Source organism: Peribacillus alkalitolerans (genome assembly GCF_010882125.1).
In the GTDB taxonomy this organism is placed as follows: domain Bacteria; phylum Bacillota; class Bacilli; order Bacillales; family DSM-1321; genus Bacillus_BN; species Bacillus_BN alkalitolerans.
The window spans coordinates 57530-115200 of sequence record NZ_JAAGVZ010000006.1 but is presented as its reverse complement, the minus strand read 5'-3'; the positions used below and the strand labels follow the sequence as shown (position 1 = coordinate 115200).

At 37.8% G+C, this 57671-nt stretch carries 50 protein-coding genes, 1 pseudogene and 1 other annotated feature (2 of these 52 running past the window's edge); of the genes and pseudogenes, 19 read left to right on the top strand and 32 right to left on the bottom strand.

The features are described from left to right. Positions 1 to 696, bottom strand: partial view of a cysteine desulfurase family protein gene (locus tag G3O09_RS09360; protein WP_163101214.1) — the 5' portion only. Its footprint begins 450 nt before the window's first position; the window shows 696 of its 1146 coding nt (coding positions 1-696); the start codon lies at positions 694 to 696; its stop codon lies beyond the left edge, outside the window. Between the two features lie 296 nt (positions 697 to 992). On the opposite strand from G3O09_RS09360, the gene brnQ reads away from it, so the two are divergent. Next, complete coding sequence (brnQ, locus tag G3O09_RS09355; RefSeq protein ID WP_163101213.1) at positions 993 to 2315, top strand: branched-chain amino acid transport system II carrier protein; 1323 nt, start codon at positions 993 to 995, stop codon at positions 2313 to 2315. A 45-nt stretch (positions 2316 to 2360) separates the two neighbouring features. Here the strand turns inward: brnQ and ezrA are convergent, their stop codons facing one another. Beyond that, entirely contained in the window at positions 2361 to 4058 is a 1698-nt protein-coding gene (gene ezrA / locus G3O09_RS09350; RefSeq protein ID WP_163101212.1) for a septation ring formation regulator EzrA, read from the bottom strand. A 437-nt stretch (positions 4059 to 4495) separates the two neighbouring features. Between ezrA and hisJ the strand changes: the two genes are divergently transcribed. Next, entirely contained in the window at positions 4496 to 5317 is an 822-nt protein-coding gene (hisJ, locus tag G3O09_RS09345) for a histidinol-phosphatase HisJ (RefSeq protein ID WP_163101211.1), read from the top strand. 25 nt (positions 5318 to 5342) lie between these two features. On the opposite strand, the gene refZ is transcribed toward hisJ, so the two are convergent. After that, entirely contained in the window at positions 5343 to 5996 is a 654-nt protein-coding gene (gene refZ / locus G3O09_RS09340) for a forespore capture DNA-binding protein RefZ (protein WP_163101210.1), read from the bottom strand. A 151-nt stretch (positions 5997 to 6147) separates the two neighbouring features. On the opposite strand from refZ, the gene G3O09_RS09335 reads away from it, so the two are divergent. After that, on the top strand, positions 6148 to 6627 hold the full coding sequence (locus G3O09_RS09335; protein WP_163101345.1) for a GAF domain-containing protein: 480 nt from the start codon (positions 6148 to 6150) through the stop codon (positions 6625 to 6627). A 54-nt stretch (positions 6628 to 6681) separates the two neighbouring features. Here G3O09_RS09335 and G3O09_RS09330 read toward each other — a convergent pair whose 3' ends face one another. Further along, positions 6682 to 8550, bottom strand: coding sequence for a sensor domain-containing diguanylate cyclase (locus tag G3O09_RS09330; protein ID WP_163101344.1), 1869 nt, complete (start codon positions 8548 to 8550; stop codon positions 6682 to 6684). A gap of 534 nt (positions 8551 to 9084) precedes the next feature. On the opposite strand from G3O09_RS09330, the gene rpsD reads away from it, so the two are divergent. Beyond that, positions 9085 to 9687 (top strand): 30S ribosomal protein S4, encoded by a 603-nt coding sequence (gene rpsD, locus G3O09_RS09325; protein ID WP_163101209.1) that lies wholly within the window; start codon positions 9085 to 9087, stop codon positions 9685 to 9687. A gap of 315 nt (positions 9688 to 10002) precedes the next feature. Then, positions 10003 to 10386, top strand: coding sequence for an HIT family protein (locus G3O09_RS09320; RefSeq protein WP_163101208.1), 384 nt, complete (start codon positions 10003 to 10005; stop codon positions 10384 to 10386). 51 nt (positions 10387 to 10437) lie between these two features. Here the strand turns inward: G3O09_RS09320 and tyrS are convergent, their stop codons facing one another. Continuing rightward, positions 10438 to 11694, bottom strand: coding sequence for a tyrosine--tRNA ligase (gene tyrS, locus G3O09_RS09315; RefSeq protein WP_163101207.1), 1257 nt, complete (start codon positions 11692 to 11694; stop codon positions 10438 to 10440). 53 nt (positions 11695 to 11747) lie between these two features. Next, positions 11748 to 11978: a binding site (T-box leader), on the bottom strand. Between the two features lie 163 nt (positions 11979 to 12141). Between tyrS and G3O09_RS09310 the strand changes: the two genes are divergently transcribed. Then, a complete protein-coding gene (locus G3O09_RS09310) occupies positions 12142 to 15048 on the top strand; it encodes a transglycosylase domain-containing protein (RefSeq protein ID WP_163101206.1) in 2907 nt (968 codons plus the stop codon). Positions 15049 to 15165: 117 nt separating this feature from the next. Here the strand turns inward: G3O09_RS09310 and acsA are convergent, their stop codons facing one another. Beyond that, the gene (gene acsA, locus G3O09_RS09305) at positions 15166 to 16884 is read right to left on the bottom strand and encodes an acetate--CoA ligase (protein WP_163101205.1); all 1719 of its coding nucleotides are present in this window, start codon (positions 16882 to 16884) and stop codon (positions 15166 to 15168) included. 277 nt (positions 16885 to 17161) lie between these two features. Here acsA and G3O09_RS09300 point away from each other — a divergent pair, with 277 nt between their 5' ends. Genes G3O09_RS09300 through G3O09_RS09290 form a run of 3 tightly spaced genes read left to right on the top strand, consistent with a single transcriptional unit; the run spans position 17162 to position 19663 of the window. Next, entirely contained in the window at positions 17162 to 17794 is a 633-nt protein-coding gene (locus G3O09_RS09300) for a GNAT family N-acetyltransferase (protein ID WP_163101204.1), read from the top strand. Positions 17795 to 17852: 58 nt separating this feature from the next. After that, positions 17853 to 18500 (top strand): acetoin utilization AcuB family protein, encoded by a 648-nt coding sequence (locus tag G3O09_RS09295; RefSeq protein ID WP_163101203.1) that lies wholly within the window; start codon positions 17853 to 17855, stop codon positions 18498 to 18500. Continuing rightward, the gene (locus G3O09_RS09290; protein ID WP_163101343.1) at positions 18494 to 19663 is read left to right on the top strand and encodes an acetoin utilization protein AcuC; all 1170 of its coding nucleotides are present in this window, start codon (positions 18494 to 18496) and stop codon (positions 19661 to 19663) included. The genes G3O09_RS09295 and G3O09_RS09290 overlap by 7 nt, the downstream gene beginning before the upstream one ends. Before the next feature lie 95 nt (positions 19664 to 19758). Here G3O09_RS09290 and ccpA read toward each other — a convergent pair whose 3' ends face one another. Beyond that, positions 19759 to 20763 (bottom strand): catabolite control protein A, encoded by a 1005-nt coding sequence (gene ccpA, locus G3O09_RS09285; protein ID WP_163101202.1) that lies wholly within the window; start codon positions 20761 to 20763, stop codon positions 19759 to 19761. Between the two features lie 266 nt (positions 20764 to 21029). Continuing rightward, positions 21030 to 22106 carry a bifunctional 3-deoxy-7-phosphoheptulonate synthase/chorismate mutase gene (locus G3O09_RS09280; RefSeq protein ID WP_163101201.1) on the bottom strand — a complete coding sequence of 359 codons (1077 nt, stop codon included), beginning with the start codon at positions 22104 to 22106 and terminating at the stop codon, positions 21030 to 21032. 319 nt (positions 22107 to 22425) lie between these two features. On the opposite strand from G3O09_RS09280, the gene G3O09_RS09275 reads away from it, so the two are divergent. Then, positions 22426 to 24588 (top strand): cell division protein FtsA, encoded by a 2163-nt coding sequence (locus G3O09_RS09275; RefSeq protein WP_240338393.1) that lies wholly within the window; start codon positions 22426 to 22428, stop codon positions 24586 to 24588. A 63-nt stretch (positions 24589 to 24651) separates the two neighbouring features. On the opposite strand, the gene ytxJ is transcribed toward G3O09_RS09275, so the two are convergent. The 3 genes from ytxJ to G3O09_RS09260 form a co-directional block, all read right to left on the bottom strand. Further along, entirely contained in the window at positions 24652 to 24981 is a 330-nt protein-coding gene (gene ytxJ, locus G3O09_RS09270) for a bacillithiol system redox-active protein YtxJ (protein WP_163101200.1), read from the bottom strand. Between the two features lie 92 nt (positions 24982 to 25073). Further along, positions 25074 to 25649: a YtxH domain-containing protein gene (locus G3O09_RS09265; RefSeq protein WP_163101199.1), complete on the bottom strand. Its 576-nt coding sequence runs from the start codon at positions 25647 to 25649 to the stop codon at positions 25074 to 25076. A 37-nt stretch (positions 25650 to 25686) separates the two neighbouring features. Continuing rightward, positions 25687 to 26199, bottom strand: coding sequence for a DUF948 domain-containing protein (locus G3O09_RS09260; RefSeq protein ID WP_163101198.1), 513 nt, complete (start codon positions 26197 to 26199; stop codon positions 25687 to 25689). 218 nt (positions 26200 to 26417) lie between these two features. On the opposite strand from G3O09_RS09260, the gene G3O09_RS09255 reads away from it, so the two are divergent. Beyond that, positions 26418 to 27533, top strand: coding sequence for an aminopeptidase (locus tag G3O09_RS09255; protein ID WP_163101197.1), 1116 nt, complete (start codon positions 26418 to 26420; stop codon positions 27531 to 27533). A 417-nt stretch (positions 27534 to 27950) separates the two neighbouring features. On the opposite strand, the gene murC is transcribed toward G3O09_RS09255, so the two are convergent. The 3 genes from murC to G3O09_RS22755 form a co-directional block, all read right to left on the bottom strand. Further along, complete coding sequence (murC, locus tag G3O09_RS09250) at positions 27951 to 29252, bottom strand: UDP-N-acetylmuramate--L-alanine ligase (protein WP_163101196.1); 1302 nt, start codon at positions 29250 to 29252, stop codon at positions 27951 to 27953. A 170-nt stretch (positions 29253 to 29422) separates the two neighbouring features. Next, entirely contained in the window at positions 29423 to 30532 is a 1110-nt protein-coding gene (locus G3O09_RS09245; RefSeq protein ID WP_163101195.1) for a nicotinate phosphoribosyltransferase, read from the bottom strand. 125 nt (positions 30533 to 30657) lie between these two features. Next, positions 30658 to 33393: a DNA translocase FtsK gene (locus G3O09_RS22755; protein ID WP_275898307.1), complete on the bottom strand. Its 2736-nt coding sequence runs from the start codon at positions 33391 to 33393 to the stop codon at positions 30658 to 30660. A gap of 544 nt (positions 33394 to 33937) precedes the next feature. Between G3O09_RS22755 and G3O09_RS09235 the strand changes: the two are divergent. Beyond that, a pseudogene (locus G3O09_RS09235) lies at positions 33938 to 34147 on the top strand (transposase); the annotation flags it as partial. 252 nt (positions 34148 to 34399) lie between these two features. On the opposite strand, the gene G3O09_RS09230 reads toward G3O09_RS09235, so the two are convergent. Further along, complete coding sequence (locus G3O09_RS09230) at positions 34400 to 35206, bottom strand: DUF1444 domain-containing protein (RefSeq protein ID WP_163101340.1); 807 nt, start codon at positions 35204 to 35206, stop codon at positions 34400 to 34402. Between the two features lie 56 nt (positions 35207 to 35262). Then, entirely contained in the window at positions 35263 to 35574 is a 312-nt protein-coding gene (locus G3O09_RS09225) for a thioredoxin family protein (RefSeq protein WP_163101194.1), read from the bottom strand. A gap of 360 nt (positions 35575 to 35934) precedes the next feature. Here G3O09_RS09225 and G3O09_RS09220 point away from each other — a divergent pair, with 360 nt between their 5' ends. After that, positions 35935 to 38055, top strand: coding sequence for a methyl-accepting chemotaxis protein (locus tag G3O09_RS09220; RefSeq protein ID WP_163101193.1), 2121 nt, complete (start codon positions 35935 to 35937; stop codon positions 38053 to 38055). Positions 38056 to 38088: 33 nt separating this feature from the next. On the opposite strand, the gene G3O09_RS09215 is transcribed toward G3O09_RS09220, so the two are convergent. After that, complete coding sequence (locus G3O09_RS09215) at positions 38089 to 38601, bottom strand: hypothetical protein (protein WP_163101192.1); 513 nt, start codon at positions 38599 to 38601, stop codon at positions 38089 to 38091. A 194-nt stretch (positions 38602 to 38795) separates the two neighbouring features. On the opposite strand from G3O09_RS09215, the gene G3O09_RS09210 reads away from it, so the two are divergent. Next, positions 38796 to 38933: a hypothetical protein gene (locus G3O09_RS09210; RefSeq protein ID WP_163101191.1), complete on the top strand. Its 138-nt coding sequence runs from the start codon at positions 38796 to 38798 to the stop codon at positions 38931 to 38933. Between the two features lie 56 nt (positions 38934 to 38989). Here the strand turns inward: G3O09_RS09210 and G3O09_RS09205 are convergent, their stop codons facing one another. Together G3O09_RS09205 and G3O09_RS09200 are read right to left on the bottom strand one after the other, a co-directional pair. Beyond that, positions 38990 to 39505, bottom strand: a complete 516-nt coding sequence (locus G3O09_RS09205; RefSeq protein ID WP_163101190.1) for a DUF84 family protein — start codon at positions 39503 to 39505, stop codon at positions 38990 to 38992. Between the two features lie 20 nt (positions 39506 to 39525). After that, on the bottom strand, positions 39526 to 40599 hold the full coding sequence (locus G3O09_RS09200) for a M42 family metallopeptidase (protein WP_163101189.1): 1074 nt from the start codon (positions 40597 to 40599) through the stop codon (positions 39526 to 39528). Between the two features lie 175 nt (positions 40600 to 40774). On the opposite strand from G3O09_RS09200, the gene G3O09_RS09195 reads away from it, so the two are divergent. After that, entirely contained in the window at positions 40775 to 41086 is a 312-nt protein-coding gene (locus G3O09_RS09195) for a hypothetical protein (RefSeq protein ID WP_163101188.1), read from the top strand. Positions 41087 to 41138: 52 nt separating this feature from the next. On the opposite strand, the gene G3O09_RS09190 is transcribed toward G3O09_RS09195, so the two are convergent. Both G3O09_RS09190 and trmB read right to left on the bottom strand, forming a co-directional pair. Continuing rightward, complete coding sequence (locus G3O09_RS09190) at positions 41139 to 41981, bottom strand: YtnP family quorum-quenching lactonase (RefSeq protein ID WP_163101187.1); 843 nt, start codon at positions 41979 to 41981, stop codon at positions 41139 to 41141. A 139-nt stretch (positions 41982 to 42120) separates the two neighbouring features. Then, the gene (trmB, locus tag G3O09_RS09185; RefSeq protein WP_163101186.1) at positions 42121 to 42771 is read right to left on the bottom strand and encodes a tRNA (guanosine(46)-N7)-methyltransferase TrmB; all 651 of its coding nucleotides are present in this window, start codon (positions 42769 to 42771) and stop codon (positions 42121 to 42123) included. A gap of 531 nt (positions 42772 to 43302) precedes the next feature. Between trmB and G3O09_RS09180 the strand changes: the two genes are divergently transcribed. Then, entirely contained in the window at positions 43303 to 43581 is a 279-nt protein-coding gene (locus G3O09_RS09180) for a YtzH-like family protein (RefSeq protein ID WP_163101185.1), read from the top strand. Here the strand turns inward: G3O09_RS09180 and G3O09_RS09175 are convergent. From G3O09_RS09175 to G3O09_RS09135, 9 genes are all read right to left on the bottom strand, one after another. After that, positions 43576 to 44355 (bottom strand): phosphotransferase family protein, encoded by a 780-nt coding sequence (locus G3O09_RS09175; protein WP_163101184.1) that lies wholly within the window; start codon positions 44353 to 44355, stop codon positions 43576 to 43578. The genes G3O09_RS09180 and G3O09_RS09175 overlap by 6 nt on opposite strands. Before the next feature lie 352 nt (positions 44356 to 44707). After that, positions 44708 to 46861, bottom strand: a complete 2154-nt coding sequence (gene pulA / locus G3O09_RS09170) for a type I pullulanase (protein ID WP_163101183.1) — start codon at positions 46859 to 46861, stop codon at positions 44708 to 44710. Between the two features lie 3 nt (positions 46862 to 46864). Beyond that, the gene (locus tag G3O09_RS09165) at positions 46865 to 47428 is read right to left on the bottom strand and encodes a diacylglycerol/lipid kinase family protein (RefSeq protein WP_163101182.1); all 564 of its coding nucleotides are present in this window, start codon (positions 47426 to 47428) and stop codon (positions 46865 to 46867) included. Continuing rightward, positions 47421 to 47831: a diacylglycerol/lipid kinase family protein gene (locus G3O09_RS09160; RefSeq protein ID WP_163101181.1), complete on the bottom strand. Its 411-nt coding sequence runs from the start codon at positions 47829 to 47831 to the stop codon at positions 47421 to 47423. The genes G3O09_RS09165 and G3O09_RS09160 overlap by 8 nt, the downstream gene beginning before the upstream one ends. Beyond that, positions 47809 to 48813 carry an NERD domain-containing protein gene (locus G3O09_RS09155; RefSeq protein WP_163101180.1) on the bottom strand — a complete coding sequence of 335 codons (1005 nt, stop codon included), beginning with the start codon at positions 48811 to 48813 and terminating at the stop codon, positions 47809 to 47811. Before G3O09_RS09155 ends, G3O09_RS09160 begins: the two co-directional genes overlap by 23 nt. 17 nt (positions 48814 to 48830) lie before the next feature. Beyond that, positions 48831 to 49397, bottom strand: a complete 567-nt coding sequence (gene thpR / locus G3O09_RS09150; RefSeq protein ID WP_163101179.1) for an RNA 2',3'-cyclic phosphodiesterase — start codon at positions 49395 to 49397, stop codon at positions 48831 to 48833. Positions 49398 to 49981: 584 nt separating this feature from the next. Further along, positions 49982 to 50833: a D-amino-acid transaminase gene (gene dat, locus G3O09_RS09145; RefSeq protein WP_240338396.1), complete on the bottom strand. Its 852-nt coding sequence runs from the start codon at positions 50831 to 50833 to the stop codon at positions 49982 to 49984. 23 nt (positions 50834 to 50856) lie between these two features. Then, entirely contained in the window at positions 50857 to 52263 is a 1407-nt protein-coding gene (pepV, locus tag G3O09_RS09140) for a dipeptidase PepV (RefSeq protein ID WP_163101177.1), read from the bottom strand. A 127-nt stretch (positions 52264 to 52390) separates the two neighbouring features. Continuing rightward, positions 52391 to 53668, bottom strand: coding sequence for a M48 family metallopeptidase (locus G3O09_RS09135; RefSeq protein ID WP_163101176.1), 1278 nt, complete (start codon positions 53666 to 53668; stop codon positions 52391 to 52393). Positions 53669 to 54085: 417 nt separating this feature from the next. Here G3O09_RS09135 and G3O09_RS09130 point away from each other — a divergent pair, with 417 nt between their 5' ends. Continuing rightward, positions 54086 to 54307, top strand: coding sequence for a DeoR family transcriptional regulator (locus tag G3O09_RS09130; protein ID WP_108671342.1), 222 nt, complete (start codon positions 54086 to 54088; stop codon positions 54305 to 54307). Between the two features lie 94 nt (positions 54308 to 54401). Here the strand turns inward: G3O09_RS09130 and G3O09_RS09125 are convergent, their stop codons facing one another. After that, a complete protein-coding gene (locus G3O09_RS09125) occupies positions 54402 to 55115 on the bottom strand; it encodes a pseudouridine synthase (protein WP_163101175.1) in 714 nt (237 codons plus the stop codon). 106 nt (positions 55116 to 55221) lie between these two features. On the opposite strand from G3O09_RS09125, the gene G3O09_RS09120 reads away from it, so the two are divergent. Then, positions 55222 to 55428, top strand: a complete 207-nt coding sequence (locus tag G3O09_RS09120; protein WP_163101174.1) for a hypothetical protein — start codon at positions 55222 to 55224, stop codon at positions 55426 to 55428. A gap of 30 nt (positions 55429 to 55458) precedes the next feature. Here the strand turns inward: G3O09_RS09120 and G3O09_RS09115 are convergent, their stop codons facing one another. Next, positions 55459 to 57072 carry a putative polysaccharide biosynthesis protein gene (locus G3O09_RS09115; protein ID WP_163101173.1) on the bottom strand — a complete coding sequence of 538 codons (1614 nt, stop codon included), beginning with the start codon at positions 57070 to 57072 and terminating at the stop codon, positions 55459 to 55461. 396 nt (positions 57073 to 57468) lie between these two features. Here G3O09_RS09115 and G3O09_RS09110 point away from each other — a divergent pair, with 396 nt between their 5' ends. Next, positions 57469 to 57671 carry the beginning of a BaiN/RdsA family NAD(P)/FAD-dependent oxidoreductase gene (locus G3O09_RS09110; RefSeq protein WP_163101172.1) on the top strand. Its footprint extends 1072 nt past the window's final position, so only the first 203 of its 1275 coding nucleotides appear in the window; the start codon lies at positions 57469 to 57471; its stop codon lies off the right edge, out of view.

Sequence of the window (57671 nt, the reverse complement as noted above, 5' to 3'; positions counted from 1 at the left end):
GAGTTTCATTTCTTGATTACCACCAGATAGCAAAGGAGAAATTGGTACTCCTTCTCTTACATACAAGAAACCATTCCCCTTCAGTCCATGAAATTTATGGGCTGAAAATGTACACAAATCAATATGACTGCCCTTTATATTTAAATCGACCTTGCCAACTCCTTGTACATTGTCGACATGAAATAATACTTTAGGATAATTTTTTAATCGATTTCCGATTTCAACAATGGGCTGAATGGTTCCTGTTTCATTATTAACATGCATCACAGATACAAGTATCGTATCTTGTCTTAAACTCTTTTCTAATTCATCAACAGAGACCCTGCCAAACTTGTCCACATTAAGATAAGTTACTTCAAACCCCATCGTTTGGAGCTGCTCACATGCAAGTTTCACTGATGGATGTTCAATGCTACTAATTATGATATGCTTCCCTCTATTTTGATGAGCGAGAGCAACACCCTTTATCGCAAGGTTATTTCCTTCAGTACCTCCTGAGGTAAAGAAAATCTCCCTTTCCTTTACTTCCAATAACTCTGCAATTTGATTTCTTGCTTGACTAAGGAGTCTTTCCGCCATTGCTCCAATTCCATGCAGAGAGGAAGGATTGCCAAAATACTCAGTTGATACCTTTACGAATGAGTTGACTACTTCCGGAAAAGGTAGAGTTGTTGCGCTATTGTCAAAGTAAATCATTATTGATACACCACCATTAATATGCCTATTCGCAATTTACTATATTATCATATGAGAGACATGAAGAAAACCAATATAGATAGGGAGAAATTACCTCTCCTTATGTTGTACCTTACATCCTAAATAAACTCATACTAGTAAGTACATATTCAATATTTTAGTCTTATTACAAATATAATTTTTTTAATATATTTAAAATTAATACTTTTTTAAAACATGACTATTTTTCAAAAAGATATGATAGGATTTAAACTGTTCAAAATTTCTGGCAAATAATCAGGAGGTTCCATCATCTCATGAATCAACATATTTCTGGCAAACAAACCATAGCTATCGGACTAATGCTTTTCGCATTATTTCTTGGAGCTGGTAATATAATATTCCCCCCATTTTTAGGCCAACAGGCTGGGACGAATCTCTGGATTGCAGTATTTGGATTTTTAGTTACCGGTGTCGGTCTCCCTTTACTAGGTGTTATAGCTATTGCAAAATCGGGTGATTTGGAAACGCTTGCTAATCGAGTAAGCCCAGTTTTTGGATTGATTTTCTCAATCGTTCTTTACTTAGCAATCGGTCCATTGTTCGGTATACCACGAACGGGTATTGTAGCTTATGAGATTGGTGTTACTCCTTTCTTAGCACCTGAGACCGTCAAAAGTGCATTACCGCTTTTCATATATACAGTAATTTTCTTTTTAATTACCGCTTGGCTTTCATTGAATCCAGCTAAACTAGTTGACCGTATTGGAAAAATCATAACTCCCTTGATGATTGCTGTTCTAATCATCTTAGTAGCAAAGAGTTTCATTTCTCCTATGGGGGAACCTAGTCAACCTTCTGGAGAATACGTTACACATCCATTTTTCAAAGGATTTATTGAAGGATATTTAACAATGGATGCGATTGCGTCTCTAGTGTTTGGGATTGTAGTTATTTCCTCAATTAAAGGCATGGGAATTACAAATCCTAAATCTATTACTAAAGCGTGTGTTACAGCCGGACTCATCGCTGCTCTTGGACTTGCCTTCGTATATATATCTTTAACGTATATTGGTGCGACAAGTATAGATGTAATTGGGAGAATGGATAACGGTGGATCAATTATTTCTGCTTCAGCTAAATACTTTTATGGGCCGTTTGGAACAATCATTCTTGGTTTAACCATTACTTTTGCATGCTTAACAACAAGTATCGGATTAGTTTCATCATGTGCAAAATATTTTTCAGAAGTTTTCACATCTGTCTCATATAAAACACTAGTCATTATAATATCTGTTTTTAGTACAATCGTAGCTAATATCGGACTGACTCAGCTTTTATCGATTTCATTACCTGTTCTTGTATTCGTATATCCATTAGCAATTGTATTAATAATTTTATCCTTCCTCCATAATGGGTTTGGAGGATCACCTATCGTTTATAAAATATCTTTGATTTTTACGGGTATCGTGAGCTTAGTAGATGGATTAGCAGCAGCAAACATTCATATTCCTTTCTTAGACTCTCTATATAATTCCCTACCATTATCCTCTCAAGGCATTGGCTGGGTAGTACCTGCAATTGTAGGAGCCTTAATCGGCATAGCAATTTCGAGTTTTAATCGCAAAAATAGCAATTAATAGACGACAAAGAAAAACTCCGTTCATTGACGGAGTTTTTCTTTGTTATTTTACTTCTTCAAGATCCAACTCAAACTCGAGCTTTTGAAGACAGCCAGGTTCAACTTTTTCAAGAGCTGAAGCCGCTTCTTCCACAGCTTGTTCATATTCGAAACTCATAAATTTATCTTCTGCATTTTTCAAGGCAACTGCTACGGTTTGGTATTTACTGCGGTATCGATTGCCATATTGAATGACTCGCTCCGCCATATACATTTGTTCAATCAATTGGCTTGTTAAATCATAAAACTCGTTAACCGAATCGACTGCTTTTTCCAGGAAAATATGAACAGCAGCCATATCAAGAGGTTTTTCTTCTAATTTCTGATGTACATCCTCTAGACTTACAACAACATCCTGTAAATATTCTTTATAGCTAATAGGTAATCCTGGTACATTGCTTTTTACAATCATCTTATTAGCAGAGGCTAGTTTTTTCTTCAGTTCTTGAACCGTGTTACGTGCCTCAATTTCATCTTTCCTCAAAGTTTGAAGCTTAACAGTAAAGGCTTCTAACTCTTTCTTTATTGACGTGACACCCTCTTCTATTTCGTTCATATCATCTGCCAATAGAGAAAAAGCAGTCTGGTTCTGTTCAACTTTGACCCTGAATACATCAAAGCGCTTTACTAGCTGACTCAATTGCTTTTCATTTTGTCTGTGTGATTCTAGTTCCGATTCTGTAATGTGATAGGTTTGTTGAACAAAAATGATTTCCGTTTTCAATTTGTCGTTCTCAAACTGAATGAAGGAAATTCCCTCTTCAAGCTGGGCGTTGTTTTTATGTACGAACTGTTTTGAGACAGCCTCTTTTTCTAATAAATCATACAATACATTCATACTATCCCTTAGCTCTTGCATTCCAGCCAAAATCTCAGACGTTTCTGCTATTGAAATATGCTCCGCATAGATGTCCAAGGCCTGCTCCATACTGGAGATTTCTTTTTCGAACTCAATGTGATTAAGTATATATCCTTGATTAACCATATCAGCATGGCCATCTTTTAATTCTTCTATTTGCGACGGTAGCGAAGATTGAATCTCTACTAATAAATCAGGAATGACTTCCATCTTTCCTGATAATTCTTTTAGCATGGATTTAATTTTCAATACATGCTCACGAGCCTTTAAGTAGTTTCCATTCACAGTTGCTTCTTCGAACTCAGAGAATACTTCAACAACCTGCTCCAATAAAACTTCCAATCTCCCTGCTGCAGCTCCGAAGGTATGTCTATGTGCAAGCAAAGCCTTCTTGGATGTCCTATAAGCTTCTTTCAATTCATCAATTTCAGTCCGGTTTTTTTCTTCACTACCTACAAGTTCATGCAATTCGGACAAAATCGTTTGTATGCTCGATTCGATTTCTTTTAGCTTTTCTTCAATGCTTTGTTGAACTTCTTTCGATTTGGAAAATCTATATTTATCTACATACTCTTCTGCATCAAACAGTAGCTCTTCTACATCTGGAAGATAAACTGTTATAATCGAATCCCACTCTTTTCTCCATCGCTCAAACAATTCTTCTGTTTCCCCAGTCATATTCAACTGCTTAATCTTAGCCAATTCGTCTAAGACTGGCCTGTTCATAATATCCATCTTCCAAGCTTCCAGTTTGTCAATCTCTCTATAATGCTTTTTTCTAAAAAAGAATCCCAATGTGATCAGTCCTATAACTATTAGTATTAACACTAATATGTACTCCATAGTAAGCCCCCGTTCGCCAAAACTACGCTATATTACGAAAAAAATATATTTAATCAAAGGGATAATCTTATTTCGCACAGTACCCCTAATAAATAAAACCCTATGTATATATGTAAAAACTAGTAAATGTTCATTACAATGCTTTTATGATACCATGTTAACAACCATTTTTAACTATAAAAATGAATTTTTCGAATAAATTATTCTTCCATAAAGAAAAGCGGAAGCGCCACGTTTAACAAAGCATGAGCTGGAGGAGGACTCCGCATGAGATAAAGGAAACTTGAAACTCGTAGAGCGCCTGATGGAACCGAACGTCAGCTAAAAAACGCCACGTCTTGTGGTGATGTTGGCACTAGCACTTCCACATGTCAGTAAAACTAAACATTACACTGTCAACAAAACACCATAATTTTTTTAGGAAGGGGTGGACTTCTATGAAATCCGATGGACATATTCATTCACCATATTGCCCACATGGGTCGACTGATTCGTTTAAAAAATATATTGAAAAAGCTCTAGAACTAGGAATGGAGGAAGTATCCTTTACTGAACACGCTCCTCTACCAGAAGGGTTCATAGATACTACGCCTACTCGTGATAGTAGTATGGAAATGCGTGATTTAGAGGGTTACCTTTCTAATGTGCAGGCTTTGAAAGAAGAATATCAAAATGATCTAACTATCAATGTTGGATTAGAAGTTGATTTTATAGAGGGCTATGAGAAGCAGATTAAGCAATTTCTTAATTCATATGGACCTACCCTTGACGACAGCATTCTTTCAGTCCATTTTTTAAATCTTCAAGGCGACTATTATTGCCTGGATTATAGTGTGGATCTGTTCGGGGATCTCATTAAGCTAGAAGGCTCAGTGGACAAGATCTATAAAAAGTATTATGAAACAGTTGTATTAGGAATACAAAGCGATTTAGGTCCTTATAAACCTAATCGGATTGGCCACCTATCACTCGTTCACAAATTCCAAAAAAAATACCCAGTTTCTAAAACCTTTGATGATTACGTGGTGAAAATCCTTCATCAAATAAAAACAAATGGGATGGCACTTGATTACAATGGAGCAGGTTCCCAAAAAGAATGGTGTGGTGAGCCTTATCCGTCTAACCATTATGTAAAAATGGCTTTAGAAATGCACATCCCGCTAGTCTTCGGTTCTGATGCCCACCAAGCAAAAGATTTAGGGCAAGGGTTTTCATCATTAATGACACATAGATTAAATAAGCCTTCAGAAACCAGATAAAAAATGAACATTTTTCCGACAAGGCTTATGCTGTGAATAAAACTTCATTCGTCTTTTTTTCTACCTTGGATTGCATCCAAAGATAATCTGCAATGAAATCTTGGACTTGCTTCAAATACTTTTCCATAAAGTATTTTTCTTGTGGGAACATGTGAAGTACTTCCATTGCATAATGGGCATGGATGACTGGGGCTAAAACCAAACCTTTCAATTGGAGGATAAAGGCTTGAATAGATACTTTCTTGAACGATTTTTGCTCAAAGCCTTGTTCCAACACCATAGTGAATAAATACTTTTCTTTCATTAAATAGGTAGAGAGTATTTCTCGATTTAAATTCGTATCCAAAGACATTTCTCTATGAATGAAACGGGCAGCAATAAAATTTTTGCTGTGAAAAGCGAATATGTTTGTCAAAATATCGTTCAAGCAATCTTTAGCGTCCATTTCATCTAAATATTGAATCGATTTTTCGAGGATTTCTGTATATTCTTCTAAGTAAGAAATAAAACAATGCTCCAATAGACCATTTTTATTCTTAAAATAGTAAGAAATGGTTGCTGAATTTACATTTGCTTTTTTTGCGATATCTCTGATGGAAGTCCCGTGAAAACCGTTTAAGTGAAAAAGGTATAAAGCAGCTTCTAAAATCGCTAGCTTTGATCCATTAGTCTTTTTCAAAATGATCACCTTCCATTCGCATTTTTATGGTTATTCGGTATTATTCTGTCAAAAATACTAATTCCCTTTATTAAAAACTCGACAAATTACTCAGTTATCGTTTTTAATATATCAAAATGGCATTATTTTTGTAGGAGAAAGGGGTAATATGATGTTTCATGTCGAAATGTATAGTGGTACGAAGGAAGAAAATTACCAATTAGTTATCAAGCAACTTAAAGCCCTATTAGAAGGGGAGACAAATCAGATTGCTAATTTAAGTAATGCCTCCGCTTTGTTGAACCAGTTTTTAACTGAGGTCAATTGGGTTGGTTTTTATCTAATGGAAGAAGGAAATCTTGTACTAGGGCCATTCCAAGGTTTGCCTGCCTGTGTAAGGATTCCACTTGGCAAAGGTGTATGTGGTACATCTGCCGAGCAACAAAAAACCATCCGCGTAGAGGATGTTCATGCATTTCCAGGTCATATCGCCTGTGACGCAGCTTCTCAATCTGAGATCGTCGTTCCATTAATGAAAAATGGAGAATTTCTAGGAGTGTTAGATATCGATAGCCCAATCAAAAACAGATTTGATGAAACAGATGAAAAGATGCTCAATCTTTTCGTAGAAGCTCTGGTTTCATATCTCTAAAAAGAAAGGCCTGACCAAGTGGATTTCTCCTTTTGGTCAGGCCTTTCTTTTTAGTTATTGTCTTTTTTCAACTATAACTTTGTTTTTTCCGCTATTTTTTGCTATATATAAAGCATCATCCGCACGCTTGAACAGAGAGAAAGTGGAATCCGGCACTGCATGATTCCAGTAAGAAACACCACAAGAAACGGTTACACCAGGATTTGAATATTCGCTTACCTTATTTGAGATTCTTTCAGCAATAGATTGACCAATTTCAATAGGAACCCTTGGTAAATAAACTGCAAGTTCCTCTCCACCCCAGCGGGCACCGATATCACCATTCCGAATACTACCCTTGATTAAATCGGCCACTTGAACTAAAACTCGATCACCTACTTGATGTCCAAAACTATCATTTATTCTTTTAAAATTATCGATATCAAATAATATGAATGTCCCTTGAGTATCGTTTTCCATCGACTCTTGTAATTTTTCATCCAAGTAATTTCGTGAATAAAGCTTAGTTAAATGATCTGTAACCACCATTTTTTCCAACTCTTCACGTAATAACGAATTAGTAAATGCCAGAGTTGAGTGGTGAATAAGCGATTGCAACAGCTTAAATACTTCAAATGAAAAGTAATAAGGATCAGAATGCATGACTACGGCAAACCCTTTAAGCGATCCACTTTGCACCATAGGAACAGCCATAACGGATTTATATTCTGAATCAGCCACTTCCCCCGGTAATGACAGGTCACCAATGAATAAGGATTCTTTATTTTGATTGATTCGTTCTTTAATAAAAGATACATACCGACAAGCTGCCGGACTTTCAAAAAAGGAAGTCGTACCAGGCAATATATTGATTTCGTTTTCAGCAGAAATCATGATAAAACCTATTTCTTCAGCATGGAATGAACTAGTAATTTGTTCTTTCATATAGTTCATTGTATCGCTGAGTCTTAGATTAGAATTTAATCGGTGTGAAGTCTCGTTGATCAGCTGCAAGTCAGAAATTAACCTCTTTGACTGGTGATAAAGTTGGGCATTTTCCAATGCACTGCCTGCCGTATTTGCAAGCAGAGAGATAAATTCTATTTCATTTTTCGGAAAAAGCACAGTATCAGGTGCAATTACTTGGAGAACACCGTACACTCCTTGCTTCCCTTTTAATGGAGCGTACAAAATGGATTTTCTGGCAATCACATCGTCTTCGAACTGGGTTTGGCCCGTCACATAAGACTGCATGGCTGCAATATTTTCACTATCATATTCCAAATCCTTGATAGGAAGGTTTCCTCGGCTATGGTTATCGTGTGATAACAATAAGTAATATGTGAAGGTTGGATAGACTTCTTTTAAAGTTTCTATTATTTCTTCAAGCACAGAATCCATATCCATCGATGAATGGAATTTTTCTGTCACTCTATAGAGCTGACGATAACGTTTTTCTTCACTTATAATACCTGTAATGCTATGAACCTTTTCTAGCACCTTTCCACAAACACGTGTCAATTCAACATACGATTCCTCATCCCGTAATAATGAACTGTTACCTTCTTTAAAAGCTAGGAATGAGAGAGGTAAACTATTTAGATTCAATGGGACGATTAATTGATATTCAGTGAATCCAGCAAAAGGGAAATTATTGTAATAATATGTTTTGTCTCTTAATGTTCCTTCGAGTACTTCACACATCAGAATCTGGTCTTGATAAATGTTCTTTTTAAACGAATCTGTAGATGCTTCTAGGTAGAGCTTCCTTTTCCATTCATTTAGTTTGTAAAAAGAAACTTCGGTAGCTTCAAAAAATCGCTTCAAGTTTTCTAAAATATTCACCAGCAACGTTTCGTAATCTACCTTTGCATCCTCAAAATCTAACAAGTCGAATAATGCACTTTTCAATTCGATGTTTAGTTCTGATAATTTAGCTCCCATTTCCATCATCCCTACTAATAATTGCAATGCGGTGATTTCCACAACATATAAAAAACCCGGTTTCATCCGAGTCAATAAAAATCAAAATCCGATAGCAATGCATATGTACTAATCTAGTTGATAAATATCTTCATTCAAAGATTTATTACTCCAATACATATAATAACAGAAATTCATTGATATTACATTGTATTATAAAGTTATTTTTTTGAAATTTCTTACAAGTAATTGTCAATTTTCTTACTTTTAGAAAGTCAGTTTTTCCTAACCAAATATGATATAGTTTTTAAAGGTGAAATGAAAATACTAGCTTGACATTGTCGTTCCTGCATTATATACTATCATTTGTGTAAAATATCGCAGCCTATGTGTATCTAATCTCTCTTGAATTCATTTTGTTCCTCTCCATTTATAGAGGTGTATCTCGTAACCCTTTGCTGCTAGGGCGAAGTTACATGAAAACAAAATGGTCTAGAAGATCAATCACAACGGTTTTTATTTTACCCAAATAAAAACATAGAGGAGGAGTCATTCATGGCTCGTTATACTGGTCCAAGCTGGAAATTATCCCGTCGTCTTGGTATCTCATTATCTGGAACTGGTAAGGAATTAGAAAAGCGTCCTTACGCTCCTGGACAACATGGTCCGAACCAACGTAAAAAGCTTTCTGAGTACGGTTTACAATTACAAGAGAAGCAAAAGCTTCGTCACACTTACGGTGTAAACGAGCGTCAATTCCGTACTACTTTTGATAAAGCTGGCAAAATGCAAGGTAAACACGGTGAGAACTTCATGATGCTTTTAGAATCTCGCCTTGATAACGTTGTTTACCGTTTAGGTCTTGCTCGTACTCGTCGTGCAGCTCGCCAATTAGTAAACCACGGCCACATTACTGTTAATGGAAGCCGCGTAGATATCCCATCTTACAAAGTAACACCTGGTCAAACTATCTCTGTTCGTGAAAAATCACGTAACCTTGATACAATCAAAGAAGCTATCGAAGTAAACAACTTCGTTCCTGACTTCTTAACTTTCGATGCTGACAAATTAGAAGGTACTTTCACTCGCTTACCAGAGCGTTCTGAAATGCCAGCTGAAATTAACGAAGCTCTTATCGTTGAGTTCTACTCTCGTTAATCTTTGGGCATTGCCTCGGAAATCCTCCATTTACATGGAGGATTTTTTTGTTTTTGTCTCTGATAAACTAGCCTGTTGATTGCAACTACAGGCACTCCCTTTCCGCAGGTAGGTCGGGAGTCTCCCTTGACCCACTTTTCCCGCAGGGCATTGAAAAAGCATCCTCGAATAAACAAGCACGAAGAAAATACGAATGCATTTTCGATAAGTCTCACGCTTACGCTTCAATCAACATAGTACCAAATAACAATGTCCTTTAACATAGCCTTGTATTAAGATAAGATAAAGGTATTATATTACCAGGAGAGATTTTCTATGAACTCATGTCCCTTTTGTAATCCTCTATCATTTGAAGGGCAAGAAATAATTTTAAAAAATGAGCATTGCCTTTTTTTACAAATCCCACAAGATATCCTGATCGGTTCAGGAGTGATTATTCCTAAATTGCATAAGGAAACTGTTTTCGATTTAAGCATTGAAGAATGGGAAGCGACCCAAAACCTTTTAAATGAGGCAAAAAATTTATTGGACTCAAAACATGGCCCAGAAGGATATTCAGTAGGCTGGAATTGCTATGAAGTAGGTGGGCAAACTATACCTCACGCCCATTTACATATCATTCCACGATATAAAGATGAACCATACGCTGGGCGAGGGATCAGATATTGGTTTAAGAGTAAAGAAAATAAAAGAACATAAAAAGGGGTGCACAAAAGGCAATGTTGACCTAAATGTGCACCCTTAAATTATTTAATATTGAATCAATGTGTATTTCTTCTTCCCTCTGCGAATGATTGTGAATTGACCTTCAATTTTATCTTTTTCATCAAGAACATATTGGACATCTGTCACTTTATCACCATTGATGCTTACCGCACCATTTTGAATATCTTCACGTGCTTGACGCTTTGAAGGTGAAATTTTCGAATTTACCAACACGTCTACAAGGACTGTTTCCGCTTCTTCTACCTTAAATGAAGGAACATCCTTGAAGCCTTGCATGATTTCAGATGCTGTCAGAGCCTTTACATCTCCACTGAATAGCGCAGCAGATATTTTAATCGCTTGCTGCAACGCCTCCTCGCCATGAATCATACGAGTAATTTCTTCTGCTAATGCTTTCTGTGCTTTTCTTAAGTGTGGCTCTGTCTCAACCGCTTGTTCCAAGCCTTCAATCTCTTCTTTTGATAAGAAAGTAAAGAATTTCAAGTATTTTATAACATCAGCATCAGCCGTATTGATCCAGAACTGGTAGAACTCGTATGGTGAAGTCTTTTCAGGGTCAAGCCAGATTGATCCGCTTTCAGATTTACCAAATTTAGTCCCATCAGCCTTTGTAACCAAAGGAATGGTCAAGCCAAATGCTTTGGCCCCTTCTGGTTGCATTTTACGGATTAGTTCCAATCCAGTCGTAATATTCCCCCATTGGTCACTTCCACCAATTTGAAGTTTACAATTTTGATGTTCATATAAGTGATTAAAGTCCATTGCCTGTAAAATGGTGTAAGTGAACTCCGTAAATGAAATCCCTGTCTCCAATCTAGAAGCAATTGTATCCTTAGCTAGCATGTAATTGATCCCGATGTGTTTACCAAAATCCCTTAAGAAAGTGACGATGTCGATTTTACTCGTCCAATCATAGTTGTTTACCATGATTGCTCCATTTGCACCTTCAACATTGAAGATTTTAATTAATTGATTCTTAAGTCCAGATACATTATGCTGAACCATTTCAATCGTCTGTAACTGACGCTCTTCTTTCTTTCCACTTGGATCTCCAATTAAGCCAGTTGCTCCGCCAACAAGAACAATCGGGCGATGACCATGATTTTGGAACCTTCGTAATGTTAAAAATGGAAGCAAATGTCCAATGTGCATACTATCTGCAGTTGGATCGACTCCACAATAGATGGAAATGCTCTCTTTATCTAAAAGCTCATTTAAGCCTTCTTCATCCGTTTGTTGGTAAATAATTCCACGCCATTGTAAATCTTTGAGTAATTCCATGGATAATCCTCCTCAGTTTTTTTAAAAATAAAAAAACGCCCCTTCATTATAAATGAAGGGACGATTGATATCGCGGTACCACCCAACTTGAGAACAACAAACAATGTTCTCCGCTTGATAAGAGATAACGGTCTCTTTCCGTTTGATGCTACTAACCCAATTTCGGGGTTTCCCATCAAATGCTCAAGGAAGTAATTCACTAAACGATTTGTACCGGTTTGCAGCAACCACCGGCTCTCTAAAACAGGGATCGTTCACCTACTGGCTCCTGTCATTGCAGAAGATATATGAAATAGTAATTGGATTTTATTATAGATCCAATGAAAAGTCAAACAGATTTCTTAACTAAACACCCTTGCATTTTACATAATATGTAAAATGCAGAAAGTTGTCATTTCCTGTTTCTTATGTATGGTATAATGTAAGTGATTTCAGGGGGTTGAGAATATGGAAAAAAACACTTTTTTGGATAGGTTGAGGAACTTTTTCTCTTCCATATCTACTTCAAAATCGAAACGCTATTTCAATATTACCTATCAAGTGATTTGGAACTTATTTTTAATATTTATCATTCTGGCAGTGTTAGGAACTGCTTTTGCTGGAGGCGTAGGGGCTGGTTACTTTGCATCTCTTGTAAAAGATGAGCCTGTACGACCAAAAAGTGCTCTTGAAAAGGATATATACAATTATGAAGAGACCTCAGAAGTCTACTTTGCCAACAATGTATATTTTGGTACGCTCAGCTCTGATCTTGAGCGTGTTGAAGTGTCGTTAGACGAAGTTTCTGACGATTTAAAGAATGCTGTGGTAGCAACCGAAGACGAATACTTTTATGAACATGATGGTGTAGTACCAAAAGCGATTTTGCGTGCTTTATTCCAAGAAGTATCCAATTCTTCAGTACAATCAGGCGGAAGTACGTTGACACAACAGTTATTAAAACAGCAAGTACTGACTAATGAGGTTTCATTCTCACGAAAGGCAAAAGAAATCCTTTTAGCCTTACGAATTGAGAAATTTTTTGATAAAGACGAGATATTGGAAGCTTACCTAAATGTCTCTCCTTTTGGAAGAAACTCTTCTGGAAGTAACATTGCAGGAGTCCAGTCTGCTGCTCAAGGGATTTTTGGGGTCAACGCAAAAGATTTATCACTTCCGCAAGCAGCCTTTATAGCAGGATTGCCTCAGAGTCCCTTTGGATATACGCCTTTTACCCGTAAAGGAGAAATAAAAGAATCAAAAATCTTACAGCCCGGGCTAGAACGTATGAAAACAGTATTAACGAGAATGCACGATGGCGGCTATATTAACGATCAGCAATTCAAGGAAGCCCTAAATTATGACATTAAAAAGGATTTCATTCCTTCCAAGCCCAAAATTATGGATAAACATCCATGGCTAACTGTGGAAGTAGAAAAACGAGCAGTTGATATTCTTGCAAAAATCCTTGCGAAAAAAGATGGTTATGAGGAAGAAGACCTAAAGAAAGACGATGATCTTCACAATCAATATATGAGCTTGGCTACACTTAATTTAAAACAAAATGGATATAAAATCCATACGACAATTGATAAAAAAATATTTGAGCAAATGGAAAAGGTCAAGGCTAGTTACCCATACTATGGACCAGATAAAAATGCTAAAGTCATTGATTCAGACTCAAAAGAAGAAATTGTAAAAAAACTTCCTGTTGAACTTGGAGCCATTTTAATAGAGAACAAAACTGGTAGAATCATAAGTTTTGTAGGTGGACGAGATTTTAATCAAGAAGAAACCAACCATGCAACTTCCTCTTTACGTCCAAACGGCTCTACAATGAAGCCTTTGTTAGTATATGCACCTGCTATTGAGCTAGGTAAAATCGCTCCTGGCTCTATCGTGGCCGATGCTCCCATGCAGCTTTCTGGCTGGGGTGCCAAGGGCTATCCAAATAACTATTCAAAGAGTTTTTCTGGATTGACTACGGCAAGGGAAGCACTAACTAAATCTATCAACGTCCCTGCTGCAAAATTCTATAGTGATATTGTGGGTCAGCGTCCAACACAATACTTAGAAAAAATGGGCTTTACAAGCTTAACGAAAGATGACCACTCTAATGCATCCATGTCTATTGGAGCCATGCAAAAAGGGGTAACTGTTGAAGAAAACACAAATGCCTTCGCAACATTTGCAAACGGCGGACAATTTGTCGATGCCTATATGATTGAGAAAATCGAAACTAGAGATGGTGAAGTGATTTTCCAGCACGAGAGCAAGCCTGTTGATGTATTTACCCCTCAAACCTCATATTTAACTTTAGATATGATGCGTGATGTAATTAATCAGGGAACAGCTACATCACTAAAAGGGCGCTTAAAATTCAACTCAGACTTTGCTGGTAAAACCGGTACAGGAAACAACTTCCAAGACGCTTGGTTCGTAGCTTCTAATCCTAATGTAACATTTGGTGTCTGGACTGGATATGATAAGCCTATGCCATTAGCCAAGGATTACAAAGGACTTTCCTATAGTAAGCGGAACATCTATTTGTGGGCGGACCTTTTAAATTCGGCATATGATATCAATCCTAAAATGGTGGATCCAGATCAAAGATTCGAAATGCCAGGTGGAATCGTACGTCGATCATTCTGTGCGATTACAGGTGGCGCTGCGACAGAAGCATGTGCAAGAGCTGGACTTGTTGTATCAGATCTTTTCCCGTCGAACTTTGTCCAAGATAAAATCGATGGAAGCTTTGTGTCCGGAAGGTATGTTGAGGTCCATAATAAAAAGTTTTCAGCCTTACCTTCTACACCATCTGAATTCACGGAGGAAGGTTTAATGTTAAGTCCGGATTTCATGAAAAGCATTGGACTTGACCGTTTAACAGATCCCGGAGTAGTTTTCTCAAAAAATAAGTACCTATCCAAGGTCATGATTGGTGGAGATTCCTTACAGGATAACGGCAAGGCACCTGATGGGCCTGTTATCAGTTTGAATGGCAATACCATTTCATGGGGGAGGCATCATGAAGGAGACGTTATCGGCTACCGTGTTTATAATGGAACGAAACTTGTCGCTAGTATAAAGGCTAGTAATTCACTTTCTTACACAGGTGGTCCTGGAGCTTATACTGTGAAGGCAATTGACATCATCGGGCAAGAATCTAGTAGTTCTAATAGTGTTGAAATTGGTGGAAAACCCGCAGAGGAAAAAGAGGACCCAAGTAAGCCGACAGATACTAAACCAGTTGATCCGAAGCCGACAGATCCTAAACCGACTGATCCAAAGCCAACACCACCTGACCCTAAACCGAACGATCCAAAACCTAAAAATCCTAAACCGATTGCACCAACTTCACCTTCTCTAAACTAAATAAAAAAGCTGCGAAATATTTCGCAGCTTTCTTTTTTTGGAATAAAAGTTTAAATCCTTTTACATAAAAAGCTGTTCAATCACCAATAGGTCCATTGAACAGCTTTTTTAAAACTATTAATCTTCCATTGTAGACAAATCACCAGTTGGAAGGTCCAATTCCCATGCTTTTAATACACGACGCATGATTTTCCCACTTCTTGTTTTAGGCAATTTATCTCTAAACTCGATCTCACGTGGAGCTGCATGTGCAGCTAAACCTCGTTTTACAAACTGGCGAATTTCCTCAATTAACTCATCTGATGCCTCGTACCCATCTCTTAATGCGATGAATGCTTTAATGACTTCTCCTCTAACAGGGTCTGGTTTACCAATGACACCTGCTTCAGCAACAGCAGGATGTTCAACCAGTTTACTTTCCACTTCAAATGGACCCACTCGTTCTCCAGCCGTCATAATTACATCATCGACTCTACCTTGGAACCAGAAATATCCATCCTCATCCATATAAGCAGAATCACCTGACACATACCAATCACCTGTCATGAAATACGAATCATACTTTTGAGGGTTGTTCCAGATTGCTTGCATCATGGATGGCCAACCTTTTTTAATGGCTAAGTTCCCCATACGATACGGAGGTAATACATTTCCTTGATCATCTACAATTGCAGCTTCTACACCAGGGATTGGTTTACCCATTGATCCAGGCTTTATTTCCATACAAGGATAGTTACAAATTAACTGTGCTCCAGTTTCCGTCATCCACCAAGTATCATGGATTCGTTTTTGGAATACTTTCATTCCCCATCTCACCACTTCTGGATTCAATGGCTCTCCTACACTTAGGACATGTCGAAGTGTGCTTAAATCGAATTTCTTTACGATTTCATCCCCTGCACCCATCAACATTCTGAAAGCTGTAGGCGCACTATACCAGATGGTAACGCCAAAATCTTCAATCGTCTTGTACCATGTTTCAGGTTTGAAACGACCTCCAACCACCACGTTGGAAACCCCATTTAACCACGGGCCAAAAATACCATAAGAAGTACCTGTTACCCAACCTGGATCAGCAGTACACCAATAAACATCAGATTCCTTAATATCAAGTACCCATTGTGCGGTTTGATAATGCTGAATCATCGCATTATGTACATGCAATACTCCCTTTGGCTTCCCAGTAGAACCTGATGTATAATGCAAGATTAATCCATCAGTTAGCTCGACCCATTCAACATTTAACTTTCGGTCTGCTTCGTTAAAGTATTTCAAGAAATCTAATTGTTTGCCTTCTTCTTTTACATTTTCACCAACAAGGAAAATGTGTTTCAAAGCTGGAAGCTCCGAAACTGGTACGCGAGATAATAATTCAGGTGTAGTGACTAAAACCTTTGCTTCACTGTCTTGTAAACGGTCACGCACCGCACCTTCCATAAATGCTTCAAACAGAGGTCCAACAATAGCTCCCAATTTGATAGCACCTAGTACAGCAAAATAAAGCTCTGGAGACCTGGGCATAAAGATAAATACTCTATCACCCTTCTCGACGTCTCCCATATTCTTCAAGACATTTCCGGCCTTATTGGATAACTCCTTCATTTCTTTGAATGTATATTTTTCATCACGGGAACCGTCACGATAGTAGAGAGCAACCTTATTCTTTCTAGCTCCTTCAGCATGACGATCAATCGCTTCATATGCAATGTTCACTTTACCAGTGTTAGACCAGGAAAAATTTTTCTCAGTTTCTTTCCAATCGAACTGTTTGTACACTTCTTCATAGTTCGGTAGATTGTAATCCCCTTTAATAACTGATAGCGCTTCCACTTTCATCCGCCCAATTCCCCCTTTGTTTAAATATTCACTAAATATTATATAATAATAAAAATATATTCTCAATTTTTAAAATTTATTTCGTTCCTACTTTTTTCTACAAAAACCTTACAAACTATTGATAACGCTTTCATTTTAATAGTTTTATTGATAGAATATTTAACATATTGAAATAATATTTTAACTAGCTAAAAATCCGAAAGTTTTAAGAACATCATAATTTATTGCTTTTTTTCATGTATAATATTTGATAAAAGTCCGATTCGGTGGTGAAAAGATGGAGCATATCAAAACCTATAATGCAAAAGAAATAAAGACACCTCACGGGACACTGATTATTGAAGGTCCTGTACCCGCAGAGAAAATAAAAAACTATGAATTCCATAAAGATTTGGTAGCTTTTCGTCCACCTGCACAACAACACAAGGCATTGATTGATATCGCGGCTTTGCCAGAGGGACGAATTCTTATCGCTAGGCATCTTGATATGATAATAGGATACGTGACATTTCTTTATCCAGATCCATTGGAACGTTGGTCTGAAGGAAAAATGGAAGACTTAATCGAACTTGGGGCAATTGAAGTGATCCCGCAATTTCGTGGATGCGCTGTAGGAAAAAATCTGCTCACTGTTTCCATGATGGATGATGCCATGGAAGATTTCATCGTTATTACTACAGAGTATTACTGGCATTGGGATCTCAAAGGTACCGGGTTGAATGTATGGGATTACCGTAAGATTATGGAGAAGATGATGAATGCAGGTGGACTGGAATATTACGCGACAGACGATCCGGAAATTTCTTCTCATCCAGCTAACTGTCTAATGGCTAGAATAGGAAAGAGAATTCCGCAAGAATCTGTCCAGAAATTTGACCGCCTTAGGTTTATGAATCGATTTATGTATTAATGAATCCATACATTATTTATTTCAAGCTCACATTCATACATACGGAGGGGGATATTCTATGATTCTCGAAGATATTATGAATAAAGATGTCGTCACGTTGAAAGAGACAGATTCAATCCAAACTGCAATTGAAATCATACGAGATAAAAAAATTAGGCACATACCTATTGTTAATAATGAGAAACAGCTAGTTGGACTAGTATCGAACCAAGATATTCGTGATGCTACTCCTTCTATTTTCCGTGCGAATTTTCACTTAGAGGATTTGCAAAAACCAATAAGTACTATTATGAAAAAGGATATCATAACAGGTCATCCTCTGGATTTTGTGGAAGAGGTAGCTGCTGTTTTTTATGAGAATCATATTGGTTGCATGCCGATCCTTTCTGAAAATAAACTTGTCGGAATCATTACGGAAACTGACTTGTTACACACTTTTGTAAAATTGACTGGAGCTCATCAACCTGGTTCACAATTGGAAATTAAAGTACCAAACCGATCAGGTGTACTTAGTGAAGTTACTTCAATTATTAAAACCAAAAAAGCGAATATCCATAGTGTTCTTGTATATCCGGATAAGCAAGATGAATCATATAAGATTTTGGTCGTAAGAGTCCAAATAATGAATCCCCAAGCGGTTGTCCAAGCTCTTAAGGAGAATGGATTTGATGTATTGTGGCCTAAAATACCGGAGATGTTATCATGAAGCCAGCAGTTTTTGTCTATTCTAATGATCTTTTAAAATACCGTTTTAACGAAAATCATCCCTTCAATCAATTACGTCTGAAACTGACTCTTGAATTACTGAAAAAAACTGGTGCAATAGATGATGGTGATATCGTCCCCCCCCGTATAGCTACTGATGAAGAACTGCACCTAATCCATGACCCTGCATACGTTGAAGCCGTTAAAATGGCCGGTCAAGGTACATTGTCTGAAGAACGGGCTTCTAGCTATGGATTAGGGACAGAGGATACTCCAATCTTTCCTGGAATGCATGAAGCAAGTGCATTATTAGTTGGTGGTACATTAACTGCGGTTGATTATGTTATGTCAGGACATTCCCAACATGCTCTTAGTTTAGGTGGGGGGCTCCATCACGGATTCAGAGGTAAAGCATCTGGTTTTTGTATCTATAATGATAGCTCTGTCGCCATTAAATACTTGCAAAATAAGTATAATGCTAGAGTCCTTTATGTGGATACCGATGCTCACCATGGTGATGGCGTTCAATGGTCTTTTTATGATGACCCAAATGTATGTACATTCTCCATCCACGAAACGGGGCGTTATTTGTTCCCAGGAACCGGAAATGTCAATGAACGAGGTCAAGGAAAGGGATACGGCTATTCCTTCAATATTCCTTTGGACGCTTTTACTGAAGATGATTCATGGCTTCACGCATATTCGACAGCCCTAAAAGAAATCGTTGAATTTTTCAAGCCAGATGTCATCCTGACACAAAATGGGGCGGATTCACATTTTCTTGATCCACTTACCCACCTTTCTGCAACGATGAAAATCTATAAAGAAATCCCTCGCTTAGCACATGAGTTGGCCCATCAATACTGTGATGGAAAATGGATTGCTGTTGGCGGCGGCGGATATGATATATGGAGAGTGGTTCCAAGAGCTTGGGCACAAATTTGGCTAGAAATGACTGAATTCTCAAACTTGTCAGCGGAATTACCTAAAGATTGGATAGAGGAATGGCAATCTTCAGCTCCTGTTACCCTCCCTAAAACATGGGATGATCCAGATGGCATGTACAAGCCAATCCCAAGAAAACCAGAAATTACAGAGAAGAATTTTCAAACGGTCGAAAAAGCCCTGTATCCAATACGTTCGAATTCTTCATCTAATACATAACAATAGTAAAGACCAAATCAATAAGCTGATTTGGTCTTTATAGTGAGAGCAGTGTCTAGCTCCGACGCACAGGACGTGCTAGTGCTTTTCAAATATCATTTACATTTAGTGGATTGACGGTGTTCAATCCGGTGAGGTAATACTACTGTAGTGTCTTGAACTTCTTCCTTGTCCATAAGCTTTGTTAAAAGCCTCATGGCAACCGCTCCGATATCGTACAGTGGTTGGACGAGTGTTGAGATTTGAGGACGTACCATCAAAGTAAGCCTTGTATTATCAAAACTCACTACCTCAAACTCATCTGGAACCGAATATCCTTTATCTTGTGCAGCATGTACAATTCCAAGGGCCATTTCATCTGCACCCACCATAATCGCTGTTGGCTTTTCAGAAAGTTCGACCAATCGGTCAAAGGCTTCAATTCCGGAGTCATAAGAATAATCACCTTCTACAAGATAACCTTCTTCAAACTCTATATTATTCTCCTGTAAAGCCCTTTTATAACCATTTATCTTTTTCAGGTTAATTGGCTCTAGGTCAGGACCAACAACGAAAGCGATATGCTTATGTCCATTTTCAATAAAACTCAATGTTGCATCGTAAGCAGCTGCTTCATAATCGATATTGACCGAAGGGGTTTGATTGGTTTCCTCAATCGACCCTGCCAAAACGATGGGAACAGGTGATTTCTTGAATTCGGAAACATGGTCTTCGGTAATATTGGCCCCCATGAATACAATTCCGTCTACTTGCTTTCCGAGCATTGTATTCAACAAATGCAGCTCTTTATCTAAATTTTGATCAGAATTACTTAATATGATGTTGTACTTATACATCGTCGCGATGTCTTCGATTCCCCGTGCAAGCTCTGCAAAGAATATACTTGATATATCTGGAATGATTACTCCGACTGTTGTCGTTTTCTTGCTTGCTAAACCTCTAGCAACTGCATTTGGACGATATCCAAGTCTTTCAATGACTTCTAATACTTTTTTTCGAGTTGTGGGTTTTACATTTGGATTACCGTTTACTACTCTGGAAACCGTAGCCATGGAAACGTTCGCTTCCCTAGCAACATCATAAATGGTGATGGTATTCATGGTTTCACTCCTTCTATATTTAGTTTGTTTGTCTTATCACATATGATTACCGTAAGAATTATCTGAATACCAAATTGGTAAGATTGTACAAGCAAAATTATGTATTAATAAATAATATTACGATACTAATGTAAGAACTGCAATCAATGAGGACGCTTTTTTCGTTATTTGTCATTAAAAATTCAGAAGTTTTTTCAAAACCTTTATGTTAAGGATCGAAAATAGTATAAAAAAAGCCTTTTGCACGAATGCAAAAGGCTTTTCCATTAAACAGTCGTCTTACTTAATTCTTTCAAACCCTGTAAAAATACATCAAATTCTGCGAAGTCCATCTGTTGGGCAGAATCAGATAGTGCAACACTTGGATCAGGGTGAACTTCCGCCATGATTCCGTCTGCTCCAATCGCCAAAGCTGCTTTAGCAGCAGGAAGAAGCAAATCCTTACGGCCAGTCGAGTGTGTTACATCTACAAATACTGGTAGATGAGTCTCCTGTTTCAAGATAGGCACTGCCGTTATATCCAGGGTATTGCGGGTCGCTCTCTCATACGTCCTAATTCCGCGTTCACATAAAATGATGTTTCCGTTACCTTGTGACATGATGTATTCGGCTGCATTGATAAATTCATCAATGGTAGCAGCCAATCCACGTTTTAACAGGACCGGTTTGTCAACAGCACCTGCTGCTTTTAACAACTCAAAATTCTGCATGTTTCTTGCACCGATTTGAATCACATCAATATAATCGATTGCCGTTTCAATATCAGCAGGGTTCACAATTTCACTAATGACAGCCAAACCATATTCATCGGCAATTTTTTTAAGAATTTTCATTCCTTCTAAACCTAGGCCTTGGAAGTCATATGGTGAAGTACGTGGCTTAAATGCCCCACCTCTTAATAACTTTAAGCCTTTACTTTTCACTACCTCAGCAACTGCGGCCACTTGATCATAAGATTCAACTGCACATGGACCAAAGACAAAGCTAGGTGCACCCGTACCAATTTTTTCACCTTTAATCGTAATGATCGTATCTTCAGGCTTTTTCTTTCTTGAAACTAATAATGCTTTTTTATGGTCGTCCTTTTGAAGGTTCAGTCCAACCTTGAATATTTCTTTAAATATATGTTTAACCGCTGAATTTTCAAGCGGTCCTTCATTATTGGATTCAATAAGGTCTAACATTTTTCTTTCACGGACTGGATCGTACTTATTTACACCCTGCTTTTCTTTCACTCGACCAATTTCCTGTACAAGTTTCGCTCTTTCATTAATAAGATGTAATATAGATAAATTGATTTCATCTAAATTTTCACGTAGTGCATCCAATTCCTTATTGCTCATTCCCAACCACCCTTTTCATTTATTTTCTCATTTGCCGACATGAAATAATCGCATTACCTTTAATGCAGCCATTATTTATGGTACATTTTTTATAATTAGGAATTATTAGTAGTAAAATTGGCTAGCGCCTCTAGCGATTGTCCAGTTGTACTTATACTAACTTCCTACTTGCGACTACTACATCGGCATACTTCATAGCTGTTGCGAGATATTCTTTCAGATAGTATAACGAAATACATCTGAGATGTCACGAAATATTTCTTTAATAAACAAACGCTTTTAAGCGCTAAAGTAATTTTAATAAAAGAAGGTGTCTTCCTTGCATGAAAACTTATTTGCCTTAGATATAGGCACACGGTCCGTTGTAGGCATTATTTTAGAAAAAATGAATGAGTCATACCATGTAAAAGATATCTTATCTAAAGAGCATACTGAACGAGCCATGCTAGATGGTCAAATTCATGACGTATTAGCCGTTTCGAAAGTTATTCAAGATATAAAGAATGAACTAGAATCCAAACATGGTCCTCTCAATAAAGTTTGTGTCGCTGCCGCAGGGAGAGCGCTGAAGACAGAAAGGGCAAAAATTTCAGTGGATATTGCAGGCAAACCGATGATCAGTAAAGACGATATTCTTCACCTTGAATTAACGGCTGTACAAGCCGCGCAATCCGAGGTAGCTGAAAAAGGGTTGGGAGAACTAAGCTTCCATTATTATTGCGTTGGTTATTCTGTACTCTATTACCATTTAGATGGTCAAGAGATTGGTAGTTTAATAGATCAAAAAGGAGAAAAGGCTTCTGTAGAGATTATTGCTACTTTCTTGCCAAAAGTCGTCGTAGAATCGTTAATTGCCGCATTGAAACGAGCGGATTTGGAGATGCAGGCATTGACGCTCGAACCGATTGCTGCCATTAATGTACTGATACCTCCTTCAATGAGAAGGTTAAATGTTGCATTAGTTGACATTGGTGCAGGTACATCGGATATAGCCTTGACAGATATGGGTACGGTCATTGCGTATGGAATGGTCCCTGTTGCTGGTGACGAGATAACAGAGGCAATCAGTGACCAATTATTGCTTGATTTCCCATTAGCGGAGGAAGCAAAACGACAGCTTCTTTCACAAGATCATATCAAAGTCACAGATATTTTAGGATTTGAAACCGAGATTTCAAGAACAGAAGTTGTGGATCAAATTTCCCCTGCATTGCATAAACTTGCTGAGTCAATTAGCCAAGAGGTATTGTCCCTTAATAATCATAAGTCACCTAAAGCCATTATGCTTGTTGGCGGTGGAAGCTTAACACCGGAGCTACCTAGGTTATTAGCAGAAAAATTACAGCTTCCAGCAAACCGTGTTGCAATAAGGGGAATAGAAGCGATTCAAAATCTTACATTTGAAGAATTTTTGACAAAAGGACCTGAATTAGTAACCCCAATAGGGATAGCGATTGCGGCAAACAAAAACCCTGTGCAATATGTAAGTATTACAGTCAATGATCAAAATGTACGGTTATTTGATATGAAGACATTAACTGTAGGTGATTGCCTTCTTGCCGCAGGGATAAAAATGAACAAATTGTATGGAAAGCCAGGAATGGCCATCATGGTATCTGTGAATGGTCAAACCATTACAATTCCTGGCATTCATGGAACTCCACCAACCCTATTAAAAAATGGTGAAGTTACATCTCTCGATGATGAAGTGAGAAGCGGTGACGTTATAATTGCGGAAAAAGGGGAAGACGGTTATCCTGCAACCGTACAAATCCAAGATTTACTTGATCATATTCCAAGGAAAATAGTGACTATCAATGGTACCAAATATGAATTGGAAGCTGTAATTAAAAAGAATGGTCAGTATGCATCTGGAGAAGACGAAATCCAAGATCGAGATACAATCCTATGTAAGTTACCTGATACCATTGAAGCGTTACTTGATGCTTTAGGCCAAAAAAGCTTGCTTGGCAATATTTCAACATATTCCGTCTATATCAATGATAAGCCAGTTACGATAGATAAATACAGCGGCACATTGGTCCGTAATGGAATTGAATGCAAAGGTTCATCGGGTTTCGAGGATGGAGATGAGCTAATTTTCAACAACCCATACACTCCCACCCTGCTTGAGCTATCAGAGTCACTTAATATCAAGCTTCATTACTCCATACCGATCAGTTATAATGGTAAAAAAATCGTATTAACAAAATCTGCCGCATCAGTTGAAAAATCCGGAAAGAAAGTGGAAGAAAAGCAAACAATACATTCCGGAGATCGATTGACAGTGAAGCAAAAAAAGATAGAACCATTTATTTTCCAAGATCTATTTAGACATATCGACATAGAAATGCCTCAAACTGCAAATGCTAGATTTCTTCTTTTGAAAAATAATAAAGAAACTAGTTTTTATGAACAAATCGAACCAGGGGATGATTTAAGGATTCTTTGGCCTACAACCATTCCGGGTTCTTATAACTGACCACCCCAAACATAAAGCCATCTTCATTATCCACTAATATGGAATATGAAGATGGCTTTTCTTTTAAATCTCTTGCTTTGCTGCTATAAGGGATTTTTTTGTAATTTTCCAGTGAGATGCGTTCCATACTGGTTCTCCGTTGTTAAATAAAAACGCTTGCGGAGATTCATGCTTGATACTAAATGTATCTGCAATATGATTGGATAACAGTCTAGCCTCTTGAACAGCTAAATAAGCCATTTTGATGTCCTTTTCATCATTAGCCACCTTCACATATTCCTCATATGCTGCATGACTGACAGGGCAAGTTAAACTATGTTTAAGCAAGAAGAATGAATCCCCCGCTAATAAATCTTCAAGTTGTTGTTCTGTATCGATTTTAATCAATGTCATTTTCAACTTTCCTTCCTATTTAACTACTTTATATTTTTACAAGAAAAGGGGCAGTGAAGTCATCGTACCACTCCACCGCCCAATTTTCAAACTTACTGATTATAACGATTTTCCGTTTCTTCAAATGCCTTTTTCGCTTCTTCTAACTTTAACTTGGCAACGTCTGAAGGCTGGCCTGATTGATGATTATGATTGGAAGAAATAGTTACAGTTTCGGTTTCAGAAACAATTCCTTCGTCCCCTGCACTCATGTCTTCAGTCATGTTGTTTGGGTTCACTTTATTCATAAAAGTGCTAGCTTGTTTTGTAACGGTATCAGTAATGGTGCTAGCCTGTTTTGTAACGGTATCAGTAATCGTACCTGTTTTGGATTTAGCAACTTCAACAAGCTCAGTTCCTTTTTCCATAGCTGTTTGGCGAATTTTTTCCGTTTTATCATTTAAGATACGTGCCTGATTATTAAGGTCGCTACGCAATTCTCTTCCTGACTTTGGTGCCAAAAACAATGCAGTGGCTGCCCCTACTAATCCACCGATAATAGCACCAAATAGGAAACTACCACCACCAGAATCATTGTTCTGATATTGATTATAACCTCTATCATCCGCATTTTTACCGTAATTTTGATATTCTCTCGGATACTCTTTCGGATAATCTTTCGAATTCATAGTTAATCTCCTCCAGTTTTATAAGTATTGGGTTATTTTATCCACGTGAACGTAAAAATCTCTTTTTAGCTAATGAGTCCGTTTTTTCTGCTTCCATTTCATTGCGCTCTACTCCGTAAGCATCGATGGAAAGCTGTTGATCTTTTCTAGCCTTCCACTTTTCTCTGAATTCCATTAGGACATTACCCCATTGGACAACTTGAGCAATTTTTTCTTTATTATTGTTCATTTCTAATTGGACCTTAGAGGATACCTTTTGTATGGATTGATTGAAACCTTTGACGGATGTACCTACATCCTTCACTGCATCTACAACTGTATTTAAGTTTTCCGATTTCTTTTGTAAGTCTTCAGCTAAGGCGTTCGTTTTATGTAACAATTGTGTTGTTTCCATCGTTATCCCCTGTAGCTGTTGTTCTAATCCTGTTAATGTGTGCGCTACGCTATCAAGTGTGCCTTGCAAAGATTTTAATGTTTTCGCCAAAAAGATGACTAATATTAAAAATGCAATGGCAGCCACTGCCGCACTTAAATATAAAATGATTTCCAAAATACTACACCTCCGTGATGATTTATCTACATATTACCCTTAGTATACATTAATAAACTTATATAATTTTCCATAGTTATTCATGAATTCCCTTTTTTTTTCGATAAATTTTTCTATTTTATATTATTCATCTTTCAATAAGAGAAAAAAGTAAAAAAATTGCTATAATTCGGTTACAATAAAGTAGGCATTTCAAATACATAGGTGGAGGATACATAATGAAGGACCCTAGAATACAGACGTTAGCAAAAAATCTAATTAATTACTCCGTTAAGCTCCAAAAGGGAGAAAAGGTTTTAATCGAGAACTTTGGTCTTCAACGTGAGCTGGTGACAGCTTTAGTAAAGGAAGCTTATGCAGCTGGTGGGTATCCATTCGTCTCTTTAAAAGATCACCAAGTGGATCGTTCTTTATTACTCGGTGCTCAAAAAGAGCAGTATGACATGATTGCAGAGTTCGAGGCAAATGTAATGAGCAAAATGGACGCATACATTGGGCTTCGATCTGGTGACAATATCAATGAGCACGCTGACGTACCCGGGGATAAAATGAAAATACACGGCGAAACAGTCGGACAAAAGGTTCATAGAGAAATTCGTGTTCCTAAAACTCGATGGGTTGTTCTTCGCTATCCGAATTCCTCAATGGCTCAGTTGGCAAAAATGAGCACAGAAGCATTCGAGGATTTCTACTTTGATGTATGTAATCTTGATTATGGAAAAATGAGTGAAGCGATGGACAGCCTTGTAGCATTAATGAATAAGACTGACAAAGTTCGCATCACTGGGCCAGGCACAGACCTTACTTTCTCCATCAAGGACATCCCAGCAGTTAAGTGTGCTGGTGAATTAAATATTCCTGACGGAGAGGTATACACAGCTCCTGTACGTGACTCTGTTAATGGTGTAATCACTTACAATACTCCATCACCATATCATGGATTCACTTTTGAAAATGTGAAGCTTACTTTCAGAGAAGGAAAGATTGTAGAAGCAGAAGCAAACGATTCAGAAAGAATCAATCATATTTTTGATACGGATGAAGGAGCACGTTACATTGGAGAATTCGCAATTGGTGTGAATCCATATATTCTTCATCCAATGCAAGATATCCTGTTTGACGAAAAAATCGATGGCAGCTTCCACTTCACTCCTGGACAATGCTACGATGATGCGTTTAACGGCAATCACTCCAATATCCACTGGGACATGGTAAATATTCAACGTCCAGAGTACGGTGGCGGAGAAATCTACTTTGATGATGTGTTAATCCGTAAAGATGGTAGATTCGTCATCCCAGAATTAGAAGTTTTAAATCCAGAGAATCTTAAATAAAGAATAATAAGTTTAGCTCTGTTACCGAACCCCAAGGTTTCCTTGGGGGGTTATTTTTTATAGCAAGAATCTTTATTGTTTTTAGACTATTAAGGTTGTCCGTTGATTGCAGCGAGAGGCACTTGCTTTCCGCGGGGAGGGTGGGAGCCTCCTCGGCGTTACCGCCTGTGGGGTCTCCCAATTCCCTCATTTTCCCGCAGGAGTCAAGCACCCTCCGCTACAATCAACTCAGATTGTTAAAGTTAATTACACTTAAAAGCAACAAACTTTACCAAAAAACAGCCAATGGCAATGAGGTAAGCTTATGAACTATTATTTAATACTCCCAACTTTTAATAATTTATTCCCGACTTGTCGAATTTCCTCAAAAAAAGAGGCAGATTATAAATTCATCATTTATAACCTACCTCATCTTATTTACTCTTCCATTAAAGCTTCATAAGCCTTCTGGAATTTTGGAATATCTCCAGCCCCCATAAAGAGGATGACACTGTTTTGGAATTGCTTTAACACAGAAGTATCTTCTTCTGATAAAAGCTTTCCTCCTGGAATTTTTTCTTGTAAATCTCCAATCGTAAGCTTTCCTTGGTTTTCCCGTGCAGAACCAAAAATCTCACAAAGGAAAACATGGTCGGCCATATTTAAGCTCTCGGCAAATTCAGATAAGAATGTTTGTGTTCTTGTAAAGGTATGCGGTTGGAACACAGCCACTATTTCTTTATCTGGATATTTTTTTCGAGCCGAGTCTACCGTTGCTCTAATTTCAGTCGGATGGTGAGCATAATCATCTATCAATACTTGATCGCCTATCACTTTTTCAGAGAATCTTCTTTTCACGCCTGTAAACGATAGCAATTGTTCTTTTACAGTTTCTGCGTCAATATCCTCATACTTACATAGGGCTATGACTGACAAAGCATTCAAGACATTATGGTTTCCATACATAGGTATAGTGAATGTGTCATAGAATGTGTTTCTTACAAAGACGTCAAACGTCGTACCCTCTTTTGTGGATGAAACATTACGGGCTTGAAAATCATTTTCCTCATTATACCCATAAAAAATCACTGGGACCTTAGCCTGGATTTTTTGTAGTTGCTCATCATCCCCACAAGCAATGATTCCTTTATTAACTTGTAAGGCCATCTGTTGAAATGCATCAAATACATCATCAATGCTCGCAAAATAATCTGGATGGTCAAAGTCAATATTGGTCATAATCGCGTAATCAGGGTAATATGACAAGAAATGTCTTCTATATTCACATGCTTCAAAAACAAAATACTCGGCATCTTTATCCCCTCTACCAGTGCCATCTCCAATTAAGTATGAGGTTGGTTTTGCTCCTCTCATTACATGGGCCATTAATCCTGTGGTAGAAGTTTTTCCGTGAGCACCTGTAATTGCAACACTAGTGAAATTCTTCATAAAATCCCCTAGAAAGCGATGATATCTTATCACTGGCAATCCAAGTTCCATGGCTCTTTGAATCTCTTCATGATCATCACGGAATGCATTACCTGCAATAACCGTCAATCCTGGTTGGATATTCTCCTTCGTAAAGGGAAGGATTTTTATCCCTGATTTTTCAAGACCGATTTGTGTAAACAATTGTTTTTCAATATCTGAGCCTTGTACCTGGTAATTCATTTCGTGAAGCACTTGTGCAAGTGCACTCATACCCGAACCCTTTATTCCAACAAAATGGTATACAGTCATATGAGAACCTCCAACAATCATCTAAACGCAAATCTAATGAAATGCCTTTAATCTATCGTTCAATTCAGTATTTTTTATCAGTCCAATGTCAAATGCAACTTTTATTCACAATAAACTATTATATCACAATCCTCATCTATGAGGATTTTAAATTTCTGATTCATAAGTTCTTAAATTTCAGTAAGGTCAACTTTTTCTAATCTTGGATTAGGACGGAATTTGCGTCCTTCCTTAGCCTGGTGCTTACCATTAAGCATTACATTGTCGCCAGTGAAGCCGATATTAATTTTTAACAGACTGCTTCCAACACCATACATGTCGACTGGTGCACCTGCTTTTTCGAACTCAATGATTCTTTGTTCACTAAAGCCACCACTAACAACAATTTTAACATGGTTAAAACCTTCAGCGTCTAATGCATTTCTCAGTGCTGATATCAGTTCAATATTGACTCCCCGAGGGTCAAATGTACCTAGTAAGTGCTGGTTGCGAAGAAAATATTTATCAATCATCGTTCTTGATGTATCGACACGGACACCTTTTAGGATGGAACCAAATTCCCTTGCAACTTTAAGGGCATCCGTTATTGCATCATTGTTATAATCAACAAGCGCCAAAAGTTCATCCTCTGGGAACTTTTCATGATATGCTTTGCATGCAGCCACAAGATCACCGTTGAATAATTGAATTAAAGCATGTGGCATGGTACCCATACCCTGTTTCCCCCACCATTCATTCATCGCATGAGTCGCTTGTGCAGTGACGCCACCAATATGTGCAGCATAGCCATCACCTGCTTGTTGTGTAAAATGATCATCACGATCTCCCATGAAAATAACCGGTTTTTGATTTCCAGAGATGCCTGCTGCTTTAACTACATTATATACATTTGTAGCAACAGAGGTTCTGCGGGCTAATATACCATCGATGACGCCTTCCAAATATCCAAAGTTTTGATAAGGACCAGTTATTGTAAGGACCGTTTCAAAAGGCTTGATTTTCTCTCCGTCACTTAATGAGAAAATTTCAAGCTCTTCAGGCTTATCCGCAAATTCCTTGATTAAAGCTATTACCTCGTCTGTGCCACACAAAACAGCATCTTGCTTCTGAAAGAACTGCATTGTAACGATATTGTCAGGAAAGTACGACTCTACGATTTCTTTAGTTTTCAAGAAATAAACGGCTGAAAACCATCCCTCTCTCACTCGTTCATCGAATTTGAATGTATGATTCGTAAGGCGTTTAAGTTTGCCCTGTAATTTTAATTCTATTTCTTTCATATAGAACTCCTCTAAGATCTCAAGTACGATCATTATTTTCCCGTTTTATTATCTAGTATTTAATAGAAGTAAATAAAGAATACCATATTTTAAGAAGGTATCCTTTATTTCACGCTTTATTGATTTTACATTGGTTTATCAGACAAGAAAAGCTCTATTTCTTCCTCACCCATTAAAACGTCTCTCGGCCGACTCCCTCTTGCCTCTGAAATAACACCTTGAGACTCCAGCATTTCCATTAACCTTGCAGCACGGTTATATCCGATACGAAAATGTCTTTGCAAACTGGAGGTAGACGCTGCATTTTGAGTGACTACAAATTCACAAGCCTCTATAAAAAGCTCATCCGCGTCAGACGAAATCTGGGCTTTTGCAAGTAGTTCATCCTGTTGGAATAAGTATTGTGGTTCCTGCTCCCTTTTCACATGAGACACGACTTGGTCAATTTCGTCATCACTCACGAAGGTCCCTTGTAATCGGACAAGTTTAGATGATCCGTTCTCCAAGAACAGCATATCTCCTTTTCCTAAGAGCTTTTCTGCCCCACTGATATCTATGATGGTTCTAGAATCCACCTGCGACGAAACGGAGAAGGCAATCCTTGTAGGGATGTTCGCTTTTATCAATCCCGTGATTACATCTACTGACGGTCTTTGTGTAGCAACGATCAAATGGATTCCACATGCCCGCGCTTTTTGTGCGATACGGCAGATGGCCTCCTCAACATCCGCAGGCGACATCATCATCAAGTCTGCCAGCTCGTCGATAATGATAACTATGAATGGCAGTTTGTCTGAAAAGCGACCAGCTGCAGTGGCTTTTTCATTAAATCGATTGATGTCACGGACACCAGTATGGGCAAATAGTTCATATCGTCTTTCCATCTCTTCAACTGCCCACTTCAAAGCTGCAGTAGCTGCCTTAACATCCGTTATTACAGGACTGACCAAGTGTGGTATCGAATTGTATGGTGCCAATTCAACCATCTTTGGATCAATCAACAAAAGCTTAAGTTCTTGAGGAGTCGCTTTATACAACAAACTTACTAACATTGTATTAATACAGACACTTTTCCCTGAACCGGTGGCACCTGCAATAAGCCCATGAGGCATTTTACGTAAATCGGTGACAATAGGATCACCCGAAATATCTAGTCCAAGTGCTGCGGTCAAAGGAGAAGGATTATTCAAGAAAGCTGGACTCTCAAGAATCTCCCTCAAAAATACCGGCTTGCTTTTTCTATTGGGAATTTCAATACCTATTGTATGCTTGCCAGGGATGGGTGCCTCCATTCGGATGTCTTGTGCCGCTAAGCTAAGTTTAATATCATCTGAAAGGTTGGTGATTTTATTCACTTTGACACCCGCTTCCGGCTGCACTTCAAAACGAGTGACCGATGGACCTTGAGTCACATTAACCACATTGGCCCTGACATTGAAATTCTTCAAAGTCTCATTCAACATATACGCCTGCTGTTCTAGCCAATCATCATCCGCTTTTTCCGTTTGAATCATAGGCTCTAGCAATTCAAGTGACGGAAATTGATAATACGGCAGCTCTTCATCCCTTGTTTCCATTTCGTGAATAGGTAAAGTGTCAAGACTCTTATTACTCTCTTCATCTTGGTTCATGCTTGATTTGTTATTTGTAGGTGCATGATCCCTTGTATTTAAAGGAGTATTTTCTGTCGATGACGTCTCCATTTTACGGCTAGATGATTGAAAAAAGGCTAAATCATTTTGCATTAGCTTTTGTTTATCTTGCTTCAACATCACAACGTTAAAGGGAATATGTTTTTTGGGACGTACAGGGAGCTCTTCTGGATACTCTTCTTCCAAATCAGTGGCTGTATGGGTAGTTAAGCCACTATTGTCAGCTAATTCATCCTCATACTCTAAATTCAAATCATTGCTTTCATTTCCATCTTCATGGATATCTGGTGGTACAATTTTATCCTGAATGTAGGATTCAGGTTCTTCCACTTGAACCTCTTTTTTCTCTAACTCAACTTCCTTAAAAGGAATACTTGCTTGGTTTTTATAAATTACAGGTACACTCTGGTCTTCATCAACAATAGTTTCTAATTCAGTTGAATGCACCACCAATGGTTGAACCGCAACAGTTGGTTCAGTTGTAATGATTTTTTCTTGGTGTCTAAAGATCGCAGGACTGACAGAATTCACATTAACAATGGTGTCTACTTTCTCTACTTGTACTTCTTGGATATCTTCTTTACTTTCTTGTGATATCACTTTCTCTTTCTGTCTATAAATAGTAGGTCTACTAAGGACCTCTTTGGTAGAGTATGTAGCTTTCAAAGATGAATCTAATTCAAATTCAACGGTAGCTTTAGGAATACTTGGTTCACTCTTTTTTGGTTCGGGCCGTTGTTTAAATCCAAATACAGGCGATGGGATCTCAGTCACGGCGAATGGTTTGGTGGAAGTTTTCACAATCTTTTCTGTCCTGTTGACATTTCGTATTGGCACTTCATTAGTTTTAGGAGACCTTCTAGGTTCTTTTGATTTTATCGGCTGTTGTTGAACACTTTGGTTTTCACGTTTTTCGGATGTTGCATGACGTCTACCTAATGGTTTTTTTCTCGCTTCATCCTTATCAGGAATGATTGGAAAGCGAAAGTTGCCTTTTGGATATTGATATTGCACATTGGCTTCCAACTCTTTGTTCTTTACGGTTGGTTTTTCTTGAAGTTCTTCTGACTCCGCTTGTTTTTTCTTTAAAAAAGCGATGGGATCTCGCTTTAATTGCTCATGCTCTTTCGGTTCTAAAGTTAAAATTTCTTCGATTTCAATTATTTCTTCATCTTGAAACCATTTCTTGATTTTCTTTAACCACTTCAAACAAATCACCTTCTAATGCTGTTAGTCATCTATTTATTGTAACAATAAATCATAAAATATGGAGAAAAAATAAAAGATTAGTACAATGTGTGTACAAATAGGACTTTTTACGATTCCTGTAAAAATATCATGGTCAAACAGGAAACATGTCCTAATTTTTTTGGATTTTGCGATTTGAACAACTTATTAACGATATTACCTCTACCCATTGACTTCAAACGTTAAAAGCAAGCATTTGGCAAGTTATAAGGTGAAGACATACTATAGAATAATCTCCCATACCTCGTCATCGAAGGTGCATTCCCTATTCAAAAAGAAGGTAATTACTAAAAACTAGAGAAGTTGATTGCAGCGAAGGGCGAACGCTTTACGCGGGCGTGGCTTGAGCCTCCTCCTTCGCTACGCTCGTGCGGGGTCTCAATTCTCACGCTTTTCCCGCAGGAGTCGTCGCCCTCCACTCCAATCAACGGTGCTCATACATAATTTTGAGGTGATACATCATGATGACTAAAAATCAAATCAATGAACGTGAACAATTAGAAATGCTGACCATTTAAGACACTTTAATAAAGTTAAACAAATATATGCGAAGCGTAAGGAAACGATTGAAAGGGTCTTTGCGGATGCGTAAGAAAAGCATGATATGCGTTGGACAACCCTAAGGTGGCTAAAAAAATTGTCTATGCAGTCGATGCTTACTTTTGCATCCATGAATTTAAAAAAGCTAGCCACTTGGACATGGAAAGTTGCATGACATTAGTTGATTGGAGCGGAAGGCGCTTGACTCCTGGGGGATTAGAGTTACAGGCGATACCCCACAGGAGCAGTAGCGACGAGGAGGCTCGGCGAACGCCCCCCGGAAAGCAAGCGCCTGGAGCGGAAATCAACCTTTTCTCCTACAATACATATAAAAAATGACAAAAGGTACCGAGAGAGCGTACTCTCGATACCTTTTGTCGACAATCTGAAACCGCCCTTTATTTAGGCGGTTATTGTAAAAAATCATTTATTTTGGGCTATTATTTTTTTTGTTTCTTCCAAGGATAAAAACTGGTTCCAGCTCTCCATTTTCATATAAAAATGATAGAGCAGTAATTGGAACCAAGCCACTGGCGAAAAAGCTCATCGCCATTTGTGCAAGCACATCGTAGCCTGTCTCATTCCGAATATCAGCAACGATCAAGACATCTTGGTGAGGTACAGCAAGAGCCATAGTTCCTTCCATTTTTTCTTGCATAGACTTTAGCCATGATTCATTTAAAATCCTACTGGCATCATATCCATCCTTCGTACTGACAAAATGATATACATTGCCAGCTACTGAGTCCGTTTTGACACTTGTTGATAGCCCCCTCACATTAAACCTCGCTACTTCACGTAAATGTTCTGGGTTCCAGCCTTGCTGCTCCAAGAATTTCTCGTCTATCAATCTATACGTATTACCTAAATCGAGTGCGTAATAAATTCTAGTTTCAGCGGTATGCTCATCTGTAATAAACGGTATATCACTTTGATCTTTAAGCGGGAAGGATGTCGATCGAATTACAGGAAAGATCTTGTTTTCTTGACCTTGCATAGAATGGGTACCACCCATGGCCTTTAATGCTTCTTCTACATAATAAACCGTTTCATCAATTGCCTTCTCCCCTGAATTCTCCCATTTTGCAATGATAGGAGGAAGGTCGATTGTAATCCCCTTACCTGTTTCGGAATTTTCAATTCTAATCGTATCCTTTTTAGGATCAAATTGAAATTTCAGATGATGAGACTGTAATTTCTCCATCAACAAGTCCTTCATACGTTTGCTGCTCATTTTCATCTTACACTGCCCCTTTCGACTGTCCGCGGGCCTTAAGCCTTTACTTACAATTATAGTGATTTAATAAATCGCTCGATTTCCTCTTGGGTCTTACGGTCTTTACTAACGAATCTTCCTAATTCCTGTCCATCTTCAAAAGCAAGGAAACTCGGAATGCCAAAAATATCATTGTCTACACAAATGTCGATAAATTTATCTCGATCCACATATACAAAGTTGAAATCACTGAATTTCTCTTCTACCTGTGGCATGAATGGGTCAATAAACCGGCAGTCAGGGCACCATTCAGCAGAAAACAGGAAAATATGCTTCCCATTAACCTTTAATTGATCGAATTGTTCAATAGTCTCTAGTTCTTTCATTTGTTTTATCCTCCTTAAGTAAATTGGTCTTCAAACAGTATGAATCCAATTATCTTCATATATTCTGATAGTAACAAACTAATTCAATAACTACTAACAAAAAGCATGCGCAAGAACATCCACTATAACCAGTAGTAAAGATTATCTATTATTCTGATTGAAAACATAAATAGGTATATTGTTTTAGTAGTAAATTAGCTCTATAATATAAGAAATTACTTATTTTTTTGAATTTTTTCTCTTAGCCACTGAACTTTGTGGTATGAATCTTGTTCATATCCACACTCTACTTTTGGACTATAGAGGAATTTTTTTATATACATAAGAAAATAAAATAAATAGAGAAAGGGGACCCGAGCAGTGAAGACAATTAAAGCAAAAATTGGCTTTATATTATTCATGTCAACCTTTGGTCTACTCATATTATTATCTTTTAATCTCCTTTCTAGTAACATTCAAAAGGATGTAAAGAAAGAAGAAGACAGACTATCCCTAGCAGTGATAGATAGTAAGGAAATTAAGTACAATATGGCACAGACACGTAAATATGAGACTCAATTCTTACGTATCCCAAATCAAGGTGGCGCCAAAAAGATCGAAAAGACCATTAATAATGTTCAAACACAATCGCAATCATTAATGAAAAATAACAAAGAAAACGCTGATATTGTAAAACAATCAAAAAAGATTGAAGAAAGTGCAAAGGAATACAGTGCTAGTTTTAAGAAATTATTTGGATTTTATGAAAAAGTAGGGTTCACCCCTACTTCAGGGCTAAGAGGCACAACCGATAAAACTGGGTCTGAATTAGAGGGATTGCTTCAAGGTAGTGGCAATCAAAGCTGGGTCGAACGTTTTAAAACCATTCGAGTTTTGGAAAAACAATATCTGTCAACAAAAGATGAGAAAGTATATTCGGAGTTCACAAAATCTGTTAAAGAACTGAAGGATGAAATGAATGTTGCCATCCCTACCGATAGTGCATTCTCTACAAAGTTCGATACCTATAGTAAATCCATGAATGAAGCAGCCACAACCTATCGAGAATCAAGCAGGCTGATGGTTTCGTTTGATGAAAATGCAAAATCCATTGAAAAAGCGGTAGCTGATGTTGAATCAGGAGTAATCAAGCAAAAGGCCGTTTTAAACGAAGATCTACAAAAGCAAACTGCAAGGCTTGGAAGTATCCTTTTAGTCATTAGCTTCATTTTAGTCATTATCCTTATTTCTATTGGTTTACTTGTTATGAAAACAATCAATACTTCTATATCATCCCTTAAGCATGGTGCTGAACGCATTGGGTCAGGTGAACTCGGATATAGAGTGAATGATACAAGAAAAGATGAAATGAGCGCCCTTGCACATACATTTAATGACATGGCTGAAAAGGTACAAGAAGCATTAAAGAAGGTTCTAAATTCAGCTGATCAATTAAATTCTTCCTCTCAACATCTTGCAGCAATTTCAGAAGAAACCTCAGCTCAATCCAATGAGGTAAATCTAGCTGTTAAACAAGTGGCAATAGGTGCGTCTGATCAAGCCGAACAATTAGAGGATAGTAAACAGATTATGAACAATGTATCCGGTGCGATCAAAGAAACCCAAACCATCAGTGAAGACATTGCATTGGAAGCTGCAAGGACACAGGCCGAAGGAAGAGAGGGCCTAAAGACGATTATTACTTTGCAGGATACTTCCGAACAGTTCCTTAACTTAGCTAATCATTTAACGTCCCAGGTCCAACAGGCATCCGAACAATCAAGAAGTATTTCTTCCATTGTTTCTACAATCAAGGAGATTGCTGAAAATACAGACTTACTTGCCTTGAATGCAGCCATTGAATCTGCTAGGGCTGGAGAAGCGGGAAGAGGATTCTCTGTAGTTGCTAAAGAGGTCAGAAAGCTTGCTGAACGTTCGAAAATGGAAGCGCAAAATATTCAAAAGCTAGTTGATACCATGAATAGCCAAATGCTTTCACTTAAACAGGAAGCCGTGAAGTTCAATGAGTACAAAACAAAACAAAGCGAGTCTGTATCTTCAACGAAGTCAGCATTTGAAAACATCGTTAATCATATAGAAGGAATCAACGTTAAGCTTAACGGGATTAAAAACGCAATCCAGCATGTCCAAAGCTCCAATGGTACATTGTTTAAAAAAATGAATGACATCTATAGCATATCTGAACAATCCGCTGGAGTAGCAGAGGAAGTTAGCGCTTCTAGTGAAAATCAATTAATGGCTATTTCTCAAGTCAATGAAGCTGCCTCTGAGCTTAGTTTTATTGCGACCGATTTACAAAGTGTCATTAGCCAATTCAACCTAGATGATGCAGTAGAGAAACATGTAAGAACAGTCTCTCAAGATAATAAAAAGAAGTTACGTTTTTCTAAACCAACAATCAAGATAAACTTTAGAAAACCTAAACTTATTTTTTCTAAGATTAAGTCCATAAATCCAATTGAAAAATTGAAAAAGAAATAAAACAAAAGGGATGCTCATGTGGCATCCCTTTAATTATTCCTGCTTTATTGAAATGGCCGTTTTCATTAAATCTTTAGAAAGTATTTCTAAATCTGCAGCCTTCGCAACAGTAGTCACTTTCACTCCGCCGATTCCTACTATGAGTTCGTATTTCTTCTCTTCAGTTTGTCTAACCGCAAAAAATCCTTTTTTTCCTGGTTTCTCAAAGGTTTGAATCTTTTCGTATTCTTTCTTGTGGTTTATGAAATTTTGGATAAGTACATCACTATCACTTTGTTCATTCGGGTTTACAAATATAATTGCATATATATCCCTATTATTGATGATGACATTATGTGTTTTGACTTCGTCAACCTTAAATCCATCTGGTAAGTAGAAGCTGAATTCTTTCAACTTTTCATTTGCCTTCACATTATTGTTAGTGAAAACCTTTTCAGCCGCTTTTTCAGCCTTGTTAATTTCCTCATTCACATTGGCAGAGCACCCTGTAAAGATAAGAAGTAAACATAAGAACCCCATTGCTGTCATTAATCGCTTCGGGACCATTAAACATTCCTCCACATTTTCTATTCCGCTCCATACTACCACACTAATAATTCAAAAGTGTTACAACATATTAACATATTATGACTACCTCTATTATTTTTAATAAATTCAATTTTCATACTACCGAAAATATTGATTGAAACAAAGTTAACGAGCGCATATTAACTTTATTAACCGTGGAAGGGGATAGATTAATGAAAAAAAATAAAAACCAAGAAGTAAATAGACAGGAGAAGTCTCAGGAAGAAATAGAAACGATCCAAGAAATTACTAATGATTTAGATGGACAGCCAGTCCCCCAACCTAAAGATTATGAGGAAATAGAATATTGATAATTTAGATAGCAAAAAAGCTCCATCAACCTGATAAAGGTGTTGGAGCTTTTCATTTAGGTATTCTTTGATTGATATTCGTATTGGCCAATCAGCAATTGCATAATATGGATAAACATATCTGAGCGAGATATTCTTTCATTTGTAAAAACGCCAATGGCGCCTTCTTTCTTTCGGATGTTTTGTTTCTTTGTAAAATCATCCATGATTGGACCAAGTTCTTCTCCATTCAGCAATCGATCGCTAATTTCCTTCGGTAATGGAATACGCGCTCCACCAGCTATGATAGGTTGATTGCCTTCACTAACCAGTGCTCCCCAATTGCAGACGTATATGCCATCCACAGTTTTCACGACTCCACCTTCCAAACCGATTCCAATATCTGCACCTGATAACTTTTTAGCATTTTGAGCCCTAGTTATGGCTCCTTGAATCGTTTCTTCATCAGAAAATGGCTGGTCAGATACACCTGAAGGAACATCTAAACATGACACTTCAGCTCCAATATCGAGAAGAACTGCTTCTACAGCAGAAACTTTTGCAGGGTTCTTGCTGCCTACACAAACTTTCACTTTTCTGCTTCACATCACTTTCAAGAATTATTACGAATAGCATTAACCGTAGAAGAATCACATGATAAAACTAGCTTCTTCAACAATTCTTTAGCTGCTGCATAATCATCGATATGAATAATGGACGCTGCGGTATGAATATATCTTGAACAGATACCAACTACAGCACTTGGCACTCCATCATTCGCCTGGTGTACACGTCCTGCATCTGTGCCACCTTGGGAAACAAAATATTGATATGGTATAGAATGTGTTTCCGCAGTATCTAATATAAATTCCCTCATTCCTCGATGTGTGACCATTGAACGGTCTAGAATACGAAGTAATGTCCCTTTGCCTAATTGACCAAATTCACTTTTCTTTCCTGACATATCATTTGCAGGACTTGCATCAAGCGCAAAGAAAATATCAGGTTTTATCATATTGGCAGCTGTTTGAGCTCCACGAAGACCGACTTCCTCTTGAACAGTTGCACCAGAATAAAGGATATTAGGTAATGTTTCATTTTTAGTTTCTTTCAATAATTCAATAGCAAGGCCGCACCCATAGCGATTGTCCCAAGCCTTTGCCATGATTTTTTTCTCATTTGCCATTGGAGTGAAAGGACAGATAGGCGTAATTTGCTGTCCTGGTTTAATACCCATTCTTTTTACGTCTTCTCGATCATCTGCTCCCACATCGATCAACATATTCTTAATATCCATAGGTTTTGAACGTTGGGCTTCTTCTAACAAATGTGGAGGAATTGAACCAATTACACCCACGATAGGACCTTTATCAGTCGTAATTTCAACTCGTTGTGCAAGCAATACTTGATTCCACCAGCCACCAAGTGGTTGAAAGCGTATCATTCCATTATCCGTGATATTGGTAACCATGAATCCAACTTCATCCATATGGCCAGCCACCATGACTGTTGGACCGTTTTCATTCCCAACTCGAACTCCAAAAATCCCACCAAGCCCATCTTGTACTATTTCATCTGCGTGCAATTCCAATTGAGAACGCATGAACTTTCGAACTGCATGTTCATTACCTGGTGCCCCAGGTAATTCAGTCAATGTCTTAAACAATGAAAGAGTTTCTTGATTCATAATAATATCTCCTTTTTACCGGTCATAAGTTATGTACATCCTCTATTTTACAGAAACTTCTGTTACCTTACCACCCTAACACTAATTCAATATAAAACTATTTGTGCAGCCTTGCTCTCAATAGGTATACTAAAAATAAGAAATGGATCTGGTAATTAGATAAGGAGGAAAACGGATGAATTGGAAAAATCTAATATTGGGAGCAACTGTTGGTTTTGTAGCAGGGGTTTTTACATCCCAGGCTATCGATCGCAATGTTTCAATGTCTCCTGAGAGAATATTACAAGATGCCAAACATGCACTTCAAAAAAACGGGAAAATTATTGGGTCATGGATTGTCATGAAATCCGAACTATTTGAAAAAAATGAAATCACCTATACGGTCTTCAAAGGCGGAATTACAAGGAAAACGGGTGACCACCATGAGCAATTCGAATTTATTGCAGATGCCATGACGGGCACCATATTAGAAGTTATAACTAAATAGGATGAAATAAACAAAACAAGACAGAAGGGAAACCTCCTGTCTTGTTTTTCGTTTATTGACGTTTGATGCTCTCTAGAATTTCTTTACCATCCTCAGAAAATTTTACAGCTCGATAAAACGCGTCATGATAGAAGGTATACCATGCTTTTTTCTGTAGACCATATTCCATCCATTTTTCCTTTTGGAAGATTGAATTCATTGGATAATCATCAAATGCCAATACCCAAAGGACGTTAGAATGAGCATGTGTTGGCATTAAATCTGCCATATGGATTAAGATCTCATCCCCTTGCTCCATGACAATGATGGAATGCCCATCACTATGTCCTCCTGTATGTATCATCTTTATACCCGGAAATACTTCCAACTGTTCATGAAACGTTTTAACTTGGTTTTCAATGGTTTCCCAGTTCTCTTTCCAATATGTATTTCGGGAACGGATATTTGGATGTCTCATTTCATTCCACTCAATATCCGATGTAATGATTGTCGCATTTGGAAAAACTGATACTAGGTTGCCATCTTGAATTTTAGTAAGACCAGTTGCATGGTCAAAATGCATGTGTGTTAATAACACCATGTCTATATCACTTGTGGTAAGACCTAGTTTTAGTAAGTCTTCCTCCAATCGTGATTCCAATTCAACTCCATAATTCCTCAGTTGCTTTTCAGTGAATCTTCCTTTCCCTATTCCTGCTTCAATCAGAATATTTTTTTCTCCAGTTTGAACTAGTATAGGATCTGTTGGAAGTTCAATTTGATTTTTCTCATTATGGGGATATTTTTTGGACCAAAGTGGTTTTGGTACGACACCAAACATTGCACCACCATCAAGGAATGTTGTGCCTCCTGTCAACCAGGTCAACTGGAAGTTTCCAAAATGTAAGCTTTGCATCTTTCACCCTCCTATTAATCATCATTTTACCACTGTTTTCGGATTATTCATAATTTTGTACAGATGAATCATTTATCTTTCTCAAGAATCGTATGTATAAAAAAAGGACGATCCAAATGAAAATGGATCATCCTTTTTTCTATTTATTTTTAGAAGGAAATTGAGCTTCGACACGATAAATGCGGCTTCCTTTATTGGAAAACTTCTCTTCATATTCAGTCATGATATTTCCTTCATAATCGCTATTATGCAAATCCAGACTAATGAAATTCAATAACATTCCGTAATGGGACATACTAATGAGAGAATATTCAAATAGGCCTTGATTATCGGTTTTGAAATGGATTTCTCCCATATCTGGTAGAATGTCCTCATATATACTCAAATACGTTTTATAAGTCAATCTTCTCTTAGCGTGGCGAGTTTTTGGCCATGGATCTGAGAAATTCAAGTATACCCTGGATACTTCTCCTTTATTGAAAAAATTGCGTAAATCATTTGCATTTACACTTAAAAGCTTACAATTTGGAAGCTCAGTTTCAATTAATTTATCTAGAGCATGTACAATAACACTTTCATACACTTCTATCCCCATGAAATTGATATTTGGATGTGCCTTAGCCATTTCAGTAATGAATCGGCCTTTTCCCGTTCCTACTTCAATATATAAAGGATTTTCGTTACCGAATACTTCTTTCCATTTACCTTTTTGTTCTTCCGGATTCGCAATGACATACTGTGGAAATTCGCTTAATTTATCTTTAGCCCAAGGCTTATATTTTAATCTCATGATGACACCCCTATTGTAAATGTATCGTTCAAATCCTAACATGAACCCAAATGTTGCGCAACAAGAAATAAGGTCCAATTCTTGTTCGATAATGCTTAATATTCTAACATGAATAATTTCATCCCTTGGCCGCAACCTATAAGGAAAGCAGTAGCGTACGACCTGTACGTTGTAGCTTGTCTTTAACTCTCTGCATTTTTATTGATTATTAGGCTTTGTTAAACTAACCTGTTGATTGTAGCGAGAGGCGTTCACCTTCAGTTCCAATCAACAAAGTTTCATCAATGAACCTTAACATAGCTATTTAAAAAAGATGCTCTGTTAAACAGTGTTGTTGATTTCCGTTCCAGGCACTCGCTTTCCGCGGGGCGGCCGGTGCTCCCGCAGGAGTCGATTGCCTTCCACTCCAATCAACTTTGTGGAAAAATCAACAATAAGCTTTAACAGAGCTAAAAAAGAAAAAGCCTAAAGGAAGGTTCATCTTTAGGCTAAACTCCCATACTTTTATCTTGTTTGAAAGGTTGTGCATTCATGCCCATTTCACATGAGCATCAACTATCCTTACTGAAGGATATACTTACGAACCACCAGGCCGATAATTGTGGATCCACATCAGAGTGTGAGCAGATGGAACGACTTGTCCAATCCCTACTGACAAATGAACATTATAACGAAGAAGCAAAGAATATTCTTCAGGAAATATCTAAATATAGTCAAGCTGGATCAACGACAGAAAATCTAGATGGCCATATCTCATCCCACAACCAGCAATTACTTCAATGGGTTGAGAATATGGGTAGCTTTTCATAAATCTAAAACAGTTTGTAAATATTCAATCCCGCTATTTCTTTCAACTTGTCGCTGTTTTGAATGATACCACTGGATCGAGAGGATTGTCTGTGCAATCACATACCACTTCATTCTTAGCAATAAACCTTCGTTCAATTGTTCACCATAAATGGCTAGCCATGATGCCCACTCTTCTTTAGGAACGTAAGAATAAAGCAACATGCCTAAGTCAATGGCAGGGTCGGCGATCATGGCGCCATCCCAATCAATTAGGTACAGTTCATCCTCATCAGAAAGAAGCCAATTATTGTGATTGACATCAGAATGGCACACCACATTTTCATGACAAAATATTAAATCAATATTTTCATCTAAAAAAACGCGTGCTACACCCATTATTTCTTGGTTTTCTAATTCCTGATCCATTTGATTATCGATTTGTAGAATGATATCAAAAGGTTTAAGCGGGCTCATTCCAAGCCTTTCTAACATTGACAGCAATGGTTTTGAACAATGAATTTTTCGAAGCAGCTGTGCCACTCCTTGGTCATTCATTTCTCGTTGTGCCAGCTCCCTACCCTCTAACCATTGCTGGGCGGAAATCACATCACCATTTTCCAATCTTTTTGTCCAAACCAACTTTGGGACAATACCTTCTGCTGATAGAACAGCAAGAAAAGGAGAAGAGTTACGCTTTAAGAAAAGCTTTTGTTCCGCATGGCTAGCAATGAACGCTTCACCTGTTGCTCCTCCTGCAGGAACAATCTCCCATTCTTGACCTAATAAATGCTCCAAATTGGTCACCTTCAATTTCTTCGCTAACCCTTCTATAGCTGATTTAAAATTTATGTTAATAGGAATCTATTAAAATCATTTTATCCTTTTTTAACCATTATTGAAAACTTGGCTAGAGCCAAGCTTAGCTGCTTGCTATTGCCTAGTTGCACTTATACTTTATTCCTAATATTGGCCACTACGTCGACTTACTTCTTGCTGCCAATTTATACTATACTAAAGTGTAAAAAAGACAGCTAATTGCGTCTATATGCAATAGCCATCTTTATAAATTTTAGAGTATAAAGTATTTTCCCGTCAAGTCCAATGAAATCAAGATGATGACTCACCTATTCATCTGTCCTTTATTAGTTCAATCCTGGACAAAAATAGAAACACTTAATGGGTCTATTTTCGTGGAACTAGAATCCTTTTCGCAAAGGGTCTTCACTCCACTCTTTCCTTTTTCACAAATTACTTTCCATTTACCTTTGATAGGTAATTGGATTTCAATTGATTCTATTTGTGGATTGTAACATACGAGAATATTTCGCCAAGGTCCGTATTCTTTAACTTCATTTAATAAATATAAAATAGTTGTGCCTGGTCCCTGTTGAATTGAAACATGTTTTTGAATGAGCGGGGCTGAAGGAAATCGAAATGCTCCATGAGCTTTTCGAATAGAAATTAAACCTTTTATATAATCAACATGGTCTTGATAATCAGCATTTCTCAACCAATCCAATTGATTGATGGTATCTGGTGATTTATAGCTGTTTTCCACACCTTTTTTTGTCCGGAAGAATTCCTGGCCAGCGTGTAGGAAAGGGATGCCTTGAGATAGAAGAACTAAAGAGGTGGCCAAAGAATGGCGTTTTCTCTTAACTTCATCCAGTTCTGTAGGGTTATTAAGGTGAATTCGATCCCAAAGCGTATGATTATCATGTGATTCCACATAATTGATGGATTGTGAAGGAAATTGGAATAAACCAGATTTTCCATTAAAATCTACACTTCCCAATATGCTTCTCTTCACACTTTCTATTTTATGAGTATTGCCATGAATAAACCCACGATCATGTAGATTAAAGGTGCTACCTTTGATACTGTCACGAAACCAATCATTGAATTGTGCGATACGAGGCATCATCTTGGCATTTTTAAGGGAGGCTTTTTTTTCAGATGGTATTGGAGTATTTAAATCCCACCCCTCACCAAGGATGAGTGCTTCATGGTCAATGGTGTCTACCAGTTGACGCACTTCATTCATCGTTTCAACATCCAGGATTCCCATAAGGTCAAATCTGAAACCGTTCACATTATATTCTTTCATCCAGAATTTAATGGAATCAGTGATGAATTTTCTAACCATCAGCCGTTCTGAGGCAATATCATTCCCTACTCCAGTACCATTGGAAGGCATACCGTGCGTATCATGTCTAAAATAATATCCTGGAACGATATGTTCTAAATTTGATGTTTCCCGTACATACACATGATTGTACACTACATCCATGATGACTCGAATACCTTTATGCTGTATCGCGGCAATCATTTGCTTTAATTCTCTGATTCTAGAATACGGATTAGAAGGATTGGTTGAATAACTTCCTTCAGGGGCATTAAAGTGAATTGGATTATAGCCCCAGTTATATTGAGTAGTAGGATTCTTTTCATCCACCCCACCAAAATCATTGAAAGGCAACAGTTCTAAATGTGTAATCCCAAGGTTCCGTATATAATCAAGTCCTGTTGGATTACCTAAAGATGTGCGTGTCCCTACTTCAGTTAGTCCTAAGTACTTCCCCTTATCATTTATCCCGCTATCCAAATGGATGCTTACATCACGTATATGAGCTTCATAAATGATACTGTCTAATGTCGAAGGTAAAGGAGGCAATACCGGAAAGTCTACATAGGTCTTTTGTAAATCCACGATCACTCCCATTTCACCATTTGTGCTGACAGCAACAGCATATGGATCAACCGCTTCCTTCCATACTAAGTTGACGCAAATAAGATAGGAGTACAAATAACCATCTAGATTTCCTTCCTGTTTAACTGACCATATCCCTTTTTCCCCTCTCGTACACTCGACATTAGGAAGTTCTAAACCATTGGGATCAATGAGTTTTAATTTTACCTTAGTAGCCGTTGGAGACCATATCTTGAAAGAGGACTTACCTTCTGAAAAGGTCACTCCAAGGTCTTCTCCACTATAATAAAATAATTCATCAAATTTGGTTGTTCGGATTACCGCTCCAATCTGTAAATCTGTCATTCCACCATTTGAGTCATATACTTCATACGACACGCCGAACTCTGGATGAATGGGTAGTTCACATTCGAATTTTTTAAAGTCCTTTAATGGAATTACATTTTTTATAGGCAAATCAGTGATTTTCTGCCCATGTATCCATAAAGAAAAGGAATCCGCATGGCCAGCAAAGTGAGAATAGGGTAAAAGGATGGTTATAAAATCCAATTCATCCAAATAAGCGTTAAAGGCTCTGCGAATGCCAATCACATTTTAATCCTCCATCCTAGAAACAATTTTTATACGTTTTGGAGAAACATCCACCTGCATGTTCTGCTTTCCAACAATCTCTCCGTCAGCTTGAATATGAACCTCTTGATCAGTATGAAAATATAAGTGCCTTGCCTTGAATGATTTAACACTGTTCAACTTTAGATGTCCGCCCCATAATACTGTTCCGAATAAAAGAAACAGTTGTAATCTAGACAAATCATGCACCACTAGTATATTAAGTGAATGATCGTCTGGTTCTGATAAAGGTGATATTTTTATTCCTCCACCAAAGTATGGTTGATTTGCGACAATCACGAACCATACATGGCGAAAATCATACTCCTTTCCATCTATAACGATTCGTATATCAAATGGTTTAAAGAAAAGGATTTTTCGAATAAATGTAGATAGATAAATTAACTTGCCAATTTTTAATGAATTGAAAAGGGCCTTCCATTTTGAATCATTCACTTCTTGGACGATTTCTGCATCGAGACCCATTCCAAGACTATTGATAAATGCATGTTGAGAATTTCCTTTTCGATAAATGCCATAATCAATCAATCAATCGATAATCTTCATTTTTCAATATGGTTGCCAAAGCATGGGATGCATTTTTCGTTTTTTGAAGTCCCCTAGCATAATCATTACCGGAACCAGCAGGAATATTCGCTATGATGGCTTGCGGAAAGGAAATAGCACCATTTAATACCTCATGCAATGTTCCATCTCCTCCGACTGCACATATCACACTTTCTACATTCGTCTCTTTTAATATCTGTCTAGTCAATTCCTCAGCATGTCCTGCATATTTTGTGAAATATGCTTGATATGGGCGTTTTGCATCCTCTAATTCCTTCTCAACTTTTCGCCATATTTTCATACTTTCTTGACTTTTCGCATAAGGATTTATGATAAAAAATAAAGGCCTCTCAAGCTGGTCCTTATTCAATGCCGTTAGCATCATTTCTTTCCTCTTCCCATTCTAATCGTAATACCGAAGTCGTCTGACAATATTCTAAAAGCGCCTCGGCTCCTTTTAATTGCTGATGTTTGAGTGGTGAACTATGGTTTCGCATTTTCTCAAACCATTCTGGGAACCCTCTTTTATCTAGTATCTGAAGATCATATGGTGCATCTGGAAAGTCAATATAACCATTTCTACTGAGTACGACTTTTTTTACTGGAAAGCTAACGTCATATAATGAGAAGATTTTAGAAACGATTTTCTCCATTCTATTTAATGAGAGAAGCGGACTTAACAACTTCTTATCTTGATATAAGTGATGTTTTTTAGTCCAAAATTTATCGTTGGATAGTCCATGGAACACTGCATCGTCCTCTTCTTCTAAAAAACTGATACACCATGCATCTGTTGGGCTCATTAAAATGACTTCAGCTTCTACTGGTGCATTTTTAATTAAAAAAACGGGATGATAGAGTAACAGAAAATTGTCAGGAAAACGTTGAAGGAAAAATTTCAATTTTTCATCCCAAATATATCTGCCGTCCACATAGGAACGTTCACGTATGGTGGAGGACGCCCACTTCATTTGAAAGCGAAGCAGTTGGTTCAAAAAGCTCACCTTGAGTTCTTCGAGGTTTTTAGGACTTGAGGGGATGACCATATTCCACTCACTATCAACAAGATCGTTTTCGTCCCCATCCTTTTTTTCAATATCAATCTCTTCTATTTTCTCTTCGTCCTCTGTTCTACTGAACATCTTTTTTAGTTTTCCAAATACCCCAACCTTCTCATCCTCAATTAACCATTCATTTTTAGTCACTTCGTTTTGAAGTCGAAACGTTTCTTGAATAGTCCCATCCAAATAGGCTTGATGTAATTTTGACCATTGCTGTTTTTTTAAACGAACATATTGCGTCGGATAATGGAAAATATTTTGCTCATATCGCGAAATGTAATCTTGCATCTTAATCAACTGACCCATGTAACCACGACCATTCTCTAGTGTTGTAGCTTTATTGTATAAACCGATTCATATTTGGGTGTCCGATCCAAGTGAGTGCGAAAAAGTGTAATTTGGTTAGTTGTAAAATAAGATGTTTTGTTCACTAAATGATCAGCCTCTCTCCATAAATCTTCAGATAAGGGAGTCACCCCTGAAAATTTACGAGCCAAGGTAATATGCGGTTTAAATGGTTTTTCATCTAAAATGAAACCTGTATCGAGACATACCTGTTTTACAATACTCTGAAGCTTCATTAGTTTTTCTTCGTAGTCTGTCTTATACCATAATATGCGGGGAGAGGATTTATCGCCAAACATCCCAAGACCTGACAAAACCAATGAAAAGCTGGAACATTGTGCTACCCGATCTTCTAATATTTTCATACACTCTTTTGCCTTACCTTCGGGTACTGAACCAAGGAAAGCCATTGTAATATGATAATCCTCTTTATGAACCCATCTTTGAAATGGAATTGTATCCTTAACTTTTTCACATTGAGCAAATAAAAGCTCTTTCATAGATTCAGGCAACGATAGCGCTATAAAAAAATGCGGCTGTTTCATGATCCCATTCCTTCCCGGTTGTTTAGCTAGGCTCATTTCTCATAGATTGTTGCATTTATACTATTTGTCCGTTGATTTCCGCTACGGGCACTTGCTTTCCGCGGGGAGGGTGGGAGCCTCCTCGGCGTAACCGCCTGTGGGGTCTCCCACTTCCCTCTATTTCCCGCAGGACATTGAATAAGCTTCCTCGAATTAACACCGCACGAAGGAAATGCGTATGCATTTTCGAGGAGGAAAGTGCCCTCCGCTACAATCAACTCTGATTGGTAAAGGTTATTTACACTTAAAAGTAACAAAGTTTTCAAAAACAGCCTTTAGTTAAGAATGTTATTATTATTTGAAACAATGACTGGAATTATATCTATATTGTACCAAAAACCAAATTGCCGGAAAAAGCTTACTTATAAATTAATTAGACCACTTCAAATGTAGAGAACAGAAGGTTCCACGGAATGTAAAAAAGAGAATGGTCTAACCAATGTTGTCAGACCATCCTCTAAGGAAGTACACTTCATTAAAATAAATAGGAATGTGAACAATTTAGCTAAAATGAGCTTTCATAGAAAATTGTATTCCTGAAAAGATTAAAGATTTCCACACTCAGATTCAATCTCTGCACGGAAAAGAGTTTGTAAACGGGATGTAATAGGACCCATTTTGCCTTCGCCAATACGGATTCCGTCAATTTCTACTACGGGAGTGATTTCTACTGTTGTTCCGCTAATGAATACTTCATCTGCATTCATCAACTGTTCTAAGGAAAATGACTCCTCTTTAAGTGGAATACTAGATTTCTCACATGTAGTAAGCATAACTTGCCTTGATATACCATTTAAAATTAAATGATTTGCTGGATGTGTGAACACCAAACCATCTTTAACGATACTCACATTGGATGAACTACCCTCCGTCACCGTTCCATTTCGATGCTGGATCGCTTCGAAACATCCTACATCGACAGCTTTTTGTTTGGCCAAAACATTACCTAACAGATTTAAGCTCTTAATGTCACATCGTAACCAACGAATATCTTCTAAAGTAATGACCTTAATTCCTTGTTCCATCAACTCAGTAGGTCGAGGGTATTCCTTAGTGGATGCAGTCAAAACTGGCTCAATAGAAGCATCAGGGAATACATGGTTCCTTGGTGAAGTTCCTCTTGTTATTTGCATATAAACAATTCCATGCTTCAATTCATTTTCAGCGATTAATTGATGTAAGAGATCCTTTATTTTCTCTTTCTGATAAGGAATAGTAATGCTGATTTTTTTTGCACTTTCATACAATCTGTCTAAATGACCATCTGAAGTAAACATCTTACCATTGTATATTCGGATGACTTCGTACACTCCATCTCCGAATTGATATCCCCGATCTTCTATGTCTACTTTTGCATGCTCTCTTTCAATCAATTGATCCTGGAATAAAACCTTCACCATATCCTACTCCCCCTTAAAAGTTACTTCGCTAATTCAAAAATCGCTTGTGCATATATTGCTGTAGCCTTCAATAAGTCATCAATATAGATATATTCATCCTTTTGGTGTGCAATGTCCTCTCTTCCAGGGAACAGTGGACCAAAAGCAACCCCTGCTTGTAGGGATCTAGCATATGTGCCACCCCCAATGGAAAGAAGCTCTGTTTTATCCCCTGTTTGTTCTTCGTAAACTTTTGATAATGTCTTAATTAAGAAACTATCTTTTTCTACATGATGAGGCTTAGAATGAGAAACAGTGGCCATTTCCATCTCTAAATCTTGTAGCTTATTCTTTAAGTTCATTTCGTTTTCGTTCCATTGGTATGTTACTGGATAACGAACATTCAGCCCAATCTTCCCGCCATGTTCTCTTGAATATTGAAATGTGCCTGCATTTACAGTCAAGTCTCCAGTAATGTCATCTGTGAATGTAATCCCCAGTTTTTTACCACGAGATTCTTCAAGCAAGTATTCATGAATGAAAGTAAAAAATTTCATGGCTTGTTGATCTAAGGAAAGCTTGGATAAAAACGATCCAAGGTATATCCCCGCATTCTTTCCTTTTTTCGGCTCCATACCATGTGCTGAAATCCCTTTAACTTCGATTACGACTTGATTATCTTCTTGATAAACCTTGCCTTCAACACCATGTTCTTTAATATATTCCTGGAATTTGGTTTCTATCGTATTTAAATCGCCTGAGACAATCGTCTTAGCGAAATCTGGGACCATGTTAAATCGTCGACCAGATTCAAAATGAACAACGTTTACCTCTCCATCTTCCATTGTTTCGGTTACTTTCTGTTGAACATAGAAATCCCAGATTCCTTTTTCTGCATAAATAATGGGAAAATCAGCATCGGGAGCAAACCCTAAGGCAGGCATTTCTTCTACTTCAAAGTAACGTTCTACACAACGCCAATTAGATTCCTCATCCGTCCCTAAAATCATCCGGACTCGTTTAGACAGAGGAATGCCAGATGCATTTACTAGCTTCATCGCATAGTACGCTGCCATAGTTGGTCCTTTATCATCAATGGCCCCTCTGGCAAAAATTTTACCTTCACGGATATCAGCTCCAAATGGATCAGACGACCAGCCATCACCCTCAGGAACCACATCCAAATGGCAAAGGATGCCTACGATTTCTTCGCCTTCACCCATTTCAATATGACCGGCCAAAGAGTCAACGTTTTTAACAGAAAAGCCGTCGCTCTCACCTAAGTTAAGCATATAATCCAAGGCTTCCTTGATTCCTTCACCTAGTGGCGCTGTTTCGGTTGCATTTTCTTCATCAAGTACACTTTTAATTCGTAAAAGCTCTTGGGTTTTTCCTATTAATTCATCCTTGTTTTCTTCGACGAGTTTTTTCCAATATGTATGATCCACTCTTTTGCATCTCCTTAAAAGGCTATTATTTTTCCATCATACATTATTCTGACCAAAACTGCATTTGTTGGTATGTGTGAAAAAAATAAAAAATCCAAGGTCAATTCAAGACCTTGGATCCAATCATTTATTTAAGTAATTTCATTAATTCTTTATTCATTACATCTTCTGCTACATCGTATGCTGTCATGTCGCCTTCATCTTTCATTGTTTTATCGGCACCATGATTCAGTAAGAGTTTCACCATCTCGACGTTTTCATTGTAGGTGGCGGAAATTAGCGGAGTCGTTTCCCAAATATCTGCTATGTTTGGATCTGCACCACTCTCTAATAATAATTTAGTAGCTTCATAGCTTTCTGAATAAACTGCCCAATGCAACGCTGTAGATCCATCACTGTCAGTAGCATCAATTTGACTAGCATCTTCTTTTAGTAGCTTTGCTACAAGATCAACATCGTTCTCGCCTGCAGCTTCCATCAGTGGTGTGGTTCCTTCCACTTCATATTCGCCACCAAAGTATCCATCTAGAACCCCTTCAATCTTATCGATTCCAAAGTAGATTATACCCGATAATCCTAGTGTAAAGGACACATAGACAACAAAGGCCATAAACATATGAGATTTCTTTTCTTTAAATAAAGGCTGTTCTCCTACTCCTGCCCATACATTTAATGCATTCATCCGTTTTGGTAGATGTGGGTGGGTGGAAAGCTTTTCGCTAAGCCATGCAAAGAAGCCTCTCTCTTCCTGAAGTTGCCTGATATATGCTTCTTTATCTACTTTTTTAAATAAACGCTCGCCTATAGCAAAAATAGCAAGAGCATTTAGAGAGGATTCAAGATTGTTAGTGTAAAAAGCAGCATAGCGATCACATGTATACTCACACGCCCTCAAATAAGCCTCACTTAAGAATGGCACCCACATGGCTGGCAGTAGAAGCATATGTGTCAGTACGTGTTTACGCTTTAAATGAGCTAATTCATGGGCAAGGACAAAAAGTACTTCTTCCTCACCTTCATCTTCAATCAAATCAAAAAGATCAGAGTACAATACAACCATGTTTTTACCAAAGAAACGGGTTGCAAATGCATTTAAAATTCCGGAAGATTCCATTACATAAATGAATGGAGTTTTATCAAGTCCCATCTCTTGTGACAGGACATTTGCCCTCTCGTAAATATGACTGAATTGATTTTCAGAAACCCTAACCCCGTTTCTGCGAATATAGGCTAAGTTTAAGGCATGTACAAAATAACTAAATAGGAATAAGACAGCAATGATAACAATTCCAATAATCGATACAGCCAAGAATATATAAGTGACAATACTAAATAATGCGGCTAAAGCAAAATAGATATTTTCCTTCTCATGCACTAATGTATTTTTAAGACGATCGTTCCGCATGTGATTCCACCTTTTATTGATTTATAAAACCTTCTTTATTATAAATAAGTAATACACTGTAACAAACACTTAATATTTTCCAAATTATGTACATGTACATAAAAACAACCACAACTTACATATACTGTTATTAAAGGAATTTCTTAATTTTTTGTAAATTGCTGCAAAAAAGTAGAATTTAATTAATTAAAGGGGTACAATATTAATGTGAGGTACAGCTAGTAAATTTCACCAAGTTTATAAAGGAGTTGTTGAGTGTAAAGTAACTACAAAGTAGGAAGGTTAACCTTCTACATTGTCGTCTTGTATCATTTGCCATCGAGCTCGTATTACTTCGGTTCACATCAGGAGTAAAAGTTCCACTGCATGAATACATTACATACTTCCTGGTGCTACTAAAAGTTAGGGAGTGGTTTTTTGAAACCTTCAACAAATCGTATGCTAACCCGTATTAAATCCGTTTACATGTTTATCAGGAGAAACGGTACGGTTACGACACAAGAGCTTGTCGAAGAATTTGGCATCACTCCACGCACCATTCAACGCGACTTAAATGTACTAGCATACAATAATCTCGTTAAAAGCCCAAGCCGTGGTATTTGGACGGCTACACAGAAAAAAGTGAAAATGTCATCATAAGTTGATTGTTGTAACCCCTTAAGCACACTGCTTAGGGGTTTTTGTTTTGTAAAAAACGAAACCCAATCAGTGGTACTAGATTGGGTTTCGTCCATTATTTATGCTCTTGTAAACTCTGTAATTCCTCATCTGTTAACTCTCGATATTCCCCAAGCTCTAGTTCTTCGTCTAATTTCAAGTTCCCCATTGAGATTCTCTTAAGATACACGACCCTTTTGCCTACACTTTCAAACATCCGTTTAACCTGATGAAATTTACCTTCGGTGATGGTTAATTCAATGTCTGATCGAATGCCTGATTTTAGAATATTAAGGTCACCAGGTTTTGTATGGTAACCATCATCTAATGTAACCCCTTGGGCAAATGCCTTCACATCTTCTTCTGTCACTTCCCCGTCGATGACTGCGAAATACGTTTTGCGCACATGTTTTTTGGGTGATAACAGCCGATGCGCTAGTTGCCCGTCATTCGTTAAAAGGAGTAGTCCTTCTGTATCTTTATCCAACCTACCTACAGGAAATGGATTGAATACTGCATCTTCAGGCTCAAGGATATCCAGAACCGTTTCCTGCCTTGCATCTTCAGTAGCAGATAAGACACCTGGTGGCTTGTTCATCATTAAATAGACGAACTCTTTATACTCTACGAGCTCACCATTTACTGAGATTTGATCATGATCTGGATCCACATGCTCTTTTGCATCTTTAAGGGGAGTACCATTCACGATGACAGCACCAGACTTTAGCAGTTGTTTTACTTCTTTTCGACTTCCATAGCCAATATTGGCCAACAATTTATCAATTCTCATTATGTATTCCTCCTTTCTTTTCTCGTCCTTATGGGTAGATGCCCAAACATTCATAGCCCCAAAGCATACAATGCTATATAGTCATTTACCTATGGGGGGTCTTCCAATGTATCACCGACAACAACTACCAGGTGTAATTATCCCTATACCGGGATTTCCACAAGGGCCTGGGTATAACTATTCTGAGCTAGAGAGAAGAGTCGAACGTTTAGAGCGCCAATACGAAAGAATAAATAGACGCCAAGAACGATTAAATAATAGACTCCAACGTGTTGAAAGACAACTTGGCTTTGGACCATTTGAAATAGATTAGTCCTATTGAATTAAGAAGCTGGCCTTTTGGTCAGCCTCTTAATTTTAACTTTTTTTGCAATTTATCAATTCGATCTCCAAATAGTCTATTTGCAAGTTTTGACTTAAGAGCCAAAAAGAAATACACAGCCGCTCCTGCCAATGCACAGAGAAGAATCACAATTATAGCCTGAAGCCTTTGTGTTGGATCAAGCCCTAGAGAAACAAGACTAAATACGATTTTCACACTAATTGTCATCGCGATTGTAAAGATGGCCATTAGTAAAGTCCTTCTAACGACTAATTGATATTTGAAGCCAGTAAAGTATCGAATCATATATAGGTTAATTATTGTTGCAGCTAAATATCCAAGAGTTGTAGCATAGACAGAACCTTCTACTTGGAAAAGCTTGATTAAAGGGATATTCAAACTTAATTTAATCAAGATCCCTACAAGAAGGCTCAATACACTGAATTTCTGCTGATTGATCCCTTGGAGTACTGCCGCCGACACAGAAAACAGAGAAAATAATATGGCTGCAGGTGCATACACCTTCAACACTTCAACACCCAGTTCATTATAACCATAGAAGGCCGAATACACTGGTTCAGCTAAAATGGACATCCCAACAACGGCCGGCAAGGTTAAAAACAACAATACTTGCAAAGCTTGATTCAATTGACTGCTAAAGGTTGTCATTTTCTCCTCGACAAAAGCCTTTGTGACTGTTGGTAATATACTCATAGCAAAAGCCGAAGCGAATGTCATAGGAATCACAACTAATTTATTAGCTGAAATATTAAGAATACCTAACGCTTCTACTGTCTCTTTCCCTTTACCAATCGAAGCCATAGCTTTTCCTAGCGTAAAGGAATCTATTAGTTGAAACAATGTCATAGCAATCCCCACGAATACAAACGGAATGGAAGATTGAAGAATTTCTTTGTACATCGCACCAATGGAAATATCTACTTCACCACGATCTTGTAGCAGTAAATCATCGAGATAAGGTTTTCTTTGTTTCCAATAAACTAGCAGTACTGCCAAACCACCTATAGCTCCAATAAAAGCTGCAAATGTAGCGACACTGATAGCATTGACTATACCGCCATCCATGACCTTTATGACAATAAATGCACCTGCCAACAAAAACACAATCCTGACAAGTTGCTCAACTACCTGTGAAATTGCAGTTGGTGCCATGGATTGATTCCCTTGGAAGAATCCCCTGATGATACTCATGATCGGTACGAGAATTAATGCGAAGCTAACCGCCCTTATGACTTGGGCTATTTCATTAGCTGTATAATCATGGTCATTTGCCGCATAATATTCCCCTAAAGGTTGTGCAAGCACAAATAAAAGTAAAAATGACAACAACCCCGTCAAAAGCATTATCTTCATACTCGTCTTAAACAGCTTTTGCCCTACTGCATACTCCCCAAGTGCATTATATTTAGAGACGAACTTCGACACAGCTAACGGCAACCCGCCTGTTGCAATACTAATAAATAATGTATAGGGCAAATATCCATAAGAATACAAACCAAAACCTTTTTCCCCGACCAACGCATCGAAAGGAATTACATATAACAAACCAAGTACCTTTGACAGCATCATGCCGGCCGTCAATATGAAGGTACCTCGCAATAGCTTAGATGACATTCATATCCCTTCCTACTTATAAAAATACGTAGCACATGTGCTTCGTCCGTAAAATAAGTGTTCACAATAAACCATACTTATAAAAGCCTTTATAATATTACCACAATTGATGTCAGACAAGCTCGTTGGAAGAAATAAAATTAATTAATAAAAACAACAATGTATGTATTTTGTTATGGTCCTAAACTCAAATAGCATCATTTCACATGTATGATTCCCTTTTGCTGTTGTTTGAGCACTAAATGGGCATCATTACGGTCCACCCATAATTTTCAAAAAGTATTTTTCTAACAATAATGCCTCCATCGTTAATAAACAAACATTGGAGCAAACTTCAAATTCACGCTCCCTTCCTTTATAATAAAGAAACTATATTGAACGAAGCGAGGATTAAACATGCAATTTGATGTAATCGTTATTGGAGGAGGCCCTTCTGGATTGATGGCCTCTATCGGCGCTGGTGAGCAAGGTGCGAAAGTACTTCTGATCGATAAGGGAGAAAAATTGGGAAGGAAGCTTGCTATTTCTGGTGGTGGGCGCTGTAATGTTACTAATCGTCTGCCGATAGATGAAATCATCAAGCACATCCCTGGAAACGG

Coding starts and splice junctions, on each gene's coding strand:
- ccpA (WP_163101202.1), bottom strand. CDS start 20,763: ATGAATACCATCACCATTTATGATGTTGCTAGGGAAGCGAACGTTTCC.
- G3O09_RS09245 (WP_163101195.1), bottom strand. CDS start 30,532: ATGAAAGAAATAGAATTAAAATTACAGGGCAAACTTAAACGCCTTACG.
- G3O09_RS09120 (WP_163101174.1), top strand. CDS start 55,222: ATGTATCACCGACAACAACTACCAGGTGTAATTATCCCTATACCGGGA.
- G3O09_RS09300 (WP_163101204.1), top strand. CDS start 17,162: ATGGAGCATATCAAAACCTATAATGCAAAAGAAATAAAGACACCTCAC.
- G3O09_RS09115 (WP_163101173.1), bottom strand. CDS start 57,072: ATGTCATCTAAGCTATTGCGAGGTACCTTCATATTGACGGCCGGCATG.
- G3O09_RS09215 (WP_163101192.1), bottom strand. CDS start 38,601: ATGGTCCCGAAGCGATTAATGACAGCAATGGGGTTCTTATGTTTACTT.
- G3O09_RS09160 (WP_163101181.1), bottom strand. CDS start 47,831: ATGATGCTAACGGCATTGAATAAGGACCAGCTTGAGAGGCCTTTATTT.
- ezrA (WP_163101212.1), bottom strand. CDS start 4,058: ATGGAGTACATATTAGTGTTAATACTAATAGTTATAGGACTGATCACA.
- G3O09_RS09180 (WP_163101185.1), top strand. CDS start 43,303: ATGCCCATTTCACATGAGCATCAACTATCCTTACTGAAGGATATACTT.
- rpsD (WP_163101209.1), top strand. CDS start 9,085: ATGGCTCGTTATACTGGTCCAAGCTGGAAATTATCCCGTCGTCTTGGT.
- G3O09_RS09125 (WP_163101175.1), bottom strand. CDS start 55,115: ATGAGAATTGATAAATTGTTGGCCAATATTGGCTATGGAAGTCGAAAA.
- ytxJ (WP_163101200.1), bottom strand. CDS start 24,981: ATGACATTGATTAAAATCGATACAGAACAACAACTTGAAGATTTATTA.
- G3O09_RS09295 (WP_163101203.1), top strand. CDS start 17,853: ATGATTCTCGAAGATATTATGAATAAAGATGTCGTCACGTTGAAAGAG.
- tyrS (WP_163101207.1), bottom strand. CDS start 11,694: ATGGAATTACTCAAAGATTTACAATGGCGTGGAATTATTTACCAACAA.
- G3O09_RS09265 (WP_163101199.1), bottom strand. CDS start 25,649: ATGAATTCGAAAGATTATCCGAAAGAGTATCCGAGAGAATATCAAAAT.
- G3O09_RS09335 (WP_163101345.1), top strand. CDS start 6,148: ATGTTTCATGTCGAAATGTATAGTGGTACGAAGGAAGAAAATTACCAA.
- G3O09_RS09310 (WP_163101206.1), top strand. CDS start 12,142: ATGGAAAAAAACACTTTTTTGGATAGGTTGAGGAACTTTTTCTCTTCC.
- G3O09_RS09155 (WP_163101180.1), bottom strand. CDS start 48,813: ATGGGTCAGTTGATTAAGATGCAAGATTACATTTCGCGATATGAGCAA.
- G3O09_RS09200 (WP_163101189.1), bottom strand. CDS start 40,599: ATGAATCAAGAAACTCTTTCATTGTTTAAGACATTGACTGAATTACCT.
- G3O09_RS09255 (WP_163101197.1), top strand. CDS start 26,418: ATGAAGGACCCTAGAATACAGACGTTAGCAAAAAATCTAATTAATTAC.
- G3O09_RS09225 (WP_163101194.1), bottom strand. CDS start 35,574: ATGAAAGAACTAGAGACTATTGAACAATTCGATCAATTAAAGGTTAAT.
- trmB (WP_163101186.1), bottom strand. CDS start 42,771: ATGAGATTAAAATATAAGCCTTGGGCTAAAGATAAATTAAGCGAATTT.
- G3O09_RS09135 (WP_163101176.1), bottom strand. CDS start 53,668: ATGCGGAACGATCGTCTTAAAAATACATTAGTGCATGAGAAGGAAAAT.
- G3O09_RS09190 (WP_163101187.1), bottom strand. CDS start 41,981: ATGCAAAGCTTACATTTTGGAAACTTCCAGTTGACCTGGTTGACAGGA.
- G3O09_RS09230 (WP_163101340.1), bottom strand. CDS start 35,206: ATGAGCAGCAAACGTATGAAGGACTTGTTGATGGAGAAATTACAGTCT.
- G3O09_RS09195 (WP_163101188.1), top strand. CDS start 40,775: ATGAATTGGAAAAATCTAATATTGGGAGCAACTGTTGGTTTTGTAGCA.
- hisJ (WP_163101211.1), top strand. CDS start 4,496: ATGAAATCCGATGGACATATTCATTCACCATATTGCCCACATGGGTCG.
- G3O09_RS09320 (WP_163101208.1), top strand. CDS start 10,003: ATGAACTCATGTCCCTTTTGTAATCCTCTATCATTTGAAGGGCAAGAA.
- G3O09_RS09330 (WP_163101344.1), bottom strand. CDS start 8,550: ATGGGAGCTAAATTATCAGAACTAAACATCGAATTGAAAAGTGCATTA.
- G3O09_RS09210 (WP_163101191.1), top strand. CDS start 38,796: ATGAAAAAAAATAAAAACCAAGAAGTAAATAGACAGGAGAAGTCTCAG.
- brnQ (WP_163101213.1), top strand. CDS start 993: ATGAATCAACATATTTCTGGCAAACAAACCATAGCTATCGGACTAATG.
- thpR (WP_163101179.1), bottom strand. CDS start 49,397: ATGAAACAGCCGCATTTTTTTATAGCGCTATCGTTGCCTGAATCTATG.
- murC (WP_163101196.1), bottom strand. CDS start 29,252: ATGACTGTATACCATTTTGTTGGAATAAAGGGTTCGGGTATGAGTGCA.
- G3O09_RS09280 (WP_163101201.1), bottom strand. CDS start 22,106: ATGAGCAATAAGGAATTGGATGCACTACGTGAAAATTTAGATGAAATC.
- acsA (WP_163101205.1), bottom strand. CDS start 16,884: ATGAAAGTGGAAGCGCTATCAGTTATTAAAGGGGATTACAATCTACCG.